Annotated in this window: 57 protein-coding genes (2 of these 57 running past the window's edge); 20 read left to right on the top strand and 37 right to left on the bottom strand. The window is 68.7% G+C overall.

From position 1 onward, the window contains the following. The 3 genes from BO996_RS13220 to BO996_RS13210 form a co-directional block, all read left to right on the top strand. Positions 1-342 carry the end of a tripartite tricarboxylate transporter substrate binding protein BugE gene (locus BO996_RS13220; protein ID WP_071954982.1) on the top strand. Its footprint begins 696 nt before the window's first position, so the window shows 342 of its 1038 coding nt (coding positions 697-1038); its start codon lies beyond the left edge, outside the window; the stop codon is at positions 340-342. After that, entirely contained in the window at positions 339-1766 is a 1428-nt protein-coding gene (locus BO996_RS13215) for a M20 family metallopeptidase (RefSeq protein WP_071954981.1), read from the top strand. The genes BO996_RS13220 and BO996_RS13215 overlap by 4 nt, the downstream gene beginning before the upstream one ends. 208 nt (positions 1767-1974) lie before the next feature. Then, positions 1975-2109: a DUF3149 domain-containing protein gene (locus tag BO996_RS13210; RefSeq protein ID WP_012204679.1), complete on the top strand. Its 135-nt coding sequence runs from the start codon at positions 1975-1977 to the stop codon at positions 2107-2109. A gap of 55 nt (positions 2110-2164) precedes the next feature. Here the strand turns inward: BO996_RS13210 and BO996_RS13205 are convergent, their stop codons facing one another. The 4 genes from BO996_RS13205 to BO996_RS13190 all read right to left on the bottom strand — a co-directional run bounded on the left by BO996_RS13205 (position 2165) and on the right by BO996_RS13190 (position 6286). Next, positions 2165-2422, bottom strand: a complete 258-nt coding sequence (locus BO996_RS13205) for a SlyX family protein (RefSeq protein ID WP_071954980.1) — start codon at positions 2420-2422, stop codon at positions 2165-2167. Then, positions 2419-3615: an aminotransferase-like domain-containing protein gene (locus BO996_RS13200; protein ID WP_071954979.1), complete on the bottom strand. Its 1197-nt coding sequence runs from the start codon at positions 3613-3615 to the stop codon at positions 2419-2421. The genes BO996_RS13205 and BO996_RS13200 overlap by 4 nt, the downstream gene beginning before the upstream one ends. Before the next feature lie 137 nt (positions 3616-3752). Further along, positions 3753-4739 carry a Bug family tripartite tricarboxylate transporter substrate binding protein gene (locus BO996_RS13195; RefSeq protein ID WP_071954978.1) on the bottom strand — a complete coding sequence of 329 codons (987 nt, stop codon included), beginning with the start codon at positions 4737-4739 and terminating at the stop codon, positions 3753-3755. A gap of 59 nt (positions 4740-4798) precedes the next feature. Continuing rightward, positions 4799-6286, bottom strand: a complete 1488-nt coding sequence (locus BO996_RS13190; RefSeq protein WP_071954977.1) for an amidase — start codon at positions 6284-6286, stop codon at positions 4799-4801. 115 nt (positions 6287-6401) lie between these two features. Between BO996_RS13190 and BO996_RS13185 the strand changes: the two genes are divergently transcribed. Continuing rightward, complete coding sequence (locus BO996_RS13185; RefSeq protein ID WP_013803186.1) at positions 6402-7310, top strand: LysR family transcriptional regulator; 909 nt, start codon at positions 6402-6404, stop codon at positions 7308-7310. 65 nt (positions 7311-7375) lie between these two features. On the opposite strand, the gene BO996_RS13180 is transcribed toward BO996_RS13185, so the two are convergent. Next, complete coding sequence (locus tag BO996_RS13180) at positions 7376-8449, bottom strand: PDDEXK nuclease domain-containing protein (protein ID WP_071954976.1); 1074 nt, start codon at positions 8447-8449, stop codon at positions 7376-7378. A gap of 231 nt (positions 8450-8680) precedes the next feature. Here BO996_RS13180 and nth point away from each other — a divergent pair, with 231 nt between their 5' ends. Then, on the top strand, positions 8681-9334 hold the full coding sequence (gene nth, locus BO996_RS13175; protein ID WP_043819386.1) for an endonuclease III: 654 nt from the start codon (positions 8681-8683) through the stop codon (positions 9332-9334). 3 nt (positions 9335-9337) lie between these two features. On the opposite strand, the gene BO996_RS13170 is transcribed toward nth, so the two are convergent. Both BO996_RS13170 and BO996_RS13165 read right to left on the bottom strand, forming a co-directional pair. Then, complete coding sequence (locus tag BO996_RS13170; RefSeq protein ID WP_013803189.1) at positions 9338-10345, bottom strand: Bug family tripartite tricarboxylate transporter substrate binding protein; 1008 nt, start codon at positions 10343-10345, stop codon at positions 9338-9340. A 47-nt stretch (positions 10346-10392) separates the two neighbouring features. Beyond that, positions 10393-10881, bottom strand: a complete 489-nt coding sequence (locus tag BO996_RS13165) for a DUF3237 domain-containing protein (protein WP_071954975.1) — start codon at positions 10879-10881, stop codon at positions 10393-10395. Between the two features lie 106 nt (positions 10882-10987). On the opposite strand from BO996_RS13165, the gene BO996_RS13160 reads away from it, so the two are divergent. Beyond that, positions 10988-11863: a helix-turn-helix transcriptional regulator gene (locus BO996_RS13160; RefSeq protein ID WP_442856960.1), complete on the top strand. Its 876-nt coding sequence runs from the start codon at positions 10988-10990 to the stop codon at positions 11861-11863. A gap of 9 nt (positions 11864-11872) precedes the next feature. On the opposite strand, the gene BO996_RS13155 is transcribed toward BO996_RS13160, so the two are convergent. Further along, positions 11873-12880, bottom strand: coding sequence for a tripartite tricarboxylate transporter substrate binding protein (locus tag BO996_RS13155; protein ID WP_071957095.1), 1008 nt, complete (start codon positions 12878-12880; stop codon positions 11873-11875). 143 nt (positions 12881-13023) lie between these two features. Between BO996_RS13155 and BO996_RS13150 the strand changes: the two genes are divergently transcribed. After that, positions 13024-13929 carry a LysR family transcriptional regulator gene (locus BO996_RS13150; protein ID WP_026062687.1) on the top strand — a complete coding sequence of 302 codons (906 nt, stop codon included), beginning with the start codon at positions 13024-13026 and terminating at the stop codon, positions 13927-13929. Here BO996_RS13150 and BO996_RS13145 read toward each other — a convergent pair. Next, positions 13905-14651, bottom strand: coding sequence for a GNAT family N-acetyltransferase (locus BO996_RS13145; RefSeq protein WP_071954974.1), 747 nt, complete (start codon positions 14649-14651; stop codon positions 13905-13907). The two genes, BO996_RS13150 and BO996_RS13145, sit on opposite strands and share 25 nt — an antisense overlap. Before the next feature lie 105 nt (positions 14652-14756). Here BO996_RS13145 and pdxR point away from each other — a divergent pair, with 105 nt between their 5' ends. Then, a complete protein-coding gene (gene pdxR, locus BO996_RS13140; RefSeq protein WP_071954973.1) occupies positions 14757-16220 on the top strand; it encodes a MocR-like pyridoxine biosynthesis transcription factor PdxR in 1464 nt (487 codons plus the stop codon). A 20-nt stretch (positions 16221-16240) separates the two neighbouring features. Here the strand turns inward: pdxR and cobT are convergent, their stop codons facing one another. Next, positions 16241-17485, bottom strand: coding sequence for a nicotinate-nucleotide--dimethylbenzimidazole phosphoribosyltransferase (gene cobT / locus BO996_RS13135; RefSeq protein WP_083571151.1), 1245 nt, complete (start codon positions 17483-17485; stop codon positions 16241-16243). A 119-nt stretch (positions 17486-17604) separates the two neighbouring features. On the opposite strand from cobT, the gene BO996_RS13130 reads away from it, so the two are divergent. From BO996_RS13130 to otnI, 7 genes are all read left to right on the top strand, one after another. After that, entirely contained in the window at positions 17605-18372 is a 768-nt protein-coding gene (locus BO996_RS13130) for a FadR/GntR family transcriptional regulator (RefSeq protein WP_013803197.1), read from the top strand. A gap of 145 nt (positions 18373-18517) precedes the next feature. Next, positions 18518-19156: a 3-oxo-tetronate 4-phosphate decarboxylase gene (otnC, locus tag BO996_RS13125; protein WP_071954972.1), complete on the top strand. Its 639-nt coding sequence runs from the start codon at positions 18518-18520 to the stop codon at positions 19154-19156. A 102-nt stretch (positions 19157-19258) separates the two neighbouring features. Further along, positions 19259-20590: an MFS transporter gene (locus BO996_RS13120; RefSeq protein ID WP_043819407.1), complete on the top strand. Its 1332-nt coding sequence runs from the start codon at positions 19259-19261 to the stop codon at positions 20588-20590. Between the two features lie 43 nt (positions 20591-20633). Further along, on the top strand, positions 20634-21614 hold the full coding sequence (gene denD / locus BO996_RS13115; protein ID WP_071954971.1) for a D-erythronate dehydrogenase: 981 nt from the start codon (positions 20634-20636) through the stop codon (positions 21612-21614). Further along, on the top strand, positions 21611-22543 hold the full coding sequence (gene ltnD, locus BO996_RS13110; RefSeq protein ID WP_071954970.1) for an L-threonate dehydrogenase: 933 nt from the start codon (positions 21611-21613) through the stop codon (positions 22541-22543). Before denD ends, ltnD begins: the two co-directional genes overlap by 4 nt. Beyond that, the gene (gene otnK, locus BO996_RS13105; RefSeq protein ID WP_071954969.1) at positions 22540-23823 is read left to right on the top strand and encodes a 3-oxo-tetronate kinase; all 1284 of its coding nucleotides are present in this window, start codon (positions 22540-22542) and stop codon (positions 23821-23823) included. The genes ltnD and otnK overlap by 4 nt, the downstream gene beginning before the upstream one ends. A 35-nt stretch (positions 23824-23858) precedes the next feature. After that, on the top strand, positions 23859-24656 hold the full coding sequence (gene otnI / locus BO996_RS13100) for a 2-oxo-tetronate isomerase (protein WP_071954968.1): 798 nt from the start codon (positions 23859-23861) through the stop codon (positions 24654-24656). 85 nt (positions 24657-24741) lie between these two features. On the opposite strand, the gene BO996_RS13095 is transcribed toward otnI, so the two are convergent. From BO996_RS13095 to BO996_RS13050, 10 genes are all read right to left on the bottom strand, one after another. Then, positions 24742-25113, bottom strand: coding sequence for an oxidoreductase (locus BO996_RS13095; protein ID WP_071954967.1), 372 nt, complete (start codon positions 25111-25113; stop codon positions 24742-24744). A gap of 285 nt (positions 25114-25398) precedes the next feature. Next, positions 25399-25830, bottom strand: a complete 432-nt coding sequence (locus BO996_RS13090; protein WP_013803206.1) for a hypothetical protein — start codon at positions 25828-25830, stop codon at positions 25399-25401. Positions 25831-25973: 143 nt separating this feature from the next. After that, positions 25974-27479 carry a cobyric acid synthase gene (locus BO996_RS13085; protein WP_071954966.1) on the bottom strand — a complete coding sequence of 502 codons (1506 nt, stop codon included), beginning with the start codon at positions 27477-27479 and terminating at the stop codon, positions 25974-25976. Beyond that, on the bottom strand, positions 27466-28509 hold the full coding sequence (locus BO996_RS13080; RefSeq protein WP_071954965.1) for an aminotransferase class I/II-fold pyridoxal phosphate-dependent enzyme: 1044 nt from the start codon (positions 28507-28509) through the stop codon (positions 27466-27468). Before BO996_RS13080 ends, BO996_RS13085 begins: the two co-directional genes overlap by 14 nt. Next, on the bottom strand, positions 28506-29600 hold the full coding sequence (gene cbiB, locus BO996_RS13075) for an adenosylcobinamide-phosphate synthase CbiB (RefSeq protein ID WP_071954964.1): 1095 nt from the start codon (positions 29598-29600) through the stop codon (positions 28506-28508). The genes BO996_RS13080 and cbiB overlap by 4 nt, the downstream gene beginning before the upstream one ends. Continuing rightward, entirely contained in the window at positions 29597-30304 is a 708-nt protein-coding gene (gene bluB, locus BO996_RS13070) for a 5,6-dimethylbenzimidazole synthase (protein WP_071954963.1), read from the bottom strand. The genes cbiB and bluB overlap by 4 nt, the downstream gene beginning before the upstream one ends. Before the next feature lie 39 nt (positions 30305-30343). Further along, positions 30344-30913 carry a cob(I)yrinic acid a,c-diamide adenosyltransferase gene (cobO, locus tag BO996_RS13065; RefSeq protein ID WP_013803210.1) on the bottom strand — a complete coding sequence of 190 codons (570 nt, stop codon included), beginning with the start codon at positions 30911-30913 and terminating at the stop codon, positions 30344-30346. A 63-nt stretch (positions 30914-30976) separates the two neighbouring features. Continuing rightward, positions 30977-31633, bottom strand: coding sequence for an aspartate/glutamate racemase family protein (locus tag BO996_RS13060; protein ID WP_034391838.1), 657 nt, complete (start codon positions 31631-31633; stop codon positions 30977-30979). 17 nt (positions 31634-31650) lie between these two features. Continuing rightward, positions 31651-32568, bottom strand: a complete 918-nt coding sequence (locus tag BO996_RS13055) for an amino acid ABC transporter substrate-binding protein (protein WP_071954962.1) — start codon at positions 32566-32568, stop codon at positions 31651-31653. A gap of 71 nt (positions 32569-32639) precedes the next feature. After that, the gene (locus BO996_RS13050) at positions 32640-33983 is read right to left on the bottom strand and encodes an aspartate aminotransferase family protein (RefSeq protein WP_071954961.1); all 1344 of its coding nucleotides are present in this window, start codon (positions 33981-33983) and stop codon (positions 32640-32642) included. 160 nt (positions 33984-34143) lie between these two features. On the opposite strand from BO996_RS13050, the gene BO996_RS13045 reads away from it, so the two are divergent. Continuing rightward, entirely contained in the window at positions 34144-35022 is an 879-nt protein-coding gene (locus tag BO996_RS13045; protein ID WP_034391831.1) for a MurR/RpiR family transcriptional regulator, read from the top strand. On the opposite strand, the gene BO996_RS13040 is transcribed toward BO996_RS13045, so the two are convergent. From BO996_RS13040 to BO996_RS13015, 6 genes are read right to left on the bottom strand one after another with little or no spacing between them, the layout of a single operon-like run. Then, positions 35019-35816, bottom strand: coding sequence for an aminoglycoside phosphotransferase family protein (locus BO996_RS13040; protein ID WP_083571150.1), 798 nt, complete (start codon positions 35814-35816; stop codon positions 35019-35021). The two genes, BO996_RS13045 and BO996_RS13040, sit on opposite strands and share 4 nt — an antisense overlap. A gap of 18 nt (positions 35817-35834) precedes the next feature. Further along, a complete protein-coding gene (locus BO996_RS13035; protein ID WP_071954960.1) occupies positions 35835-36632 on the bottom strand; it encodes an ABC transporter ATP-binding protein in 798 nt (265 codons plus the stop codon). Then, entirely contained in the window at positions 36629-37612 is a 984-nt protein-coding gene (locus BO996_RS13030) for a FecCD family ABC transporter permease (protein WP_071957092.1), read from the bottom strand. The genes BO996_RS13035 and BO996_RS13030 overlap by 4 nt, the downstream gene beginning before the upstream one ends. Before the next feature lie 41 nt (positions 37613-37653). After that, positions 37654-38532, bottom strand: coding sequence for an ABC transporter substrate-binding protein (locus BO996_RS13025; RefSeq protein ID WP_071954959.1), 879 nt, complete (start codon positions 38530-38532; stop codon positions 37654-37656). Next, complete coding sequence (locus BO996_RS13020) at positions 38529-39122, bottom strand: bifunctional adenosylcobinamide kinase/adenosylcobinamide-phosphate guanylyltransferase (protein WP_013803219.1); 594 nt, start codon at positions 39120-39122, stop codon at positions 38529-38531. The genes BO996_RS13025 and BO996_RS13020 overlap by 4 nt, the downstream gene beginning before the upstream one ends. After that, positions 39119-40519: a cobyrinate a,c-diamide synthase gene (locus tag BO996_RS13015; protein ID WP_071954958.1), complete on the bottom strand. Its 1401-nt coding sequence runs from the start codon at positions 40517-40519 to the stop codon at positions 39119-39121. The genes BO996_RS13020 and BO996_RS13015 overlap by 4 nt, the downstream gene beginning before the upstream one ends. 316 nt (positions 40520-40835) lie before the next feature. Between BO996_RS13015 and BO996_RS13010 the strand changes: the two genes are divergently transcribed. From BO996_RS13010 to BO996_RS13000, 3 genes are all read left to right on the top strand, one after another. Continuing rightward, on the top strand, positions 40836-41045 hold the full coding sequence (locus BO996_RS13010; RefSeq protein WP_012204637.1) for a hypothetical protein: 210 nt from the start codon (positions 40836-40838) through the stop codon (positions 41043-41045). Between the two features lie 32 nt (positions 41046-41077). Then, a complete protein-coding gene (locus tag BO996_RS13005; protein WP_012204636.1) occupies positions 41078-41479 on the top strand; it encodes a cell division protein ZapA in 402 nt (133 codons plus the stop codon). 391 nt (positions 41480-41870) lie between these two features. Further along, positions 41871-42689, top strand: coding sequence for a sulfite exporter TauE/SafE family protein (locus BO996_RS13000; RefSeq protein ID WP_012204635.1), 819 nt, complete (start codon positions 41871-41873; stop codon positions 42687-42689). Here BO996_RS13000 and BO996_RS12995 read toward each other — a convergent pair. From BO996_RS12995 to hemN, 4 genes are all read right to left on the bottom strand, one after another. Further along, positions 42653-45139, bottom strand: coding sequence for a bifunctional diguanylate cyclase/phosphodiesterase (locus BO996_RS12995; protein WP_013803222.1), 2487 nt, complete (start codon positions 45137-45139; stop codon positions 42653-42655). The genes BO996_RS13000 and BO996_RS12995 overlap by 37 nt on opposite strands. Continuing rightward, positions 45136-46377, bottom strand: coding sequence for an HD-GYP domain-containing protein (locus tag BO996_RS12990; protein ID WP_063326626.1), 1242 nt, complete (start codon positions 46375-46377; stop codon positions 45136-45138). The genes BO996_RS12995 and BO996_RS12990 overlap by 4 nt, the downstream gene beginning before the upstream one ends. Before the next feature lie 174 nt (positions 46378-46551). Further along, positions 46552-47268: a sulfite exporter TauE/SafE family protein gene (locus BO996_RS12985; protein ID WP_071954956.1), complete on the bottom strand. Its 717-nt coding sequence runs from the start codon at positions 47266-47268 to the stop codon at positions 46552-46554. A 5-nt stretch (positions 47269-47273) separates the two neighbouring features. Next, complete coding sequence (hemN, locus tag BO996_RS12980; RefSeq protein ID WP_013803224.1) at positions 47274-48656, bottom strand: oxygen-independent coproporphyrinogen III oxidase; 1383 nt, start codon at positions 48654-48656, stop codon at positions 47274-47276. 162 nt (positions 48657-48818) lie between these two features. Between hemN and fnr the strand changes: the two genes are divergently transcribed. Continuing rightward, entirely contained in the window at positions 48819-49538 is a 720-nt protein-coding gene (fnr, locus tag BO996_RS12975; protein WP_034391808.1) for a fumarate/nitrate reduction transcriptional regulator Fnr, read from the top strand. Positions 49539-49619: 81 nt separating this feature from the next. Here the strand turns inward: fnr and BO996_RS12970 are convergent, their stop codons facing one another. The 7 genes from BO996_RS12970 to ccoN all read right to left on the bottom strand — a co-directional run. Next, a complete protein-coding gene (locus BO996_RS12970; protein ID WP_013803226.1) occupies positions 49620-49907 on the bottom strand; it encodes a hypothetical protein in 288 nt (95 codons plus the stop codon). Between the two features lie 179 nt (positions 49908-50086). Continuing rightward, positions 50087-50401, bottom strand: coding sequence for a FixH family protein (locus BO996_RS12965; RefSeq protein WP_071954955.1), 315 nt, complete (start codon positions 50399-50401; stop codon positions 50087-50089). A gap of 57 nt (positions 50402-50458) precedes the next feature. After that, positions 50459-51913 (bottom strand): cytochrome c oxidase accessory protein CcoG, encoded by a 1455-nt coding sequence (gene ccoG, locus BO996_RS12960; RefSeq protein ID WP_013803227.1) that lies wholly within the window; start codon positions 51911-51913, stop codon positions 50459-50461. Between the two features lie 77 nt (positions 51914-51990). Continuing rightward, a complete protein-coding gene (ccoP, locus tag BO996_RS12955) occupies positions 51991-52908 on the bottom strand; it encodes a cytochrome-c oxidase, cbb3-type subunit III (protein ID WP_071954954.1) in 918 nt (305 codons plus the stop codon). 27 nt (positions 52909-52935) lie between these two features. Next, entirely contained in the window at positions 52936-53073 is a 138-nt protein-coding gene (locus BO996_RS12950) for a cbb3-type cytochrome oxidase subunit 3 (protein ID WP_012204625.1), read from the bottom strand. Between the two features lie 11 nt (positions 53074-53084). Beyond that, positions 53085-53717 carry a cytochrome-c oxidase, cbb3-type subunit II gene (gene ccoO / locus BO996_RS12945; protein ID WP_071954953.1) on the bottom strand — a complete coding sequence of 211 codons (633 nt, stop codon included), beginning with the start codon at positions 53715-53717 and terminating at the stop codon, positions 53085-53087. A gap of 19 nt (positions 53718-53736) precedes the next feature. Then, positions 53737-54436 carry the final stretch of a cytochrome-c oxidase, cbb3-type subunit I gene (gene ccoN, locus BO996_RS12940; RefSeq protein WP_063326627.1) on the bottom strand. Its footprint extends 737 nt past the window's final position, so 700 of the gene's 1437 nt are visible here — the last part of the coding sequence; its start codon lies off the right edge, out of view; it ends in the stop codon at positions 53737-53739.

Below are 54436 nucleotides of genomic sequence, written 5' to 3'. Positions count from 1 at the left end.
ATCAAGGGCGGCAAGCTCATCCCCGTGGCGCTGTCGGGCGACAGCCGCTCGCCCGACCTGCCCGATGTGCCCACCTTCAAGGAGCTGGGCTACGCGCAGCTCAACGAACTGGGCATCAGCTGGTTCGGGCTGGTCGTGCCGGCCGGCACGCCACCGGCCATCGTCCGGCAGTTGCAGGATGCGTCGGTGAAGGCCGTGCGCCTGCCCGAGGTGCAAAAGCACCTGAAGCTGCTGGGCGCCTCGGTCACCGAGATGGACCAGGCCCGCTTCCCGGCCCAGATCGCCAGCGAACTGCAGCGCAACAAAGCGCTGCTGGACAAGGCAGGGGTGAAGCCGGAATGAGCGCAGTCGAGCACCTCCAGGACTTCTTCCAGCAGCAGTTCCCGCGCATGGCGGCCCTGGCCGACAGCATCTGGTCCCTGGCCGAACTGCGCTATGCCGAAACCGCTTCTGCCCGGCTGCACATCGATGCGCTGGAGCAGGCCGGGTTTCGCATCACGCGCGGCGTGGCCGGCATTCCCACGGCCTTCCTGGCCGAATGGGGCGACGAGGGCCCGGTGCTGGCCTTCCTGGGCGAGTACGACGCGCTGTCGGGCCTGAACCAGCAAAGCGGCGCCCTGGTCTGCACGCCTTCCACCGACAGCCCGGGCCTGGCGGGCCACGGCTGCGGCCACCATCTGCTGGGCACCTCGGCGCATTTCGCGGCCGTTGCGCTGCAGGAGCACCTGCGCCGCAGCGGTGCCAAGGCACGCGTGCGCTACTACGGCTGCCCGGCAGAAGAAGGCGGATCGGGCAAGACCTTCATGGCGCGCGCCGGGGTCTTCGACGATGTGGATGCGGCGCTGACCTGGCACCCGGCCAGCTTCACCGGCGTGTTCAGCCAGAGCACGCTGGCCAACATCCAGGCGAAATTCATCTTCCACGGCAAGGCCGCGCATGCCGCGCATTCCCCGCACCTGGGCCGCAGCGCGCTCGACGCCGTGGAGCTGATGAACGTGGGCGTGAACTACCTGCGCGAGCACATGCCCACCGATGCGCGGGTGCACTACGCCATCACCGACTCGGGCGGCCTGTCGCCCAACGTGGTGCAGGCTCGCGCCGAGGTGCTGTATCTGGTGCGGGCCGCACGCAACCACGAGGCAGCAGCGCTGTACGAGCGCGTGCAGAACGTGGCGCGCGGCGCCGCGCTGATGACGGACTGCCGGCTGGAGATCGTCTTTGACAAGGCCTGCTCCAACCTGCTGCAGAACCGCACGCTGAACCAGGTGATGTATGCGCAGATGCAGGCCCTGGGCCCGCTGCACGTGGACCCCGGCCTGCATCGCCTGGCCGGAGACTTCCAGGCCACGCTGGACAGCAACGACGTGGACCAGGTCAGCCGCCCGCTGGCCAGCGTGCTGCGCGGCAAGGTGCCGGCCGTGTTCGAAGGCCTGGCGCCCTACGATCCTGCCGTGGAGGACACCCTGTTCGGCTCCACCGACGTGGCCGATGTGAGCTGGATCACGCCCACCGTCCAGGCCTGGGTGGCCTGCTACGCCTTCGGCACGCCGCTGCATTCCTGGCAGATGGTCTCGCAAGGCCAGTCCAGCCTGGCCCACGCAGGCATGGTGCGCGCCGCCCAGGTGCTGGCGGCCACGGCCATCGCCTTGCTGGAGCAGCCCGAACGCATTGCCCAGGCCAAGACGGAGCTGCTTGAGCGCCGGGGCGGCAGACCCTATGCGTGCCCGATTCCTGCGGAGGTGCCCTTGCCGTTCATGCGGGGGTGATGGGCTTGGCTCGCCCTGAATGCTCGACTCCTACCCCATGCCCAGTTCCCGGGCTTGGCCGGGCTTGCCGGGGCTTGCCCCTTTGCGCTGCCGCAAACCCACCCCGCCGCCGCGTTGACCCATCACAAGCCCTCCGCGCCAGGCCACGGCGATAGTTGGATCGGGACCCCACCGATACCAACAAACCACAGGAGGACTTGTGAAGCTGATGATTGATCTTTTTTCCACCGACTACGGCCTGATGAGCCTGGGCGCCATCGTCTTCATGCTGATCATGGCGGGCTTTTTCCTGCGCCTGTTCCTGGGCAAGATGAAGCACGTGGCCAACAAGCCGCTTGAATGAAGAAATGCCCAGGCAGGGGCTGGCCTGGGCATTCGCACGCAGCCGCCCTGCGCACTCAATAGTGCGGGGGCAGCTCGTCGCGCAGATTGGTCGCGCCGCCGGCGGGTCCGCCTTCGGGCACCCGGCGGCGCAGGTCGCGCAGCTCGTCAAGCAGCCGGTCGATCTGCTGCTGCTGGCGGTAGATGGTCAGGTTCAGCTGCTCCAGCAGGTCTTCGGTGTAGCTGGCCTTGATCTCCAGCTCCATCACGCGCGCCTGCAGGGCATCGGCGTCTGCGTGCCCGCCGCCATGTTCTCCGTCGTCAGCCACGCTCATGCCTTGAGCGCCTGGGCCAGGCGGGCGATGCCTTCGCGGATCTTGTCCTCGTCAGCCGTGGCGAACGAGAGGCGGAAGCTGGTGGCATCGGGGTTTTGCGCAAAGAACGGCGCACCCGGCACAAAGGCCACGCCCTGGGCAATGGCCCGCTTGGCCAGCTCACCGGCATCGGCCAGCGCGCCGCCCTTGCCGGTCAGGCGCACCCACAGGAACAGGCCGCCCTGGGGCTGCAGGAATTCCACGGCATCGCCGAGGTGCTCGCGCAGCGCATCGCCCATGGCCTTGGCGCGTCGCGCATAGACCTCGCGCACATGGGCCAGCGTGGCGGGCATGGCGCCGGACTTCAGGTACTGCGCGGCCGTGGCCTGGGCAAAGGTGCTGGTGTGGGCATCGCTGAACTGCTTGCACATCACGGCGCGGCCCAGCAGCTCGGCCGGGGCCACCAGCCAGCCAATGCGCAGGCCGGGGCTGAGCACCTTGCTCAGCGAGCCGCAGTGCGCCAGCCAGTCGCGGCTGCCGGGCACCTCGCTGGACAGCGCCAGCAGGCTGGACGGAGGCGCTTCGCCAAAATACAGGTCGCCGTAGGGATCGTCTTCCACCACCAGGGTCTGGTACTTGACGGCAAGCTCCAGCACCTTCTTGCGGCGCTCCAGGCTCAGCATGGCGCCGCTGGGGTTGCCGAAGGTGGGGATCAGGTAGACCAGCTTGGGGCGGTGCTCGGCAATGAGTTGCTCCAGCGCATCGACCTGGGCGCCTTCGGCGTCGATGGGCGCGCTGATGACTTCGGCGCCGTACAGGCGGAAGCACTGGATGGTGGCCAGGAAGGTCGGGCCTTCGACGATGACCTTGTCGCCGGGGTTGATCATGGTCTTGCCCAGCAGGTCCAGCGCCTGCTGGCTGCCCGTGGTCACCACCAGTTGCTCGGGGGCCAGCCCGCGCACGCCCTTGCCGGCCATGAAGGCGGCGATCTGCTCGCGCAGCGGCTGGTAGCCCTCGGTCGCACCGTACTGCAGCGCGGCGCCGGGTTCCTGCTGCAGCGCGGCCTGGGAGGCGGCGCTGATGCCGGCCACGTCGAACATGGCGCTGTCCGGGAAACCACCCGCAAAGCTGATGATGCCGGGCTTGCCCAGCAGCTTGAACAGCTCGCGGATGGCGGAGGTTTCTACGTTGTTCAGACGGTCGGCGAATTGCATGGGCAGGAGTCTCTTTGTCGGTGCAATGAAAAGGCGAAGCCTGCATTGTCGCCAATCCTGCCGCAGCTTTCCTGCACGATTAGAAGCCCCCTGAGTCGATTCGCGCCTTCCCCCTCTCTCCCGGAAGGCAGCTGCGTTCAATCCACCTTGATGTCGGCTCTGGCAGCCACGGCGCGCATTTGCGGCAGTTCGCGCTCTATGCGCTCCTGCAGCGCGCTGGCCGGCCCCCATGCGGGCGACAGGCCGATGTCCACCAGCTTCTTCTTCATGGCCGGCTCGGCCATGGCGTCGGCCAGCGCCTTTTCCAGCTTCTTCTGGATGGGTGCGGGCAGGCCGGCCGGGGCGAGGAAGGCAAACCAGGTGTCCATGGCAAAGCCCGGGTAGCCGCTTTCGGCCACGGTGGGCACCTGGGGCAGCAGGGCCAGGCGCTGCGGGCCCAGGGCTGCGATGGGACGGATCTTGCCGGCCTTGATCAGCGGCGTGGTGGCCACCACCGTGTCCACGGCCACCTGCACCTGGCCGCCCATCAGCGCGGTGAGGCTGGGCGAGCTGCCATTGAAGGGCACATGCACCATGCGCATACCCGTGGCGGTCTTGAGCATTTCGCCGCCGAAGTGCACCGAGGATCCCGTGCCGAAGGAACCGTAGGAGAGCTTGTCGGGGTCGGCCTTGGCCAGGGCCACGAGTTCGGGCAGCGTTCGTGCAGGCGTTTCGTTATGGGCCACCAGCACCAGGCCCATGTCGGCCACCAGCCCCAGCGGCGTGAAGCTGCGCAGCGGGTCATAGGGCAGCGGGTTGCGGATGGCGGGATTGAGCGTCAGCGTGGTGCTGGCGCCCAGCAGCAGCGTGTAGCCGTCGGGCGGCGCCTTGGCCAACAGCGCGCCCGCCACCACCGTGCCTGCACCGGGGCGGTTTTCCACGACCACGGGCTGGCCCAGCCGTTCACCCAGCGAGGTGGCCAGCAGCCGGCCCAGGATGTCGGTGGCGCCGCCCGGCGCAAACGGCACGACCAGCTTGATCGGACGATCCGGGTAGGACTGGGGCTGGGCTTTGGCTGCGGGCAGCGCAAGTGCCGTGGCACCGGCCATCAGACACGACAGAAAACGGGAACGGGACAAGGCCATGGCGCGGATCTCCTGGGGGACGAGGGAACGGGAACCTGGGAAAAATCGATGCGGCGGTTTCAGTCGAGCAGCGGGCTGCGCACGCGCGAGAAGCCGCCGGCCTGGTCATAGGCATGGCCGATCTGCAGCACGGCCAGATCGGCCTGTGCCGGGCCGATGATCTGCAGCCCGGCAGGCAGCCCCTGCGGCCCGAAGCCTGCGGGCGCGGCCAGGGCCGGCAAGCCGGCCATGGTGGCGGGCACCACGGTCTGCATCCAGCGGTGGTAGGTGTCCATCTCGCGGCCGCCCACGGCATGCGGCCAGTCCAGCGCCGCATCGAACGGGAAGACCTGGGCGGAGGGCAGCACCAGAAAGTCGTAGCTGTCGAACAGGCGGCGCAGGGTTTCGTACCAGGCCGAGCGCACACGCGCCGCGTCATAGACCGCCATGGCCGGCAGCGCCATGCCGCGCTCGATTTCCCAGAGGGCCTCGGGCTTGAGCAGGGCATGCGTGACCGGGTCGCGGTACAGGGCGGCGTTGGCCCCGGCCACGCTGAAGCTGCGCAGGTCGATCCAGGCGCGCCACAGGCGCTCGAAGTCGAAGGCCGGCACGGCCTCTTCCACCGTGCAGCCGATGGTCTTGAAATGCTGCAGCGCCGCGCGGCAGGTCTCCAGCAGGCCGGACTCGGTGGGCAGGTGCCCGCCCAAGTCCCCCAGCCAGCCGATGCGCAGGCCCTTGCAATCGCGCTGCAGCTGGGCGGTCCAGTCCTTGGGCGGCTCGCTGCGGCGGGTCAGCGGCAGGCGCGCATCAAAGCCTGCCTGCACGGACAGCAGCAGGGCCAGGTCGGGAATGTCCCGCGCCATGGGGCCGGCCACGCTGAACTGCTGGAAGAACACCTCCTCCGAAGGGCCATGCGGCACGCAGCCCACCGAGGTGCGCAATCCATAGACATGGTTGAAGGCGGCCGGCGTGCGCAGCGAGCCCATCATGTCCGAGCCATCGGCCACGGGCAGCATGCGCAGCGCCACGGCCACGCCGGCCCCGCCGCTGCTGCCACCTGCCGAGCGCGAAGGATCGAAGGCATTGCGCGTGGTCCCGTAGACCGGGTTGTAGGTATGGCCGCCCAGGCCGAACTCGGGCGAATTGCTGCGCGCCACAAACAGCGCACCGCCTGCGCGCATGCGCTCGAACACCACGCAATCGGTCTGCGAGACCTGGCCCGCGAAGATGGGCGATCCCTTGGTCGTCACCATGCCGGCCGCCGGCATGATGTCCTTGGGTGCCTGGGGAAAGCCGTGCAGCGGCCCCAGGCTCTGCCCGCGCGCCAGCAGCGTGTCCAGCTCGCGGGAGCGGCCGCGCAGCCAGTCGCGGTCCAGCGGAGACACCAGCGCGTTGACCAAGGGGTTGAGGCGGTCGATCTGTGCGCAATAGGCATCCAGCACCTCCACGCAGGACAGATCGCGGCCCTGGATGGCCTTTGACAGCGCGACGGCCGACATCTCCACGACGCCACCACCCCCGGTGGCCAGATCCGGCTGCTGCGTTGCGGTGCTTGCGTTTGACTCCATGGATTTCCTCGTTTTTGTGACAGAACGAAGTCAGCATAAGCAGGCGAAACTATTTCGACAATCGCCTTTTTCTTGGCTTATCGTTGCGTTTTTCGCAAACCATGAGCAGGCCACCATGCTTTCCAACCGCCTACAGGACACGGCCCTGCGCTACTTTCTCGAAGTGGTGCGCAGCGGCTCGGTTAGCGAAGCCGCCACGCGGCTCAATGTCTCGCCCTCGGCCGTGAGCCGCCAGGTCGCCGGACTGGAAGAGATGCTGGGCGTGCCGCTGTTCGAGCGCCGCCCGCGCGGCATGGCGCCCAGCCCGGCAGGCGAGCTGCTGGCCGCCCACGCGCGCCGCGGTGCGCTGGAGGCCGACCGTGTGGTCTCCGACATCGAGGCCCTGCAGGGCCTGCGCCGGGGCGTGGTGCGCGTGTGCAGCTCGGGCGGCTTTGCCATCGAGTTCCTGCCACGCGCCATGGCGCTTTTCCGCGAACAGTACCCGGGCATGCAGTTCCACCTGCGCGTGGAAGCCCCTGCCGCCGTGACCCAGGCCGTGCTGGGCGGCGAGGCCGATGTGGGCCTGACCTACAGCCGCGCGGCGGCACGTGACATCGAGGTCTGGCACCGCCAGGTCTCGCCGGTGGTCGCCATCATGCGGCCCGACCATGCGCTGGCCCGGCATGCCAGCATCACCCTGGCCCAGATGCATCCCCATGCCATTGCCCTGCCCGAGGACGCCAACACCGCGCGCCAGCTGTTCGACATCGCCTGCAGCCACCGCCGCCTGGTGTTCGAGCCCGCCCTGGTCAGCGGCCAGTTCGAGACCCTGGTGCACTTCGTGCTGCACGGCGGCGGCCTGTCGCTGGGCGGAGAGGTCACCATGCGCGAGCGCGTGCGCCGAGGCGAGCTGCATGCGGCGCCCATCCGCGAGCGCGGCATGAATGCGCGCGCCATCGAGCTGCAGACGCTGTCCGGACGCACCCTGTCCAAGGGCGTGCGGGCATTTGTGGAGCACCTGCGGGAACTGCTGCCGCCTGGGTAGGAGGAAGAGGAGAAGGAAACGAAGGAAGAAGAGGGGGAACGGGTCTCAAACGCAGCGGTAGGCGCTCAGGCCAGCCCGCCTTCCAGCTGGCGCTGCGCCCAATGCCACTGCGCCCGGCGTGTGGCCTGCCGCAGCCGCTGTGCCAGCGTCTGGCGCTCAGGCAGGCCGGGCAGGTACTCGGCCATCTGCACGCCGCGCAGCCCCAGTTCCAGCAGCTCGATCTGCTCGGAGCTGTTGCCCGTGCACAGCACCATGCCCATCGGCGTGTTCTCGCCCTGCTCATGCTCATGCCGGTCCAGCCAGCGCAGGTATTGCTCCATCTGCTCCTTGTCCTCGGCCGTGAATTCGCCCACCTTCAGCTCCACCGCCACCAGCCGCCGCAGCTTGCGGTTGTAGAACAGCAGATCGAGGTGGAAGTCCTGCTCATCCACATGCATGTGCATTTGCCGCCCCACCAGGGTGAAGCCCGTGCCCGACCGCAGCAGGAAGGCCTCCATCTCGCGGATGATGGCGGCCTGCAGGTCGCCCTCCTGCCAGGCATCGTGCAGCCCCAGAAAGTCGAAGATATAGGGATCGCGCATGAACAGCGCCGGCGACATGCGCTCGGTGCTGCGCGGCGTGACCGGCTCCTGCGCGATCAGCGCCTCGGCATCGCAGGGCAGCGCCAGGCGTTCATAGAGCTGGGAGTCGATGCGGCTGCGCAGCGTGCGTGCGCTCCAGCGCTCGAGGCTCGCCATGCTGGCGAAGTACTCGCGCTGCACTGGATCCTTGATCGCAATCAGCACGATGAAATGCGCCCAGCTCAATTTCCGGGTCGGCGAGATGACCAGGGGCTGGTCGGGAAACGCGGTGGAGAACTGCGTCATGCGCCACAGGTTCTTCTCCGAGAAGCTGCTGCCATAGTCCTGGACCAGATGACCGGCCAGCACCGGCAGGACCTCATCGCTGCAGCCTGCCTGCCGCACCTCGGATTCATGGCCATGGATGTGCTGGCCGATGTGCCAGTACAGCAGGGTGAGTTCACTGTTGACGTTGGCTGCCACGCGAAGCCGCGCGGCCTCGATCAGGTCCCGCACATTGCCCAGCAGGGCCTGTGACGATGCGAGCGCGGGAGAAACGGATATCTTGCGAGTGGCCATGTGGTCGCCCCCCTCCTGGTGGCGTGATGTCTGGATGTCTGGTGTCGGCGAAATCGATCCGGCCGACTATTGCGATGCGGCCTTGGCCAGTCAACGCCGCATCTGCATAACCAGACGATCTGACCCTGGCAGACATGAAAAATCAGAACATTCCTAGAGCCTGTTACGCACTTTCAAATACCCGCGCTTGCATGACAATGCACGCCACATCGATGGATACGCGCCCCCACAATGAAAACCACCAGCATCGAACCCTTCTTCGCCACGCTCAAGGCCGCCAATCCCTCGCCCCAGACCGAGCTGGAATACACCAATGTGTTCGAGCTGCTGTCTGCCGTGCTGCTCTCGGCCCAGGCCACGGACGTGGGCGTGAACAAGGCCACGCGCAAGCTGTTTCCCGTGGCCAATACGCCCCAGGCCATCCTGGACCTGGGACTTGAAGGGCTGGAGGGATACATCAAGACCATCGGCCTGTACCGCAGCAAGGCCAAACACCTGATGCAGACCTGCCAGATCCTGGTCGAGCGTCACGGCGGCCAGGTGCCGCGCACGCGCGAGGAGCTGGAAGCCCTGCCCGGCGTGGGCCGCAAGACGGCCAACGTGGTGCTCAACGTGGCCTTTGGCGAGCCCACCATGGCCGTGGACACGCACATCTTCCGCGTGGGCAACCGCACGGGCCTGGCGCCGGGCAAGACGCCGCTGGCCGTGGAGATGCAGTTGATGAAGCGCGTGCCGCCGGCCTATGCCGTGGACTCGCACCACTGGCTCATCCTGCTGGGCCGCTACGTCTGCCAGGCCCGCAAGCCACGCTGCTGGGAATGCGTGGTGGCGCCGTACTGCGACTACTCGCCCAAGACGCCTGCCCCGGCTGCGGGCAAGCGCTGAGCCTCAATCGGCCTTGAAGCCCGTGGCCGCCACGGCCTTGCCCCAGGTGACCGTGTCGGCGCGCATGATGCGGGCGAGCTCGTCGCCCGTGGTGCCCGTCACGCGGAAACCGGCTTCTTCCAGCCGGCTGCGGCTGTCGGGCTGCTGCAGGGCGCGCACGATGTCGGCCTGCAGCCTGGCCACGATCTCGGGCGGCGTCTTGGCGGGCGCGACCACGCCGAACCAGGAATTGAACTCCAGCGACGGATAGCCCTGCTCCCGGATGGTGGGCAGCTCGGGCATGGACTGGGTGCGCGTGGCGCCCGTGCTGCCCAGGGCCGTGAGCTTGCCGGCCTTGACCTGGGGCGCGGCCAGGGCCGCCGTGGCGAAGACGGCCTGCACGTCGCCGCTGAACAGGCCGCCCAGGGCATCGTTGGTGTTCTTGTAGTGCACGGGCTCGGGCTTGAGCTGCACGGCATTGCCGAACATGAAGGCGCCGAAGTGGCCGGGCGTGCCGGCGCCGAAGGTGGCGATGAACAGCTCCTTGCGCTGGCGCGCCCAGGCCACGAAATCGGGCACATTGCGGGCCGGCACCTTCTGCGGATTGACCAGCAGCACGAAGTCGGAGGTGACGACCTGGCTGACGGGCACAAAGTCCTTTTGCGGGTCGTAGGGCAGGCGCTGGTAGGTGTTGGGCGCAATGCTGAGCTGGCCGGTCTCGCCCAGCATCAGCGTATAGCCGTCAGGCACGGCCCGTGCCGCCTCGCTGGCGGCGATGAGGCCGCCAGCGCCCGGCTTGTTGTCCACGACCACGCCCAGGTTGCCCCATTGCTCGGAGAGTTTCTGCGCGAGCAGGCGCGCCACGATGTCCGGCCCCGTTCCCGCAGGAAAGCCGACGAGCAGGCGCACGGGCTTGCTCGGAAAGGCCGGCTGGGCGCCGACCACGGTCCAGGGAGCCAGCCCGGTGGCCAGCACGGCGGCAAGTGCGCAGGCCACGGCGGTGCGGCGCGACTTCGATGCCTGGTTTTTCATGTGTCTTGTCTCCTGCATTGTGGGTATCGAGAGGGGAAAGGCGCGGCTCAGAGCAGTTCGTGAAAGCGCATCTGCACGCGATCGGGATGGCGCACGCCGGTGCCGAAGAACAGGCGCTCGTTGATCCAGGCCAGCGCACGGCTGGCCGTCTCCATGCGGGGGGCGCAGCGGAAATAGATGTGCGCGGGGTCCACGGGCTCACCGCGCGCCAGCTTTGCCATGTGCGCCGGGTCGCCGCTGCGCAGCGCCTGGTTGCAGACATAGATCAGGTCGCCGGCATCAGTCTCCAGCACATAGCGCGCATCGAGCTCGGCCAGCCCGCCGTGCACGATGCGCTGGAAGTCCGCGCCTCCGGGCAGCACGCGCGCGCTCCAGCCGTCGCCCCGGGCCGTGCCGCCCAGGATAGGGATCAGTCGGCGCCCGCCGTGCGCCGTGGCACCGACCTCCTGCGGCGGGCCCACCTGCACGCTCAGGTCGGCGAAGAAGCGAAAGCGCGGATCGGGCAAGGCCGCAAGCTGCGGCACGTCATCTGGCATGGTTCTGGGGCTCCGGTGGATGGAATCGGGACCTAGCATAAGCACCATTGCCCGGGCCGGCCGTCATCCCGGAAGATGACAACGCCCTGCCCGCCCCTGCCTTCCCTTGAGACACTGGACCGCCCCCTCCGACACCCCTGACGCCAGCGCCCTGGGCGCCCATGCGTCCGGCCATGCGCCCAGCCACGCCATCGGCCACATGGTCGCCAGCCTGGGCGAGCCCGGCTTCGCCCGGCAGGTGCTGGAGGCCATGAACCCGCTGCTGCCCGCCGCCTCCTGGTCGGTCTATCGCACGGGCCCGCGCAGCCGGCCGCAGCTGTTCCTGTCGGCCAGCAGCGAGGCGCGCGACACCACGCGCGACTGCTGGTGGGCCTATCTCTCGGGTCCTTATCTGCGCGACAGCACCTGGAACCACGGCGACGCCGGCCCGGCACGCGCCACGGCGCTGTGCCACATCACGGCCCAGGAGGTGGAAGGCGAGCACCGCGCCTTGGTCTACGACGCGCACGGCATGGCCGAGCGCGTGTCCATCGTCGAGCATCAGGACGACGGCGGTGTGTTTGCCGTCAATTTCTATCGCCACCAGCACCAGAGGGCACTGGGCGATGCGCAGATCGACCGCTTCGGGAGCATGGCGCCCGTGCTGCTGGCCCTGGCGCACAAGCACATCGCCCTGACGCAGGCGCAGCCCGCCGTGGTAACGGCCTTGGCCTCGGCCCCGGCCACCCCACCCAGCCAGCCCCGGCAGCGGCAGACACTGCCGGCCCTGCGCATGCGCCTGCTGCAGGCACAGCCCGACCTGACGCCGCGCGAACTCGATGTCTGCGCCCGGCTGCTGCAGGGCATGACGCATGAGGGCATTGCCTGCGACCTGTGCCTGAGCCTGCCCACCGTCAAGACCTACCGCAACCGCGCCTTCGCGCGGCTGGGCATCCACTTTCGCAGCGAGCTGTTCGCGCTGGCCATGGAGCCGCAGGGCTGAGGCCTTGCGTCAATCCAGCGATGCGCCGGACGCCTTGACGATGCGCGCCCACTTGGCGATGTCCTCGCGCAGCAGGGCCGCCATCTGGGCGGGCGGCACGGGCCTGTCCGCCGGCCCGGCCAGCTCCACGCCCGAGGCTTCGAGCTTGCCGCGCAGATCGCCGGCCGCCAGCGCGCGGGCCATGCCGTCCTGCAACTGCGCCAGCACCGGCGCGGGCACGCCTTCAGGCGCAAACAGCCCCACCCACAGCGTGCCGTTGTAGCCGGGCACGGTCTCGCCAATGGTGGGCACATCGGGCAGCAGCGGCGATCGCGCCGCGCCGCTCACGGCCAGTGCGCGCAGCCGGCCGGCCTGGATATGGGGCAGGGTCGATGGCAGGCTGCCGAACAGCAGCGGCACCTGCCCGCCCAGCACATCGTTGAGCGCGGGCGCCACGCCCTTGTAGGGCACATGCTGCAGCTGGATGCCCGCCATGCTGTTGAGCATCTCGCCCAGCAGATGGTTGAGCGTGCCGTTGCCGGCCGAGGCATAGCGGAACTCGTCGGGCCGGCCCCGGGCCATGGCGATCAGCTCGGGCACGGATTTGGCCGCAAAGCCGGGATGGGCCAGCAGCACATTGGGCACGGAGCCGATCAGGCCGATGGGCCGGAAGTCCTTCACCGGATCGAAGCCCGGCTTGCGGTACAGCGCGGGGTTGATGGCCTGGCTGCTGCTGATGGTCATCAGCAGCGTATGCCCGTCGCGCGGCGCCTTGGCCACGGCCTGGGTGCCGATGTTGCCGCCCGCGCCGGGCCGGTTCTCGACCACCACGCTGGCGCCCAGCACCTCGGCCAGCTTCTGGCTCACCAGCCGGCCCACGATGTCGTTGGTGCCGCCCGGCGCCTGCGGGACGATCATCACGATGGGCCGCGCAGGCCAGGCCTGGGCATGGCCCAGCAGGGGCAAGGCGAGTGCGGCAGCCACCAGGCTTCGGCGGCGCAAAAGGCTCGACGGCAGGGGAAAGGAAGAATCCGGCATGGTCATGTCTCCATTTGTTCTTGTCGCAAGCCCGCATGGTTGCCAGTGCCGGGCCAGCGCACAATCGCGCATTTCCTGACCCGGCCTTCGGAATTGACAAAGCCTTGACCCCGCCCATGCCCTCTTCGCCTTTCATGCCCCTCATGCACTTCGACCTGACGGACCTGCGCCTGTTCGTGCATGCCGCCGAACTGGGCAGCCTCACGCGCGCCTCGCAAAGGCAGCACCTGTCCCTGGCCGCAGCCAGCCTGCGCATCAAGGCGCTGGAGGAGCAGGCGGGCATGCCCCTGCTGTACCGCGAGGCGCGCGGCGTGCGGCCCACGCCGGCCGGCGAAGCCTTCCTGCACCACGCGCGCGGCATGCTGCTGCAGTCCGAGCAGCTGCGCCACGACCTGCAGGAGTACGGCGCCGGCCTGCGCGGCCATGTGCGGGTGTTTGCCAACACCACGGCCGTGACCGACTTTCTTCCCGAGATCCTGCCCGCCTTTCTTGCCGATCACCCGCGCGTGAACGTGGACCTGCAGGAGCGGCCCAACGCCGAGATCGCGCGCGGCGTGCTGGACGGCCGGGCCGACCTGGGCATCGTGGCCGGCCAGGTGGATACGCTGGGCCTGCAGACCATCCACTTCAGCACCGACCGGCTGGTGCTGGCCACGCCGCGCGGCCACCGCTTTGCGCGGCGCAAGCGCATTGCGTTTGCCGAGACGCTGGACGAGGACGCCATCGGCATGCAGCAGGGCAGCACGCTGCAGACATTTCTGGCAGGTGTGACCGAGCGCCTGGGCAAGCCCATGAAGCTGCGCATACAGCTGTCCAGCTTCGACGCCATGTGCCGCATGATCGGCGCCGGCGTGGGCATAGGCATCGTTCCCGAGAGCGCCGCGCGGCGCAACCGCGAAAGCATGGGGCTGGCGCTGATCGATCTGACAGACGCCTGGAGCGTGCGCGAGCGCCGCATCCTCGTGCGCGACCAGGGCCGGCTGCCGCGCCATGCGCAGGCCCTGATCGAGGTGCTGCAGGCCTACTACGCCGCGCCTGCCGTCTCCTGAGCCTGCGGCGCACCCTGCTCCATCAGGCTGGACAGCGAAAGGACCTGCCCGCCGCCCGCATCGAAGTTGCCCGGCTCCAGCCAGCGCTGGTAGGCCGCGCGCAGCGCCGGCCATTCGCTGTCGATGATGGAGAACCAGGCCGTGTCGCGGCTGCGGCCCTTGTAGACCACGGCCTGGCGGAACACCCCCTCGAACTGGAAGCCCAGGCGCGCCGCTGCGGCACGCGACGGTGCGTTCAGGCTGTCGCACTTCCACTCGTAGCGGCGGTAGCCCAGCTCGTCGAAGGCGCGCTGCATCAGCAGGAACTGCGCCTCGGTGGCCGCACGCGTGCGCTTGAGCAGGCGCGAGTAGCAGACAAAGCCCACCTCCACCACGCCGCTGGCCGTGTCCACGCGCATCAGCGCCAGCGAGCCGATGGCACGGCCCGTGGCCAGGTCGATGACGGCGTGGTGCAGCGGGTCATCGCCGGCCTGGGCGGCCTCGGCAAAGCGCAGATAGGCCTGGGCATCCGCGAAGGGGCCTACCGACATGTATGTCCAGTCGCTGGCGTCCGGCGCCTGGCTGAAGGCATCGAACAGATCGGCTGCATGGCGCGCGGCGGACAGCGGCTCCAGCCGGCAGTAGCGGCCTTGCATGGGCGTGCGCGGCGGGCGCTGGCGCGGGGTCCAGTTGGGAAGGTCGTGGCCTACGGGTTGGGAGTGGGCATTGAGTGCGGGGGGCATGGGAGATTCCTGGTCAGGTCATTTGGCAGGGCCACGATAGCGCTGGCGTGGCATCATTGAAAGCGCCATATCCTCCTTATTTCATGGTGCCACGCCACCCATTGCATGCACGCCTCCGACCTGCTGACCAGTCCATTGCAATCCGGCCCTGGAGCGGCTCCCCGCCAGCGCCAACTGATCCAGCGCCTGAAGCAGGCCATCCTGGCGGGCCGGCTGCCGGCCGGTGACCGCCTGCCGGCCTCGCGCGCCCTGTCGGAGGATCTGGGAGTCTCGCGCAACACCGTGCTCATCGCCTACGAGCAACTGGCGGCCGAAGGCTATGTGGTCGCCGACCGGCAGGGCACGCGCGTGGCGGCTGTATCCACCCATTCCACGGCAGCCGCCGAGGCGGCAGCCGCGCCCCCTTGCGCACCCCGCACGGCCCGGCGCCTGGACCGCATCGCGCCCACGCGCCATGCCATCGACCGCAGCCTGCCCCTGACGCCGGGCACGCCCGCGCTGGACAGATTCCCCCTGCCCGCCTGGCGCCGTTCGCAGGACCGCGCATTGCGCCTTCCCGCCAGCGCCACGCTGGACTATGGCGACCCTGCGGGCGAGCCCGCACTGCGCCAGGCCATTGCGCAGCACCTGCGCATCTCGCGCGGCGTGCGCTGCGATGCCTCGCGCATCATCGTCACCGAAGGCGCCCAGGGTGCGCTGGACCTGTGCGTGCAACTGCTCACCAACCCGGGCGACCATGCCTGGCTGGAGGAGCCCGGCTACCGGGGCGCCAAGTCGGCCTTTGCAGGGGGTGACCTGTGCGTCAGCACACTGCGCGTGGATGCGGATGGCGCAGCCATCGCGCCCGGCCTGTGGGACAGCCATCCTCCACGGCTGATCCAGATCACGCCATCTCACCAATATCCCACGGGCGCCGTGCTGTCGGTGGCGCGCCGGCTGGACCTGCTGGAGCGCGCGCGCCGCGCGGGGGCCTGGATCATCGAGGACGACTACGACAGCGAATTCCGCCACCAGGGCACGCCCATCGCAGCCATGCAGGGCCAGGTGCCGGACGCGCCCGTGCTCTATGTGGGCACCTTCAGCAAGACCATGTTCCCGGCACTGCGCCTGGGCTTTGTGGTGCTGCCGCAGTCCCTGGCCACCAGCGCGGCATCCGCCGTGCAGGAGATGCTGCGCGGCGGCCACCGCCTGGAGCAGCTGGCCATGGCGGACTTCATGGAAAGCGGCCAGTTCTCGCGCCACCTGGGGCGCATGCGGCGCCTGTACCGCGAGCGCCAGGCGGCCCTGCGCGAGGCACTGGCCACGCAACTGGGCGTGGAGCATGAGGTGCTGGGCGGCCACGGCGGCCTGCACCTGACGGTGCGGCTGCCGCCGGACCTGTCCGACCGTGCCATCGTGGAGCAGGCGCAGCGCGCCGGCATGAACCCGGGCGCCCTCTCGTCCTTCGCCCTGGCACCGCTGCCCCAGGACAACGGCCTGGTGATCGGCTATGGCAACACCGATGCCGCGCGCTTCGGCGCGCTGGTCAGGCGGCTGGGCAAGCTGGCGGCAGCTGCGTTACCGCGCTAGCCGCGGCGCGGCTCCAGCGGCTATGCCTCCTCCGAACGCGTGCTCACCCCTGCCTGCGCAAAGCTGGCCATCTCGCCCAGCATGGCACAGGCCGACACCAGCAGCGGCCAGGCCAGGGCCGCGCCCGAGCCTTCGCCCAGGCGCAGTTGCCAGTCCAGCAGCGGCTCGGCACCCAGGTGGGCCAGCATGCGCACATGGCCGGGCTCGCCCGAGCGGTGCGAGAAAACGCAGCGCTCCAGCACGGCCGGCTGCAGGCGGCTGGCCACCAGCACGGCGGCCGTGGTGATGAAGCCATCGACAACGATGACACGGCGCTCGGCAGCGGCCTGCAGCACGGCGCCCACCATGGTGGCAACCTCGAAGCCGCCCATGGCCGCCAGCGCGTCCAGCGGTTCCGTGGCCTGGGCGTGCAGCTGCAGCACCTCCTGCAGCACCCCGATCTTGCGGGCCAGCCCGGCCGCATCCAGGCCGGTGCCAGCGCCCGTGACCTCGGCCAGCGGTTCGCCGCACAGCCGCGCCAGCAGCAAGGATGCGCTGGAGGTATTGCCGATGCCCATCTCGCCCAGCAGCAGCGCATTGCCCGGCAACTGGCGCACCAGGGCCGCGCCGTTGCGCAGGGCCATGGCGCATTCGGTGTCCGTCATGGCCGGGCCCTGGCTGCAGTCGCGCGTGCCGTAGCCCAGCTTGCGGCGCCACAGGCGCGGCTGGCCGGGCTGGGGAAGCTTGTCGTCGGGGTCCTGCTCGCGCGCGGGAAAGTCGCGCGCCACGCCGCAGTCCACCACGTTCAGCGCCAGCCCATGCTGGCGTGCCAGCACGCTGACGGCGGCGCCGCCGGCCATGAAGTTCTCGACCATCTGCCAGGTCACATCCACCGGATAGGCCGACACGCCGCGCGCAGCCAGCCCATGGTCGGCCGCAAACACCAGCATCTGCGGCTGCTGAAGCACCGGCCTGTCCTGACCCAGGATGCAGGCAATGCGCAGCGCCAGCTGCTCCAGCCGCCCCAGTGCGCCCAGCGGCTTGGTCTTGTGGTCTATGGCGTGCTGCACGCGCTGGGTGAAGGCGGCATCGGCCAGCGAGGCGATGGCGGGAATAGCGGCTATAGCGGTAGTGGCAGCATTGGCGCCATCGTGCGAGTGTTCTGTGGGTGCAGCGGAATGCGGGGTGGGCGTTGACATGGCGAAGCGGCCTTGGCCCGGGGCGGGCGTGGCGGGCAGATTGCAAAGGCGCAAGTATGGCGCGCCGCGCAACTCCGGCAGAACCATCGGTCTCTTTCCTGCCGCCATGGACGGTCTGGGCGTCGATTGCCGCAGCAGGCCGTACAGGCCGGCCCGTTCTGAGACAATCGCTGCCACACGTGTCTCCCCAGCCCCCCACTACCTCCATGACGGTTTCCTTCTCGGCCATCCAGCCCGGTCTCAAGCTTGCGGACCAGGTTGCCCGGCAGCTGGAGGCGCGCATCCGCGCCGGCAATCTGCAGCCGGGGCAGAAGCTGCCGACCGAGGCCGAGCTCGTGCAGCAGCTCGAGGTCAGCCGCACCGTGGTGCGCGAGGCGGTGTCCCAGCTCAAGTCGCGCAACCTGGTGGAATCGCGCCAGGGCAGCGGCGTGTTCGTGAAGGCGGCAGGCATAGAGCCACTGGACTTCGAAGGCCTGCCGGCGGCTGGCAGGAATGCGCTGATCCAGATCACCGAGGTGCGCCGCGCGCTGGAAGCCGAGGTGGCCGAACTCGCGGCGCGCCGGCGCAGCGAAGAAGACATGCAGCGCATCCACGATGCGGAGAGCGCCCTGGCCGAGGCCGTGCGGCTGGGCCGTGATGGCGTGGAGGAGGACATGGCGTTTCACCGCGCCATTGCCCAGGCTTCGGGCAACCCGTTCCTGATCAGCACGCTGGACTACCTGTCGCAGTTCCTGCGCGGCGCCATGCGCATCACGCGCGCCAACGAGGCGCGGCGCGAGGACTTCGGCAAGGCCGTGGAACGCGAGCACCACAGCATCGTGCTGGCCATCGAGGCCGGCGACCCCAAGGCCGCGCGCAAGGCCGCCGCCACGCACATGGGCAACGCCATAGACCGCATCCACCGCGCCGACGCCAGCTTCTGGGAGCAGGACGGCGAACGCCTGGCCCGCGACATCCTGGCCGCCAAGCCCTGAACCACCGAAACCACCCTTGGCGCATGGCCAAGGGTTTCCACCTTGTTTGGATTTTTGCGCAAAATTTGTATGATGACCTGATGACAATATCAGTCACACCTCTTTTTGCAGCCGGCACACCTGGCCTTTGCCTGGGCATTCACCCATGAGCGACGAATCCCGCATCCGCGAGCAGATCTGCGCCACCGGCGCCAGCCTCTTCCAGCGCGGCTACACCGTCGGCGCTGCCGGCAACATCAGCGCGCGCCTGCATGACGGCTGGCTGATCACCCCCACCGACGCCTGCCTGGGCCGGCTCGACCCGGCCGAGCTGTCCAAGGTCGATGCCGGCGGGCAGTGGGTCAGCGGCGCCAAGCCCTCCAAGACCCTGGTCCTGCATCGGGGCATCTACGCCAATGACGGCGAGGCGCGTGCCGTCATCCACACGCATTCCACGCATCTGGTGGCGCTGACGCTGTCCGGCGTCTGGCGCGAAGACGAGGTGCTGCCGCCCATCACCCCCTACCAGGTCATGAAGGTGGGCCGCATCCCGCTGATCCGCTACCGCCGGCCCGGCGACCCGCAGGCCGCCGCCGAGGTGGCCACGCTGGCCGGCCAGGTGCGCGGCGCCTTGTTCGAGCGCCTGGGCCCCGTGGTCTGGGAACGCTCGGTGGAGCAGGCCAGCCATGTGCTGGAAGAGCTGGAGGAGACCGCAAGGCTCTGGCTCATGACCCATCCCCGGCCGCAGCCCCTGGACGCGGCCGCCATCGACGAGCTGCGCACCACCTTCGGGGCGCGCTACTGATTTGCACCGCGGCGCCCACGGCCGCATTCCACCACCCAGCCCATCCACAGCCGCGCAGCCGCCAGGCGGCGCACCAAGCGGCGAACCCAAGGGAGACTTGAAATGACGACAACGGATATCGCATCCGGCCAGGCCGGGGCCCACCCTGCCCAGGCCGACTCTCCGGAGACGGCACGCGCCTACGCCAAGGTGTTCTGGCGCCTCGTGCCGTTCCTGATGCTGTGCTATGTGATCGCCTACCTGGACCGCGTGAACGTGGGCTTTGCCAAGCTGCAGATGTCCCAGGACCTGGGCTTCAGCGAGACCGTGTTCGGCCTGGGCGCAGGCGTGTTCTTCATCGGCTACTTCCTCTTCGAGGTGCCCAGCAACCTGCTCATGCACCGGCTGGGCGCGCGCGTCTGGATCGCCCGCATCATGATCACCTGGGGCATTCTGTCGGCCATGTTCATGTATGTGGAAACGCCCACGGGCTTCTACATCCTGCGCTTTCTGCTGGGCCTGGCCGAGGCGGGCTTCTACCCCGGCGTGATCCTGTACCTGACCTACTGGTACCCGGCCCACCGGCGCGCCAAGATCGTGGCGCTGTTCATGTCGGCCATCCCCGTGGCAGGCATCTTCGGCAACCCGTTGTCGGGCTGGATCATGCAGGCCTTCCACGGCGACCATGGCCTGCACGGCTGGCAGTGGATGTTCCTGATCGAGGCGATTCCCGCCCTGGTGATCGGCGTGGTGACCATCTTCTACCTCGACAACGGCATCTCCAGCGCCAAGTGGCTGACGGCCTCCGAAAAGCAGCTGCTGGCGCGCGAGATCGAACTGGACCAGCAGCACTCAGGCGCCCAGAAGCATTCGCTCAAGGCCGTTTTCGCCGACCGCCGCGTCTGGTGGATGTGCCTGATCTACTTCGCCTTTGTCGCCGGCCAGTACGGGCTGACCTTCTGGATGCCCACGCTGATCAAGTCCACGGGCGTCACGGGCGCGCTGAACATCGGCCTGCTCAGTGCCATCCCCTTCCTGTGCGCCATCGTGGTGATGAACCTCATGGGCCACAGCGCCGACAAGCGCCGCGAGCGCCGCTGGCACCTGATCGTGCCCGCGCTGATGGGCGCCGTGGGCTTTGCGATGACGGCCTTCTTCGCCGACAACACGGTTCTTTCCCTGATCTTCCTGTCGCTGGCCGCAGCCGGCGTGCTGACCTGCGCGCCGCTGTTCTGGTCGCTGCCCACGGCCTTCCTGTCGGGCACGGCGGCGGCGGCGGGCATTGCCATCGTCAACTCGGTCGGCAACCTCGCGGGCTTCGCCAGCCCTTACATGATCGGCTACCTCAAGGACCTGACCCAGTCCACGCAGGCCGGCATGTTCGTGCTGGCGGGAGTGCTCGTGGTGGGCGCCATCGCGGTCTGGCTCACCCCCGCAAAGATGGTCAACCGCTGACCGGCCCTTCTTCCCATCCTTCAAGCTCCAAGCCCCAAGACACATGAAAGTACTGATCACCGGCGGCGCCGGATTCCTGGGCCAGCGCCTGGCCCGCAAACTGCTCGAACAGGGCGCGCTGACGCTGGCCGGCACCCGCTGGCCCATCCACCAGATCGACCTGCTCGACGTGGTGGCCGCCCAGGCCATTGACGACACGCGCGTGCGCTCCCTGGTGGGCGACATTGCCGACCCGCAGGTGCTGCGCGGCGCCATAGACCAGGACACGGCCGTGATCTTCCATCTGGCCGCCGTGGTCAGCGGCCAGGCCGAGGCCGACTTCGACCTGGGCATGCGCATCAACCTCGATGCCTCACGCGCCCTGCTGGAGACCTGCCGCGCCGTGGGCCACATGCCGCGCGTGGTCTTCACCAGCTCGGTGGCCGTCTACGGGGGCGACCTGCCCGACACCGTGCTGGACGGCACGGCCCTGAACCCGCAGTCCTCCTACGGCACGCAAAAAGCCATTGCCGAGCTGCTGCTGGCCGACTACACGCGGCGCGGCTTTGTCGACGGCCGCGTGCTGCGCCTGCCCACGATCAGCGTGCGCCCTGGCCGGCCCAATGCGGCCGCCTCGTCGTTTGCCAGCGGCATCATCCGCGAGCCCCTCAACGGCGAGGCGGCCAACTGCCCCGTGGGTGCCACCACGCGCCTGTGGCTGCTGTCCCCGCGCCGCGCCGTCGAGGCCCTGGTCGCAGGCTGCGAACTCGATGCCAGCGCCGTCGCCGACCGCCGCCCCATCAACCTGCCCGGCGTGTCCGTCAGCGCAGGCGACATGGTGCGCGCGCTGCGCGAAGTGGCTGGCGACGAAGTGGCCAACCGCGTGAGCTGGCAGCCCGACGACAAGGTCGAGCGCATCGTCGGCAGCTGGCCCGGCCGCTGGGATACCACGCGCGCCAACCAGCTGGGCCTGCGCGGCGACGAGGACTTTGCGGCCATCGTGCGCGCCTACATCGCCGATGACCTGACACCGGCCAAGCCATGAGCAACGGCACCTCCACACCACAGCCCGCAGCACGCGCCGTCGGCGTGATCGGCCTGGGCGCCATGGGCGCCGGCATGGCGCAAAGCCTGCGCCGCGCCGGCCACCACGTGCATGTCCACGACATCCGCCCCGAGGCCGCAGCCGCCTTCGCCGCCGAAGGCGGCACGGCCTGCGCCACGCTGGCCGACATGGCCGCCGCTTGCCGCATCATCGTCAGCGTGGTGGTCAACGCCCAGCAGACCGAGGCCGTGCTGTTCGGCGAAGGCGGCATCGCCCCTGCGCTGCAGCCCGGCTCCGTCTTCGTCATGTGCTCCACCGTGGACCCCAACTGGTCCGTGGCACTGGAGGCCAGGCTGCAGGCGCAGGGCGTGCACTACATCGACGCGCCCATCTCCGGCGGCGCGGCCAAGGCGGCGTCGGGCCAGATGACCATGATGACGGCCGCCCGCCCCGAGGCCTATGCCGCCTGCGAAGGCGTGCTCGATGCCATGGCCGCCAAGGTCTACCGCCTGGGCCACAGCGCGGGCGCGGGCAGCAAGGTCAAGATCATCAACCAGCTGCTGGCCGGCGTGCACATCGCGGCAGCGGCCGAGGCCATGGCCCTGGGCCTGCGCGAAGGCGTCGATGCCGCCGCGCTCTACGAGGTCATCACCCACAGCGCCGGCAACAGCTGGATGTTCGAGAACCGCATGGCCCACGTGCTGGCCGGCGACTACACCCCGCTGTCGGCCGTGGACATCTTCGTCAAGGACCTGGGCCTGGTGCTGGACACCGCGCGCCACAGCAAATTCCCGCTGCCCCTGGCCTCCACGGCCCACCAGATGTTCATGCAGGCATCCACCGCCGGCCATGGCCGCGAGGACGACAGCGCCGTCATCAAGATCTTCCCGGGCATCACCCTGCCCCAGGCTCCATCGGAATCCCCATGACCCTTCTTCTGGGCTGCATAGCCGACGACTTCACGGGCGCCACCGATCTGGCGAACAACCTGGTGCGCGCAGGCATGCGCGTGGTGCAAAGCATTGGCGTGCCCGCCGGCCCGGTGGACGAGGGCGTGGACGCCGTCGTTGTCGCGCTCAAGTCGCGCACCATCGCGCCGGCCGATGCCATTGCGCAATCGCTGCAGGCCCTCGAATGGCTGCAGGCCCAGGGCGCCAATGGCCGCGCGCCGCAGATCTACTTCAAGTACTGCTCCACCTTCGACAGCACGCCGCAGGGCAACATCGGCCCCGTGACCGATGCGCTGATGGACGCGCTGGGCTGTGGCTTCACCATCGCCACGCCGGCCTTCCCCGACAACCAGCGCACCGTCTTCAAGGGCCACCTGTTCGTGGGTGATGTGCTGCTCAGCGACAGCGGCATGCGCAACCACCCCCTCACCCCCATGACCGATGCCAACCTGGTGCGCGTGCTGCAGGCGCAGACACGGCGCAAGGTGGGGCTGATCGACCATGTGGCCGTCGCGCAGGGCGAGGCCGCCATCCGCGCGCGCATCGCCGCACTCCAGGCCGAGGGCGTGGGCATGGCCGTGGTCGATGCCGTCTCCAACGACGACCTGCTGCGCCTGGGGCCGGTGCTGGCCGGCATGCCCCTGGTCACGGCGGGCTCGGGCGTGGCCATCGGCCTGCCCGCGAACTTCGGCATCCAGCCCACGGCCCAGGCCGCTGCCCTGCCAACCGCCACCGGCCTGCAGGCGGTCGTCTCGGGCAGTTGCTCGGTGGCCACCAATGCACAGGTGGCGCACTTCATCGCCTCGGGGCGCCCTGCCCTGGCGCTGGAGCCCCTGCGCATCGCCGCCGGCGAGGACGAAGCCGGCAAGGCCCTGGCCTGGGCCCGCCAGCACATCGCCAGCGGCCCGGTGCTGATCTACTCCACGGCCGAATCCTCGGCCGTCAAGGCCGTGCAGGGCCGCCTGGGCGTGGAGCAGGCCGGCGCACTGGTCGAACAGACCATCGCCGCCATCGCCCGGGGGCTGGTCGAGATGGGCGTGCGCCAGCTCGTCGTGGCCGGTGGCGAAACCTCGGGCGCCTGCGTGCAGGCGCTGGGCATCGAGCAGATGCGCATAGGGCCGCAAATCGACCCTGGCGTGCCCTGGTGCCATGCCGCATCGCCCCTGGCGCCGCAGGGGCTGCACCTCACGCTCAAGTCCGGCAACTTCGGCACCACGGACTTCTTCACCAAGGCCTTCGGCGCGCTGGCAAGCGCCTGATGCCACACTCAGCCTCCGTTTTCAGGAAAGCCTTCATGCCCCGTTTCGCCGCCAACCTGTCCATGCTCTACAACGACCTGGACTTTCTTGACCGCTTCGAGGCCGCCGCGCGCGACGGCTTCCAGGCCGTCGAATACCTGTTTCCCTACGACTTCGCCCCCGAGCAACTGGCCCGCCGCCTGCAGGACCACGGCCTGCAGCAGGTGCTGTTCAACGCCCCGCCCGGCGACTGGAACGCGGGCGAGCGCGGCCTGGCCTGCATTCCCGGGCGCGAGGCGGAATTCGCCCAGGGCATGGAACGCGCCGTGGCCTACGCCCAGGCCCTGGGCTGCCCGCGAATCCACGTCATGGCCGGGCTCAAGCTCGCAGGCGCCAGCGATGACATCCTGCGCGCAACCTACATCGCCAACGTGCGCCATGCCGCACGGCTGGCCGCGCCCCACGGCATCGCCATCCTGCTGGAGCCCATCAACGGCCGGGACATGCCCGGCTTCTTCCTGAGCCGCCAGGACCAGGCCCATGCGCTGCTGGCCGACATTGCCGAGCCCAATGTCCAGGTCCAGATGGACCTCTACCACTGCCAGATCGTCGAGGGAGACCTCGCCATGAAGATCCGCCAGTACCTGCCCACGGGCCGCGTGGGGCATGTGCAGATCGCAGGCGTGCCCGAACGCCACGAACCCGACGTGGGCGAGGTCAACTACCCCTACCTTTTCTGCCTGCTGGACCAGCTGGGCTACGACGGCTGGATAGGCTGCGAATACCGCCCCGCGCGCGGCGCGGCGGCACACGCTACCAGCGAGGGGCTGGGGTGGATGAAGGAGTGGCTGTAGCTGTAGCGTCTGCTGCGGCAGCCCGTCATCCGCCGGGCACGGGAGGATGGAGCGGATAGCTGTCCTGCGTATCCGCCGCCTGCGTTCAGGAATATTCCAGATCGCTGTGCTTGCCGACCACCAGCCGGCCGGCCGACAGCGACATCATCAGCAGCGCAATCGCCTCATGCATGATCAGCGTGTGCGTGTTGCCGGCCTCCACCATCTTGCTGCGCAGCGATTCGCGCACCTGCAGGGAGCCGGTCACGTCGATGATGATGTCCACCGCCGCGTCCACCAGCTCCATGAACCGGGTGGTGACCGGCACGCCGCGCGCGCGTGCCAGTGCGATGCCGGGCTGGTTCAAATCCAGGTCGGCCACCCCAAGCAACTGCACGAAGGGCGCGTCCAGCAACTGCTGCAGCAAGGGAGTGCCGGTCTGCCCCGCACCAATGACCACGATCCGGAAGGCTTGCATGGGATGAATCCTTTTTCCATATGGGAAGTACGGCGCCATCATAGAAATGCCTTGCCGGTGCGCGCTGGTCCGGGACAGGTGGAATGGGTTTGTATGACCCAGATCAAATCCGGTGGACAGGGGCGTGGCGGCGGGCCAGGTCTCTGCGGTCGAGGTTCGATACCGGCTGCCTGCAGCACGGACCACACCACAGGCTGCTGACGCGAGAGCCTGCATTCGCCCACAAAAAAACCCGCCGGCTTCGTGGCCCGGCGGGTTTTCTCAGGTGAACAACAGCCAGCGCTGTTATTGCCTTACAGGAACCTGCTCCGTGTACTCGCGCAGCACGCCGCCGCCTTCGACGGAGCCGCTGACTTGGCCGTCCTTGACGCGCTCCACGCAGGAGCGGCGGTCGCCTTCGTTCTTGAAGACATCGCAGCGGGCCACGGCATTGCGCTGGAAGTGGTCGCCCGACTGGACGCCGCCTCGGCGCGATTGCTCCTGGACGGCTGCAGCCTCGTGCTGTGCCGGGTCGCGGCGGTCATAGCCGCGCTTGGCCGGCCCCTTGGGCTCGGCGTGCTTCTTGTGGTGGTGATGGGGCTTGGCCTTTTCCGCAGCGGGCGGCGGGGGCGGCATGCCATCGGGGCCAGGGGCGGGCTGGGCAGTGGCCAGTCCGGCCATGCCAAGCACGGCGGCGCCAATACACAGCTGCAGGGGACGAATCCATGGGTTTTTCATAGCTTCACTCCATTCCTCGTGAAAAAAGTCAAGGCCCAAGCATGCGTGTTTTCCAGCTCCCCATTTATCGGTACAGCGCGGCTGCGCATGCAGGCCATGGCCTACAGCTTGCCGTGCCCCCTGCAGGCGGCCCCTGACCTGGGTCAAGCCTGGTGCGCAAACCAGCGCTGCACGCCTTCGGCCATGCGTGCGAAGACGCTGTCCAGCGTGGGCACCTCGGCGCCCCACAGGGCGCGCAGCACCTCGGCGTTCTCGAACAGGCCGTGCCAGTAGCAGCCGGCGATGCGGCCATCGGGGCTGTGCCACAGCAGACCGGGCACGGGCTCGGCCACGGCACTGCCAGCGGCCACCATGTCGGGGCGCACGCTGGTCTGGCCGTGGTGGATTTCATAGACCTGTGCCTGCACGCCAGACAGCGGCGCCAGCGCACCCGGCAGCGGCGGCAATTGCACGCTGGCGGGCAGCACGGTCTTGTCGGGCGCGAACAGGGTCGTCAGCGGCAGAAGGCCCAGGCCGGCGGCGTTGCCGTCCACGCCATGCAGGTCGATCAGCGCCTCGCCCAGCATCTGCAGGCCGCCGCAGATGCCCAGCACCTGCCGGCCTGCCGCAGCGTGTGCAGCAACGGCGGCATCCAGGCCCTGGGCGCGCATCCAGGCCAGATCGGCAGCCGTGGCCTTGGAGCCGGGCAGGATGATCCAGTCGGCGCCTGCCAGCTGGGCCGGCGTGCGCGCCCAGACCACGCGCAGGCCCGGCACCTGCAGCAGGGGCTGGAATTCGTCGAGGTTGCTGATGCGCGGGTAGGCAATGATGGCGATGGTGGTGTGCACGGCGCGCCCCGCCCCTCCTCCAGAGCCACGGTCGTCAAAGACGCCATCCTCCTCCGGCAGGCCATGCTGGAACTGCATGGGGATGGTGGCCACGGTGGGCACGCCGGTGCGCTCCTGCAGCATCTGCGGGGCGGGCGCCAGCAGGCTGGCATCGCCCCGGAATTTGTTGAGCACGAAGCCGCGGATCAGCGCCTGTTCGTCCGGCGGCAGCAGGGCCCAGGTGCCGTAGAGGTGGGCGAAGGCGCCGCCCCGGTCTATGTCGGACACCAGCAGGCAATGCGCGCCGCAGTGGCGCGCCACGCGCATGTTGACCACGTCGCTGGCATGCAGGTTGATTTCTGCGGGGGAGCCGGCGCCTTCGATGACGACCACATCGTTGTCGGCGCGCAGGCTGTCCAGCGCCTCGGCGATCTGCGGCCAGACGCGGGCGCTGCGGCCGCGCCAGGGCAAGGCCGAGAGTTCCTCGCTGACCCGGCCCAGCAGCACGACCTGGCTGCGCATGTCGGCCTCGGGCTTGAGCAGCAGCGGGTTCATGCGCACATCGGGCGCGCAGCCTGCGGCCAGGGCCTGCAGGTACTGTGCCGTGCCGATCTCGCCCCAGGCACCGCCCGGCGCGGAGACCACCCGCGCGTTGTTGCTCATGTTCTGCGCCTTGAAGGGCGCCACCTTGTAGCCCTGGGCGCGGTACCAGGCGCACAGCGCGGTGGCCACCCAGCTCTTGCCGGCACCGCTGCTGGTGCCCAGCACCATTACGCACAGCGCGGGGCGCTGGCCGGTGGTGGGCAGGGGCAGATTCACGGCGGCGGGTTCATTCGATTGCATGGTGTTTCTCCATTGGCTGCCAGGCGGCCAGCAAGGCGTTCTGGGATGCGGGCGCCAGCACGCCCATGCGCACGCAGCCGGGCAGGCCGAAGCTGTCGCAGTCGCGCAGCTTGATGCCCTGCGCGCGCAGTTGGGCCAGACGCGTCTGCATGGCGTCGCCCTGCTGGGCTTGCGGCCAGCGCGCCACAAAGTAATTGGCCTGCGAGCCGGGCAGTACCTGCCAGCCCAGGCGCTGCACCAGATCGATCTGTTGCGCCTTCCAATCGCGCAGCCGTTGCAGGCTTTGCGCCAGCCATTGCCGGGTGGCCGGTGCGGTCCAGGCCGTGAGCATGGCCTCGCCATGGGCGCCCACAGGCCACGATGGTGACAGGGCACGCAAGGCATCGATCTCGTCGTGCGGCACGGCTTCGGGCGCAATGGCGTAGGCCGCGCGCACGCCGGTCATGCCCAGGGCCTTGTTGGGGGTCCACATCTGCCAGGCATCGCGCACCTGGGAGGGCACGGCGGGTTCCATGCCCAGCTCCAGTCTGAGGGGGGCATAGGCGCAGTCGATCACGCGCCAGGTGCCGGGCGGTGCGGGCTCGCTCCACAGGGGCCAGACGTCGTCGGGCCGGCCCAGCGGGCTCGATGGCGCGCAGGCCCAGTGCAGGCCGGGGCCGGCCTCGGTGATGCCGTCGCGCGCGGCCAGGAGCAGGCGCCAGACCTGCGCCGCGTGGGCGTAGTCGCCGTAATGGTGGGCCGGCAGGCTGGCGACGGCCGCGCCTTCGCGCGATGCATGCATGGTGATGCGGTGGATGAAGTCGCTGGCGCTGGCCGCAATGACAATGCGCTCGGCCGGCACGCCATGAAAATCCGCCAGCCGTGCGCGCAACGCCGTGTAGTGCGGGTCCGGGTACTGGGCCGCGTGTGCCTGGGACAGCGCATCCAGCGCTTGCGGGCAAGGTCCGCAGGCATTGCGGTTGGTGGAGAAATCGTGCGCGGGCACGCCCAGCGCATCCGTGCCACCGTGGGTGACTGTCATTGGTTTCATCGTGTCTGCCCCGTCATCACCCATCCAAGGACCAGCGCGAGGGCCGCCCCTGCAGCCACCAGCATGGCGACCACGCGGCCCGCATGCGCCACGGCCTGCTGCAGCTCGGCCGCCTTCGGCACGCGGCCTTCGGGATTGAGCACATAGACGCCGGGCTTGCCCAGGCGCACGCCCAGCAGCCTTGCCATGGCGCCCATGGGCCAGCCGCCGTTGGGCGACGGGGTGATGCGCGCGTCCTGGTGCAGCGCACCCCAGCCCGGCCGCCGGCCAGCAGCCAGGCCGGACAGCACCAGCAGCAGCGCGGTCAGGCGCGCCGGTATCCAGTTGAGCAGGTCATCGGCACGCGCCGCCCATTTGCCGGCCCATTGCCAGTGGCGCCGGTCATCGCCCTGCCCGCGCCAGCCCGGGTAGCCCCACATGGCATCGGCCGTGTTGGCAAAGCGGTAGAGGGCCGCGCCCGGCAGGCCGGCCACGGCAAACCAGAACAGCGGCGCCAGCACGGAGTCGCTGAGGTTCTCGGCCAGGGTTTCGATGGCGCTTTCGCGCACCTGGCCTGCATCCAGCTGCGCCGTGTCGCGACTGACCAGCCAGGTCAGCCGCTCGCGGCCTGCGGGCAGGGATTGCTGCAGTGCGGCTTCCACGGCCAGCACCTCGTCGCGCAGCATGCGCCAGGACAGAAGCGGCTTGAGCAGCACGCCCAGCACCAGGGCGCCCAGCCACCAGGGCATGGGCGGCAGCAGCCACTGGATGAACGCGTAGATGGCGAAGAACAGCAGCGCCAGCAGGCACCAGGCGACGGCGCCCAGCGCAAAGCGTGGCCAGTCGCGCACATGTTCTTCGCGGGGGGCAATTCTTCGCCCAACCGCAGCCAGCAGCCGGCCCATGGCGACCACGGGGTGCATCCACACGGGCGGCTCGCCCCAGAGCCGGTCGACCAGCAGGGCCACGGGAACGGCCAGCGCGGCGGCAAGGGCGTGGCGCGCCCAGGGTTCGGCTTGGACCTGGGCCTGCGGCTGCGACAGCGCCTGCCAGCACCACCACAGCGGGCTGAGCGCGGCGCCCAGCAGTTGCCAGGAAGGACTGTCGCTCATGCCTGCGGTGGTGGGGCGGCGGCGCGCTGGCCCCAGAAGTCGTCGTAGAGCATGTCCTGCAGCGGTGCGCGGCTGGCCCACTTTTGCTGCTGCAGCATGGGCTCGGCATAGTAGGCCGACACGGGGCCCAGGCACAGCACGGCCAGCGGCCGGCTGCCCACGGGCATTTGCAGCAGCGCGGCCAGCACCTCGGGATCGAACAGCGAGACCCAGCCCAGCCCCAGCCCCTCGGCGCGCGCGGCCAACCACAGATTCTGGATGGCGCAGGCGGCCGAGGCCACGTCCATCTCGGGCAGGGTGCGCCGGCCGAAGACATGGGCCTCGCGCCCTGGCGGCATGGCCACGACCAGTACTTCGGCCGCATCCAGCACGCCCTGGACCTTGAGCTGCATGAAGTCTTCCTCGCGCTCGCCCAGGGCACGCGCGGTCTGCAGGCGTTCCTGCTCGATCACGGCATGGATCTCCTGGCGCAATTGCGCATCGCGCACGCGGATGAAGCGCCAGGGCTGCATGAAGCCGACGCTGGGCGCGTGGTGGGCGGCGCGCAGCAGGCGCAGCAGCACCTCGGGCGCGACTTCGCCGCCGCAGAAGTGGCGCATGTCGCGCCGCTCATGGATGGCGCGGTAGACGGCTGCCCGCTCGGCCTCGGCAAAGGGTTGGGCGGGAATGGTCTCTGGCGCCCGGGATTGCGTTTCGCTGCTCATGCCGCCATTGTCCGCCGCAGGCCGGGCCTGCGGGCGGCATCAGTCCTCAATACCACGCTGGGCGGGAATGCCGGCCTGGAAGGCGTGCTTGACCAGTTCCATGCGCGTGACGGTATCGGCCACGGCAATGATTTCCTCGGGGCAGCGGCGGCCCGTGAGCATGACGTGCACATGGCGCGGGCGGTCGGCCAGGGCCTGCAGCACAGGCTCCAGCGGCAGCCAGCCATAGATCAGCGGATAGGTGATTTCGTCGAGCACGACCAGGAAGTGATCACCCGAGAGGATGGCGGTGCGCGCACGCTCCCAGCCTTCGCGCGCGATCTGGGCCGACCGCTCATGGTCCTGGCTCTTCCAGCTGAAGCCGTCGCCCAGTCCCTCGATGGGCATTCCCAGCTGCTCGAACATGCGGTGCTCGCCAAAGCGCGCCGTGGGCACCTTCATGAACTGGAAGATCTTGACGGACTTGCCCCGGCCATGCGCGCGCAGGGCCAGGCCGAAGGCCGCCGTGCTCTTGCCCTTGCCGTCGCCGGTGTTCACCAGCACCAGGCCACGGCGTTCGCCTTCGGGCTTTTCATAGGGCTTTTCCGTCGGGGCCTGTTCGATCTGCATGGGTCTGTCATCCTCAAAAGTTGCACGCGCTGCGGCGGGCATGCGCCGCAGCGGAGCGCCACTTTAACCGAGGCGGGCGCCCAGCCGGCGCTGCAGGGCACGCACGGCGCTGTCCACCGTGGTGAGCACGGGCAGGCCCGTGGCGGCCTCGCAGGCGGCGCGGGCACGCGCCATGCTGAACTGGGCCAGCGCAATGCGCGTGCAGCCACGCGCGGCCAGGGCCCTGGCCTGCTCGACCACCAGGCGGTCATGCGTGGCAGTGTCGCCCCGGTTGAGCGCGTCCATGGCGCCATCGGCCAGGGCGGGCACGAGTTCGATGCCGGCCGGAAACTCCGGCGGCATGGACTGCAGCGTGGGCGCAAAGCTGGAGATCAAACCCAAGGCCCCCTGCTGGCCCTGCACGGCCTCTTCGATCATGGCCTCGTTGGGCTTGAGCACGGGCAGCGGCGCATGGCGCGCGGCCACGGCCTCGATGCACGGGCCAAAGGCCGAGCAGGTGAACAAGATCCCCTGCGCGCCCGTGTCCACGGCGTACTGCGCAAGGCGCTGGAAACGCTCGTGCATGGCGGCGTCCAGCCCGCGCCCGTTGCGCGCCAGGTCGGCCGAGAGGCTGTCGTCCAGCAGGTTCATGCGAACCGCCTCGGGCCAGTCGCGCGCAAAGGCTTCGTTGATGGGAGCGACGGAGTGGCTGAGGGCGTGGATGAGGGCGATGCGGGTCATGGATGCGTGCAATAAGTTCAGATGCCCTTGGACGAGGGATGGGCGAAGGCCTCGCGCGTCTCGGCGTTGAGCGGGTAGTTGATGTTGATGTTCCTGGGCGGGATGGGCGACATGAACCAGCGGTTGTAGAGCTTTTCCATCTCGCCGGACTGCATCATGCCCGTCACCACGCGATCCACGATGGCCTTGAAGCCGGCATCGTCCTTGCGCAGCATCAGCGCCTGGTTTTCGGTGCGCAGGCTTTCGCCGGTGATCAGGTAGTCCTGCGGGTTCTTGGCATTGGTGATCTGCCCGGCGAGCAGGATGTCATCCAGCACGAAGGCCTGGGCACGGCCGCTCTCCACCAGCATGAAGGAGTCCGAATGGTCCTTGCCCGAAAGGTTGGTGATGTCGAGGTTGCGGCCCCGGTCCGCCTCGCGCAGCAGGCGAAAGGACGTGGTGCCCGCCGTCGTCGCCACGGTCTTGCCCTGCAGGTCGGCGACGGAGCGCAGCCCCGAGTCCGCGCGCACCAGCATGCGCACGTTGTAGCGGAAGATATCCGGCGAGAAGGCCACCTGCTTTTGCCGCTCCACCAGGTTGGTGGTGGAGCCGCACTCCAGGTCCACCGTGCCGTTGGCCACCAGCGGGATGCGGTTGGCAGAGGTCACGGCCTGATAGCGCACCTGCAGTGCGGGCAGCTTGAGCTGGGCCTTGACCTCGTCCACGATGCGCCGGCAGATGTCCATGCTGTAGCCCACGGGCTTGAGATCGCCATCCAGGTAGGAAAAGCCGAACGAGGACTCGCGGTAGCCCAGCGTGATGGCCCCGGCCTGCTGGATCTTGGCGAGCGTGCCGCTGTCCTGGGCATGGCTGGCGGCCAGCGGCAGCAGCGCGGCGATCAGGGCGCTGGTCACGGCCAGGGCCGTGCGCTTCAGGGTCGGGCGGGATGGGGTCATGGGGACACTCCTGTGGCGGGGTTGGGGAAAGCGTGGGAAAGCGTGGAAATGCGCGCAAGCGCAGGAACGGATCAGAGAACCTGGGCGAGTGCGGCCTCGATGGACTCGGCCAGGCGCGTGGCGATGGTCTGCAGCTGTTCCCGCGTGGCGATGAAGGGCGGCGCCAGCAGCACGTGGTCGCCCGCACGGCCATCGGCCGTGCCGCCGCCGGGGTAGCACAGCAGGCCGCGCTGCATGGCTTCGGTCTTGATGCGGGCATTCAGCTTCAGGCCCGCATCGAAGGGCGCCTTGCTGGCGCGGTTGGCCACCAGCTCCACGCCCCAGAAGAAGCCGCGCCCGCGAATGTCGCCAACGTGCTCGCCCGCGCGGCGGTGGCTGCCCAGGGCGTGCACCAGCATCTGCCCGAAGGCTTCGCCATCGGTACGCACCTTGTCCAGCAGGCCGTCGCGCCGTATCACGCGCTGCACGGCCAGCGCCGCCGCGCAGGCCACCGGGTGGCCCAGGTAGGTATGGCCGTGCTGGAAGAAGCCGCTGCCGCGCGACATGGCATCGACGATGCGCCCCTGCGCCAGCACCGCACCCACGGGCTGATAGCCGCCGCCCAGGCCCTTGGCCACGGTGATCAGGTCGGGCACCACGCCTTCCTGCTCGCAGGCATGCAGGGTGCCCGTGCGGCCCATGCCGCACATCACCTCGTCCAGGATGAGCAGCACGCCGTGGCGGTCGCACACCTCGCGCACGGCCTTGAAGTAGCCGGGCACGGGCGTGAGCACGCCGGCCGTGGCGCCGCCCACCGTCTCGGCCACGAAGGCGATCACGCTGCGCGGGCCGTGGACGCCGATGGCCGCATCCAGTTCGTCGGCCAGGCGCTGGCCGTATTGCTCTGGGGTTTCATCGTCGCGCTGGTCGCGGTAGGCATTGCAGGGCGAGACATGGGTGGCCGGCACCAGGATGGGCGCGAACGGCGCGCGCCGCCAGGCATTGCCGCCCACGGCCAGCGCACCCAGCGTGTTGCCGTGGTAGCTCTGGCGGCGCGCGATGAAGTGCGTGCGCTCGGGCTGGCCGATCTCCACGAAGTACTGGCGCGCCATCTTGAGCGCGGCCTCCACGGCCTCGGAGCCGCCGCTGACCAGGTAGGCGTGGCTGGTGCCTTCGGGCGCCCCGCGCACCAGTTCCTGCCCCAGTTCCTCGGCCACCGCAGTGGTGAAGAAGCTGGTGTGGGCATAGGCCAGCCGGTCGATCTGGTCATGCATGGCGGCGATCACGTCGGGATGACCATGGCCCAGCGAGGACACGGCCGCGCCGCCCGAGGCATCGATATAGCTGCGCCCCTGCGCGTCGCGTATCTCCAGGCCGCTGGCGGCGACGGCAACGGGGGGCGTGTGGTGCAGGTGACGATGGAACACATGGCTCATGGCAGTTCTTTCAAGGAACAAATGTTTCATCGCATTATTTGACGGAACATTTGTTCCGTCAACAGAGATTTCAACCACAGCCGTTCCAAGCCGGCCCGCGCCTGGGCTACAGTCGGCGCAGCCAACACCGCCCTTTTCCTCTCCTTCCTCCTGAAAACCCATGTCCGTTCAAGACGACATCCGCCAGCGATTTGCCGAGCTGAGCCCGGCCCTGCAACAGGTGGCCCGCTTCGTGCTGGAGCATCCCAACGATGTGGTCACGGCCTCCATGCGCAGCGTGGGCACGCGCGCCGGCAGCCCGCCCGCCACGTTGGTGCGGTTTGCGCAGTGGCTGGGTTTTGACGGCTGGCCGCAGCTCAAGCAGGCCTTCGCGCAGGACATGGGGCTGGGCAGCGACGAGGCCTACGGCCAGCGCGCCAAGGCCTTGGTGGGCCGCGCTGGCGACCATGACCTGGTGGGCGAGACCTTCGAGGTGCACCGCCGCAATCTGGAGGCCACCGAGCGGCGCCTGGGCGATGCGTTGCAGCAGGCCTGCGCACTGCTGGAAAAGGCCCGCAGCGTGCATGTGGCGGGCTTTCGCGCCAGCTACCCCGTGGCCTTTTCATTTGTCTATGTGTACCGGCTGCTGCGCGCCAGCGTGCACCTGCTGGACGGCCAGGGCGGCACGCTGGAGATGCAATGCCGCGCCATGGAGCGCGGCGACGCCCTGCTGGTAGTCGCCTTTGCGCCCTACTCGCGCGAGGCGCTGGCCGTGGCCCAGGCCGCCAGGGATGCGGGCTGCCGTATCGTGGCGCTGACCGACAGCCCCGCCTCGCCCCTGGCGCTGCTGGCCGACGCCACGCTGCTGTTTTCGCTGCACAGCCCGTCGTTCTTCCCCTCCATCACCTCGGCCGTGGCGCTGTCCGAGGCCCTGGTGGAACTGCTGGCCAGCCGCGCCGGCAAAGGCGTGGTGCAGCGCATCGACCAGGCCGAGGAGCAATTGTTTGCCAGCGGTGCGTATCTGGAGGCACCTCGGTCGAGGAAAGCCGGTCGCGACTAGCCCAAGGCCGAAGCCGCCATTTGCGCCACAGCCATCGCAGCGCCAGGATCGTCACCGTCTTCCATGCTCCAGACGGCAGACAGTCCCGACCAGGCCAGCACCCATTGCAGCAGCCGCCTTTGCTCCATGCCCGAGACTTCGGCAATGGTGGCCATGCGGCGCACAAAGCGCCCCGGCGCCAGCGCGCTGGCGCGGTCGGGATTGCTCAGGATGTTGGCGTAGTCGAAGCCGCGCTCACCGTGCAGGCCCTTGGGGTCGATGGCCAGCCAGCCCAGGGGGCCGAAGTCCAGCACATTGCCGTGGTGAAGGTCACCATGCAGCACGGTCACGTCGCGCGGTGCGGCCAGCAGCTCGCGCGCCGTGGTGGCGCACAGGCCGAGCAGGCTGGCGGTTCCATGGCCTTGTGCAAGCAATGCATGGAACCACTGCGTCAGCGGCACCAGGGGTGGCAACGCCTTGGCGCGCGGCAGGTGCAGGCGCTTGGCAGCGGTGCACAGGATGCGCGTGGCCTCCTCATCGCGCGCGCCACGGGCCATCTCCACCAGCGATTCGGGTCCTGTGGCGCGCAGCATCAGCAGGGCCGGCCCTTCCTGGGCCAGCACAGGTGCAGCGCCGTCGCCATTCCACCAGGCCATCAGGCGGGCGCCGGCCATCTCTTCGGGCTCCAGCGCAATCTTGAGCATGGCGGGCGTGCCGCCCTGGCGCACGGGCAGCAACACGCCGCGCGGCGTGGACAGGGGCTGGCCATCGATGGTCAGAGCCCAGCGGCTCAGATACGGCGCATGGAGAGACATTTTTTTCTGGCGGGCGGATCAGGCAGCCGCAGCTTGCCCCCGCAGCCGTGGCAGGGCCAGCCACTGCCCGTCGATGGCGCGGATGCGCAGCCGGTGCTCGAACACGGCCTCCAGCGCCGCATGCGTGGCCGCGTCGGCGCAGGCCCCCTGGCGCACCACTTGCCCCTTGTCGAGAATGACCAGGTCCTGGGCCTGCAAGGCCATCGATATCTCGTGCAGCACACTGACCACGGTGCGGCCCTGGGCGACCAGGGCCTGCACGCATTCGAGCCAGTCGGCCTGGTGCGGCGGGTCGAGGTTGGCCAGGGGTTCGTCCATCAGCAGCACGCGGGCCTGCACGGCCAGGGCACGCGCCAGCAGCACGCGCTGGCGCTCCCCGCCCGAGAGACTGCCCACGCTGCGCATGCGCCAGTCCCAGCCCTGGGTCTCGCGCAGGGCCTGCTCCACGGCGGCATGGTCTGCCTGGCTGGGGGCAGCCAGCCAGCCCTGGTGCGGCAGGCGGCCCAGCATGACCACGTCATGGACCCGCATGTCGCCGGCCACGGGCTGGTTCTGGCCCAGCCAGGCGAGCGAGCAGGCCCGTTCGCGCGCACTCCATTGCCGCAGCGGGCGGCCCAGGAGCTCCACCTCCCCTTGCACGCCAGCGCCGGACTCCATGCCTGCCAGGGCGCGCAGCAGCGTGGATTTCCCGGCGCCGTTGGGGCCGACGATGGCGGTCCAGCGGCCGGCGGGCAGGGCCAGGCTCAGGCCGCCCAGGACCTGTCGATCGCCCAGGCGAACCTTCAGCGCGCGCGCTTGCAGGGCGGGGGCCGTCATGCGCCCTCCCCGCCGCGCAGGGCGTGGCGGCGGTGCATGAGCCACAGCAGGTAGCTGCCGCCCAGCAAGGCCGTGAGCGCGCCCACGGGCAGCTCCTGCGGGGCGATGAGCCAGCGCGCCAGCAGGTCGGCGGCCAGCAGCAGCACGGCGCCCATGCCCGCGCTGAGCACCAGCAGCCAGCGGTGCATGGACCGCACCATGGAGCGCACCAAATGCGGCGCGGCCAGGCCGACGAAGGCGATCAGCCCGGTCTGCGCCACGGCCGTGCCCGTGGCCAGGGCCAGCAGCAAGATAAGCACCATGCGCAGCGGCGCCAGCGGCAGGCCCAGGCTGTGGGCCGTGGCCTCGCCCAGGGACATGCCGTCGAGCACGCGGCCCAGGCACCAGGCGCCCAGGGTGGTGGCCAGCAGCACGGCCAGCATCAGCGCGCAGGCGCCCCAGCCGATGAAGGAGGTGCTGCCCAGCATGAAGGCCTGCATGGCCTGCATGATGTCCGGGTTCATCAGCAGCACCAGGGACGCGGCCGCGCCCAGAACCACCCCCACCACCACGCCGGCCAGCAGCAGGCGCATGGTGTTGTGCACGCCCTGGGCCAGCACCAGGGTCAGCAGCACGGCCAGGGCCGCGCCCGCAAAGGCCGCACCCGTGACACCCAGGCGCGCCAGGCCCGCCAGTGCGAAGGGCGAGGCGCCCAGCGCCGCCATGCTCAATGCAACGCCCAGCGAGGCGCCCGAGGCACTGCCCAGCAGATAGGGATCGGCCAGCGGATTGCGGAACACGCCCTGGGCGATGGCCCCGGCCAGCCCCAGCAGGCCGCCCGCCAGCCATGCGCCCGCCGTGCGGGGCAGCCGGATCTCGGTGACGATCTGCCAGGACAGCGGATCGCTGCGCGCCGCCCACACGCTCTCCCAGCCCGTGCTGCCCACACCCGCGCCCAGCAGCATGAGCAGGGCACTCACGACCAGCAGGGCCAGTGCCATCCAGGGCGCAGCCAGGCCGCTGTCGTGCCTGCGGGCCTGCCTCACCGTGCGGCCCCGTTCAGGCAGCGCGCCATCAGCGCAGCGCCCTCGGCCATGCGCGGGCCGGCGCGCACCAGCACGTCCAGCTCGGCTGGCACAAAGCGACAGACGCGCCCGGCCTGCATGGCACGCAGGCGGCCCCAGCCCGGATAGGGCTCGCCCGATGCGCTCAGGCTGCGGTCGCCGCCCAGGATGAAGTCCGGGTCGGCGCGCACCACGAATTCAGGGTTGATGCGCGGGAACGGCCCCAGCTGCGCACCCACGATGTTGCGCATGCCCAGGCGCGCCAGGGTCTCGCCGATGAACGAAGACTCGCCTGCGGCAAAGGGGCCGCGGTTGACCTCGAAATACACGGTCTGCCCGCGCAGCGCGGGGGCCATGCTGCGCTCCACCTCCTGCATGCGCGCCTCGATGGCGGACCAGACACGGTCGGCGCCCTGCGCGGGCGGCAGGTCCAGCAACTGGCCCACGGTGCGCAGCACGGCCTGCGCATCGGCATGGGTGCGCGGCTCCAGCGCCACCACCTTGAGGCCCAATGCCTGCAGCCGCGCCACCGAGCGCGAGGCCATGGACACCAGCACCAGATCGGGCTTGAGCGCGACAATGGCCTCGATATTGGGGTCCATGCCGCCGCCCACCACAGGCAGGGTCTTCACATGGGCCGGCCAGTTCGAATAGCGGTCCACGCCGACCAGGCGCTGGCAGCCGCCCAGCTCGCATACGGTCTCGGTCAGCGAGGGCAGCAGGCTGACGATGCGCTGCGGCGGCTGTGGCAGCTCCACCGGAGCGCCCCGCCCGTCCGTGACCCGGATGGCAGCCTGCGCCGCAGACAGCGCCAGTGCCAACGCCAGGCCCCACAGGGCGAGACGCCATGGCCTCACGGCTGCGGGCCCTTGAGCGCCAGCGGCAGGCCGGCGCACATCAGCGTGACGGTTTCACAGCTTTGCGCCGCACGCTGGTTGAGCACACCCAGCGCATCCACAAAGGCCCTCACTTGCGATCCCAGCGGGATCACGCCCAGGCCGATCTCGTTGCCGACCAGGATCACCGGGCCGGGCGCAGCTTGCAAGGCGGCCAGAAAGGCCGTGCATTGGCCCTCCCATCCGCGCGCCAGTTCCTCGGAAGGCTGGGCCGGCATCATCCAGTTGGTCAGCCACAGCGTCAGGCAGTCCACCACCAGCAGGCGCTGCGGCGTGCTGTGCCGCGCAAGCATGGCGGCCAGGTCCAGCGGCTCCTCAAGCGTGGCCATGCCGGGCACGCGCTCGGCGCGGTCGCGCCGGTGGCGGGCGATGCGCTCGCGCATTTCGTCGTCCCAGGGCTGGCCGGTGGCGATCAGCGCGGCCTCGCGGTCCAGGGCGCCATCGAGCCAGGCGCGGGCCAGCAATTCGGCACGGCGCGACTTGCCGCTTTTCTGGCCGCCCAGAATGAGTTGGCTGCGCGCAAGCGAATAGGTGGAGATCTGGTCGGTCATGACGCCTGGCCCGCGGGAATGTCAGCGCCCAGCAGCGCCGCCACGGCGCGCGGCTGCGAGGCAAACCAGGCATGGAAATAGCTGGCGTGCACGCTGCCCTGGCGGTACAGCGCCTCGCCCCGGTCGGGCTGGGGAGCCTGGCCAGGGCGGCTGCTGCGCCCGGCCTCGGCCATGGACGTGTCCAGCCGGCTGTAGTGGAAGGTATGGCCGCGCAACAGGCCCCAGGGCGTGGGCAGTTGCTGCATGCCCAGGCCGGCCAGGCGCGGCTGCATGCGCGCATGGCCGGGCAACAGGCCCCAGAGGTCCGTGGTCCGGCCCGCAGTGTCGGTCAGTCGTTCGCACAGCGCCAGCATACCGCCGCACTCGGCCCAGACCGGCCGGCCGGCTGCCACGTGGGCGGCAATGTCACCGCGCAGCGCGGCCTGGGCGGCCAGCGCGTCCAGGTGCAGTTCCGGATAGCCGCCGGGCAGCCACAGCGCATCGCACTGCGGCAGGCGCTCTGCGGCCAGGGGCGAGAAGAAGGCAATCCGCGCACCCATGGAACGCAGGCAGTCGAGGTTGGCCTGGTAGATGAAGCTGAAGGCCGCATCACGCGCCACCGCCACGGTGCGGCCCGCCAGCCAGGGCTGCACGGCTTCGGCAGGTTCCGGGCACGGTTCAAAGTCCACGGACCAGTCCTGCCAGCTGGCGCTCTGGCCGGCTTCGGCCTGCCAGGGCAACTGGCCCAGCGGCGTGGCCAGCAGCGCATCGGCGGCCACGTCCAGGCGCTGCAGGGCATCGTCCAGCTCATGCGCGGCAACCAGGCCCAGGTGCCGCTCGGGCAGCAGCGAGGTGGTGCCTGCACCCTGCACCCGCGCCAGCGCGCCCAGCCACAGCGAAGGCTCGCGCAGGCCGGCACGCAGCAGGTCGGCATGGTGGGCGCTGCCCACGCGGTTGGCCAGCAGGCCGGCCCAGCGCAGGCCGGGCCGGTAGTGCTGCAGGCCATGGGCCAGTGCGCCAAAGGTGCCGGCCATGCCCGAGGCGTCGATCACGGCCAGCACCGGCAGGCCCAGCCGCTCGGCCACATCGGCCGCGCAGGGCGTGCCGTCGAACAGGCCCATGACGCCTTCCACCAGGATGAGGTCGGCCTCGCAGGCGGCGGCGTGCAGGCGCGCACGCATGTCGGCCTCGCCCGTCATCCACAGATCGACGCTGTGCACGGGCGCGCCGCTGGCCAGCTCGTGCCAGTGCGGGTCCAGGAAGTCAGGGCCGCACTTGAACACGCGCACGCGGCGCCCCTGGCGCGCATGTAGCCGCGCCAGCGCAGCCGTCAGCGTGGTCTTGCCCTGGCCCGAGGCCGTGGAAGTGATCAGCAGCGCCGGGCAGCGTGCCCCGCCCCGGCCAAGGTCAATATTCATGTGTATTTGTTTGCTCCGTGCGACGCTGCCTTGAACCGGCCGCTCCGCCAACGCGGCGCATTGTAGTGCGCACCCCCGCCGTATCCGCACCCTACCCGCACCGCGCCCGCAACCAATGCTTACGCATTACACCCCGCCGAAGCAGACGTGTCCTACACATGGCGCTACGATTTTGTGAGACAGTCTGCCGCCTGCGCTCGAATACCTGAGCACGGCGCTGACGTCAAGCCTTCTAAGCCCCCCTGCTATCAGGTTTCCTCGGATACTTCCACGGAATGCGCTCACTTCGTTCGCACGTCCTACAATCTCAGCGTCTATGACCTCCCAGACTTCCCTCGACCACATTGCAGAGCGCGTGGAGCGCCTGCTGGTTCGCCACGAGGAACTGCAACGCACGAATGCGCTACTCGCCGAACAGGTGGCGGCCCTGACCCAGGAGCGTGATTCGCTGCGCTCGCGGCTCAACGCCGCCCGGGCCCGCGTCGATGCCCTGATCGAGCGCCTGCCCTCCAACCAGGGGGCTTGACCCCCTTCGCAACCGCCGACGCCCGAACGCCCATGAAGCAGATCGAAGTGCAAATCCTGCAGCAAAGCTATGTGCTGACCTGCCCCGATGGCCAGGAAGAGCGTCTGCTCGAGGCCGTGCGCCGTGTGGACACGGCCATGACCCGGATCCGCGACAGCGGCAAGGTCCGCTCGCGCGAGCGCGTGGCCGTGCTGTCCGCGCTGAACATGGCCTTCGACGTGCTGGACCGCGAAGCGCAGGAAAGCGCCATGGCCACGGCCCAGGCCGAAATGCAGTCCCTGCATGACGAGGTCACTTCGCAGCATGCCGCCCAGTCCCTGCCGCCCGAGCCCAGCCCCGAGGAACTGGCCGAGCGCCAGCGCCAGCAGGCCCTTGCCGAGCAACTGGTGCTGCGCCTGGACCAGGCCCTGGAAAGCGATGCACGGCTGCTCTGAGCCGCTGCACTCCCCGTCTACCCAACGGCCTCTTCGGAGGCCGTTTTTCATGGCATCGGCCATGTCAATGGAAAGCCCATGCCGTTCAAAGAACTTGATTGCGGGCCTGCTCAATCGCCGTAGAATGGAGGCGTCTGCAAACCCGCCGGGCTTTATAGTTCCTTGGACCAATGCTCTATGAGCCCGGGCTTGGTACATTGCCATTCGAGCGTGATCGTCTCGCGTTAGATGAACCCAACGTCTGGCTGCCCTTGCCCCCCTGAACCCCGGTTCAGGATGACGGCCCGGTGGTCTTTGCAGACACCTGATTCCAACCCGGCGCACCTCCACGGTGCGCCGGGTTTTTTGTTGCCCGCCCCTCCCCGCCCATCCACTACCAACCTTCTGCCGCATGCCTGACCTGCTGTTTCTCGAACTGGCCCTGCTGGGCCTGTGCTCCGGCTTCCTGGCCGGCCTGCTGGGAGTGGGCGGCGGCATGGTGCTCGTGCCGTTTCTGACCTACTTTCTCGACAAGCGCGGGGTCGGCCCGGATCTGTCCGTGAAGATGGCGATCGCCACGGCCATGGCCACCATCGTGTTCACCTCGATCTCCAGCCTGCGCGCCCACCACGGTCGTGGCGCCGTGCGCTGGGACATCGTGCGCAGCCTGGCGCCGGGCATCATCACGGGCGGCCTGCTCGCCAGCCTGGGCGTTTTCGCGCTGCTGCGCGGCAAGTACCTGGCACTGTTCTTTGGCGTATTCATCGGCTACATGGCGCTTCGCATGCTGCGCAGCAACAGCCAGCCCACGGCCACGCGCGCCCTGCCCGGCCCGCTGGGGCTGTACGGCGCGGGCACGGGCCTGGGCTTCATCTCGGGGCTGGTGGGTGCGGGCGGGGCCTTCATCAGCGTGCCCTTCATGATGCGCTGCTCGGTGCCCATGCACATGGCCGTGGGCACCAGCGCGGCACTGGGGTTTCCGATTGCCGTGGTGAATGCGGCGGGCCTGATCTTCACCGGCGCGGGCGACGCGGGGCGCCCCGAATACTCGCTGGGCTACCTGTGGCTGCCGGCCCTGCTGGCCCTGGCCTGCTGCAGCGTGCTGACGGCACCGCTGGGGGCACGGGCCGCGCACCGGCTGCCCGTGGGCCAGCTCAAGCGCATCTTTGCCACGCTGCTGTTCGGCCTGGCGGCCTACATGCTCTGGAAGGGCTTGAGCGCAGGCAGCTGAGCGCTCGCGGCCTGGGCCATTCTCTGCCGGTAGGCGATGGCGCCAATGCCGGCGCGCTGGGCCTGCAGGCATTCGCCGAACTGCTCGCGCGGCAGGCCCGGTGCACACAGGAAGCCCTGGAAGTAGTGGCCCTGCATGCGGTGGATGGCCGTCAGCTGCTCGTGCGTTTCCACGCCCTCGGCCACGATCTCCACGCCCAGCGCCAGCCCCAGGCTGATGATGGCGCCGACGATGGCCTGGTCGCCCTCGTCGCTGGGCAGGCCGCGCACGAAGCTCTGGTCGATCTTGATCTTGGAGATGGGCAGCTTCTTCAGGTAGGCCAGGTTGGAGTAGCCGGTGCCGAAGTCGTCAATCACCATGCCCACGCCCAGATCGGCGATCTGGCATACGCGCAGCGCCATGTCCTGGGCGTCCTGCAGCAAGATGCTTTCCGTCAGCTCCAGCTCCAGCAGCTGGGGTGTGAGGCCGTAGCTGCGCAGCAGCTCGGTCACCCGCTCGACAAAACCTGACTGGCGGAACTCCAGCGCCGACACGTTGACCGAGACCTTGATGGGCATGCCCTGCTGCTGCCAGCGTGCAGCCTCCTGCACGGCCTGTTCCATGACCCAGGCGCCCAGCGTGACGATGTAGCCCGACTCCTCGGCCAGCGGGATGAAGACACCCGGCGAGACCACGCCGAATTCGGGATCGGTCCAGCGCAGCAGCGCCTCGGCGGCGACGATGCGGTCGCTGTCTATGTGCACCTGCGGCTGGAAGTAGACCGCCATGCGGCCATGCTCCAGCGCCTGGCGCATGGCGTGCTCCAGCTTCATGCGCGACAGCAGGCCGGCGCTCATCTGCGGCTGGTAGAAGCTGAAATGGCCCCGGCCCCGCTCCTTGACGCGGTACATGGCAGTGTCGGCTTGGCGGATCAGTTCATCCAGCGTGAGGCCATCGGCCGGGTACTGGGCCACGCCGATGCTGCACTGCACGGAGAAACCCAGGCCGTCGAGCAGGAAGGGGCGCTCCATCTCCTGCAGGATGCGCTTGGCCACCGACGCGGCCAGCTCGGCGTTGCAGCCCTGCAGATAGAGCACGAACTCGTCGCCACCCAGGCGGCACAGGATGTCCACGGGCCGCATGCAGTCGCTCAGGCGCTGCGCGACCAGCTTGAGCACGCGGTCGCCGAACTGGTGGCCCAGCGAGTCGTTGATGATCTTGAAGCGGTCCAGGTCGATGAACAGGATGCTGAACACCGTGCCGCCTGCGCGCGCGGCCTCGATGGCTGCATCCACGCGCTCCGTGAGGTTCAGGCGGTTGGGCAGGCCGGTGAGCGCGTCGCTGTAGGCCAGCTGTTCAATGCGCTGCTGGGCCACGCGCTGCTGCGTGAGGTCGCGCATGAAGCCGATGCTCTGCACCACGTCGCCCTGCGCGTTGCGCAGCGGCACCCAGGACAGGCGCACGGCGCAGCGCGCGCCGCCAGCCTGGCGCAGCCACAGGTCGCCCTCCCAGAAGCCGCCCTGGTGCCACTGGATGCGGGCCAGGTCGCCCAGGGTGTCGGCCTGGCCTTCGGAGGCCTCGAACAGCGACTCCACCGTGCGCCCCTGCACGGGCATGCCGCCCAGCAGGCGTTCGCAGGCCGGGTTGGTGCGGGCCACATCCATGTAGCCGTCGGCGATGAAGATGCCGTCCAGGCTGGATTCGAAGACGCGCGCGGCCAGCTCCAGGCCCGCCTGGGTCTGGGCCTCGGCCGTGATGTCGCGAAAGGAAAAGATCCGCCCCATGGGCAGGCCCCGGCGCAGCTGGGGCACGGCGCGGCGCTCCAGGATGCGCCCGTCGCGCAGGTCCAGCACGTCGGCCGCCTCCATCAGGGGCTGGGCCGACAGCAGCTTCAACTGGCGCGCATAGGATTCGGCATCGCGCACCTGGCTGGCCAGGTGGTCGAGGATGGCCACGTCGTTGCGGCGCACCAGCAGCGCCTCGGGAATGCCCCAGAGCGTGGCAAAGCGGTGGTTGAAGGCGCGGATGCGGCCATCGGGATCGCAGACCAGGATGGCGTCGGCCGCGGACTCCAGCGTGGCGCGCAGCTCGCCCAGCAGGCTCTCGAACTCGGCCTCGTGCAAGGCCTGCTCGCGCCGGTCCAGCATGCTGACCAGCAGCACCTCGCCGTCGAGCGCGCGCACGCGCATCTCCACGGGCGCCAGCTGACCATCGGCGCGGCGCACCTCGGCAATGAACTGGGCTCCAGCCTGCCAGTTGAAGGGATCGCTCCAGAAAGCCTGCTGCTGCGGCGTGGCGGCCAGCACCTGCACGGGCAGGCCCGGGGCCGCATCGGCCTCATAGCCGGTGACGGATTCGCTGGCGGCGTTGGCGCGCAGCACCTTCAGGGTGCGCGCATCGATCAGCCACAGGGCCTCCTGCAGTGCATCCAGCAGGCGGGGCCAGGCGCGGTTGAGCGCTTGCTTGTTCAAGACGCCACCTTCGGTGGATCCAACTCCACCGCCCGTTCAAAGTAATAGCAGACACGCCGGCGCGGCGACAGGTAGTCCAGCGCATCGCGCGGCAGTTGCGCGGGCGCCACTCCCCGGCGTATGCCCAGCTCGGGAAACAGCTCCAGCGCCAGCACGGGCGCCTGCGCGGCCGGCACGCCGGCATCGTGCACCATCACCGAGGGCTTGAGCGGGCGTGATGCATTCACGGACATGACCATGGCATGGCGCCCGTCGGTCAGCTCCACCACCGAGCCCGGGGGGAACACACCCATCATGCGGATGAAGCCATTGAGCACGGGCGCGGCGAACTTGTCGCGCAGCCGGCTGAACAGCATGGACAGGGCCTCGTGCGGCGTATGCGGCGTCTGTGCATCGCCGGGATTGCACAGGCGGTCGTAGCTGTTGACCAGGGCCAGGATCTGGCCCGTGAGTTCCATGTCTTCGGCCACCAGGCTCAGCGGGAACCCCGTGCCGTCGGCCCATTCATGGTGCTGGGCGATGGCCGTTGTGACCTGGGCCGACAGGCCCATGCGCATGGCAATGGCCACGGATTCGCCCACATGGCGCTCGTAGCGCTCGCGCAGGGCGTCGGGCACGGAAGGCTCCAGGGCCAGACCGTGCATGCCTTCGACACCGGCCACGGGCTTGCCCGCGTCATGCAGCAGCGCCGCCAGGCCCAGGTCGCGCAGCAGCGATTCCTGCAGGCCCAGGGCCCGGCCCAGAAGCAGGCTGAGCACGGTCACGTTGACGGCATGCACGCTCTGGCTGCTGCCCACGCCATCGGACAGCAGGTGAATGGCCACGTCCTGCGGGCCCGCCAGTTCGGCCAGGCAGCCATCGACCAGGGCCTCGGTGGGCATGCGCGCCTGCTCGGGCGCGCTGGCGATGGTGGTCTCTATGGCCACATAGCCGCGCTCCACCTTCTGAAAGCGCGCATTGCAGTCCTCCAGCCGGCCGCGCCAGTCGGGCACGGACAGCAGCAGCGGTGCTGGCGCAGGTTCGGTGGGTGCAGGCTCGGGGGCCACCACGACGGGCGGCAGCTCCTGCGGCGGCGGGGTGCGCACCTCGGCGGGCCAGGTGTCGCTTTTGTGCGGGACACAGCGCACCACCTCCAGGCCCAGGGATTTCAGGGTCTGGATCTGTGCGCTGGAGGTGATCTTGAAGCTGCTGACCGGAAAGGGATGGTTCAGCCACCCAACATCGAGCTGGACAAACATGCCCGGACGGAGGTCTCGGATATCGATGAGGACGGAATGGTTCACGCGCGGCAACGGCCCCGAGGCTGAAGGAATCGGCAATATGTAAGCCGATGATTCGGGCATTATCTCCAGTTCTGAGGGCCTCGCAGCCAATCCGCGACCCCAGGTGCCAAGTCTGGCCTCAGCTGTTGCTCAACGGCACCAGAGGTTGGGCTTGTAGATCAGGTCCATCCACAGCGCCCAGACGGCCACGCCCACCAGCATCAGGCCGGCCAGGCGCGTGCCCCATTCGGCGCGCAGGCCGTTCAGGCGCTGCCGGCCCAGCCGCCACAGCCAGGGGCCGGCCACCAGCCACAGGCCGCTGCCCACGCCAAAGGCCGCCATGGCCAGCGCGCCCTGCAACGGGCCGCCGCTGAGCGCGGCGACCAGCACGGCCGAATACAGCAGTCCGCAAGGCATGAGCGCCCAGGCATAGCCTGCCGCCAGCGTGCCGCCCGGCGCCGACACCCAGGGCTGCACGCGCCGCCAGGCAGCGCGGCCGGCTGACTCCAGCCAGGCGGGCTGGCGGGCCTGCACCATCATGGCCAGGCCCCAGGCCATCACGGCGACATGGGTCAGCGTCCAGAACGGCTGCAGCGCCGTGGTCTGGCTGGTGAGCCAGGACAGGCTTTCCATGGCCAGGGCCGAGGCAGCGCCCAGGCTGGCATAGCCGGCCAGACGGCCGCCGTGGAACAGCGCCGTGCGCAGCCACAGCCGGCTTTGCAATCCATGCACGGCCACCACCTGCGAGCCGCCGCCCTGCCCCGCCCCGCCCGTGACCACGCCGCAGGGCGCAGCGCACATGGCAAGGCAATGGGGCCCGCCGACGAGCCCCATGATCAAAGCGGTCCAGAGGAGCGACAACAGCATGGGGCCTAGATGATCCTCGAAAACCGCGCCCGGTTCTTGTCCGCCTGCAGATATCGGTCAAACAGCATGGCCACGCCGCGCACGAAGTACCAGCCCATGGGCGTGACCTGGAAGCCCTCGTCGCTGATCTGCACCAGGCCCTTGGCCTGCAGGTCCTCCAGGGCCGCCATCTCGGGCGCGAAGTACTCGCGAAAGCCCAGCAGCCATGCCTGCTCCATGGGCTCGAACAGCACGGCGCCCTGGCACATGATGGCCATGATGACGGCGCGGCGCACCAGGTCGTCGCGCGACAGCGCCAGGCCCCGCACCACGGGCAGGTGGCTGGCGTCGATGGCGTCGTAGTACTCCTCCAGCGTCTTGGCGTTCTGGCTGTAGCTGGCACCCACCTTGCCGATGGCCGACACGCCCAGCGCAATCAGGTCGCAGTCGGGCTGGGTGCTGTAGCCCTGGAAGTTGCGGTGCAGCCGGCCCTGGCGCTTGGCCACGGCCAGCGAGTCCTCGGGCAGGGCGAAGTGGTCCATGCCCACATAGACATAGCCACCGTCCATGAACGCGGCGATGGAACGCGACAGCATGGCCAGCTTGTCGGCCCCCTGGGGCAGATCCTCGGCCGCAATGCGCCGCTGCGGCTTGAAGCGCTCGGGCAGGTGGGCATAGGCATAGAGCGCGATGCGGTCGGGCCGCAGCGCGTTGACCTGGGCCAGCGTGCGCTCGAAGGATTCGGGCGTCTGCTTGGGCAGGCCGTAGATCAGGTCCACGTTGATGGAGGCAAAGCCCAGCTGCCGCGCGGCCGCCACCAGCTCGAACACCTGCTCGGCCGGCTGCACGCGGTGCACCGCGATCTGCACCTGCTCGTCGAAGTCCTGCACGCCGAAGCTCAGGCGGTTGAAGCCCAGCTCCTTGAGCACGGCCAGGCGCTCGACGCTGACGGTGCGCGGATCGACCTCGATGGAGTACTCGCCACCCGGCTCCAGCTTGAAATGCTCGCGCAACAGGCCCATCAGCGTGCGCAGCTCGTCGTCGGAGAAGAAGGTGGGCGTGCCGCCGCCCAGGTGCAGCTGGCTGACGGCCTGGCCCTTGCCGCAATGGGCCGTGTGCAAGGCCATCTCGCGCGCCAGGTAGTCCAGGTAGACGGCAGCGCGATCATGGTGACGCGTCACGATCTTGTTGCAGGCGCAGTAGTAGCAAAGCGACTCGCAAAAGGGCACGTGCACATACAGCGACAAAGGCATGGCACGCGCTGCGGTACTCGATTTGCGTTGTTGCAGCGCCAGGATATAGTCCTCTGCACCAAAGGCCTCGACAAAGCGGTCGGCGGTAGGGAACGAGGTGTATCGGGGCCCCGGTACGTCAAAGCGACGCAGCAGCTCTGGGGTGACAGCGGTCATGGGTTTTTTCCTCTAATACCTCGACTGTGCCGCAGCACATCGGTCATGTCCTTGACTCATATCAAGAGTTGTTTGAGGGACTGCTGCGACAATTTGATCCAACTCATCGCAATCCACGAGGTCACCGCCGGCACGCTGTGTGCCGCTGATGTTTATCACTCCATGAACCTTCAGACCATCAAAGCCTCCTGCTCCAACTGCAACCTGCGCGAACTGTGCATGCCCATGGGCCTGGATGCCGAGCAGATGCAGCGCATCGACGACATCGTGGCCACGCGCCGCAAGGTCAAGCGCGGAGGCCTGCTGTTTCGCAACGGCGAGACATTCACCTCGCTGTACGCCATCCGCACCGGCTTCTTCAAGACCTGCGTGGCCACCGAGGACGGACGCGACCAGGTCACAGGCTTTCAGATGGCCGGCGAGATCATCGGCCTGGACGGCATCGTCAACGACCACCACACCTGCGATGCCGTCGCGCTGGAAGACGCCGAAGTCTGCGTCATGCCCTTCGACAAGCTGGAAGACCTGTCGCGCGAGGTCACGGCCCTGCAAAACCATGTGCACAAGGTCATGAGCCGCGAGATCGTGCGCGAGCACGGCGTGATGCTGCTGCTGGGCAGCATGCGCGCAGAAGAGCGCCTGGCCGCCTTCGTGCTCAACCTGGTGCAGCGCCTGCATGCGCGGGGCTTTTCCAAGTCCGAACTGGTGCTGCGCATGACGCGCGAGGAAATCGGCAGCTACCTGGGCCTGAAGCTGGAGACGGTGAGCCGCACCTTCTCCAAGTTCGCGGACGACAACATCATTGAGGTGCGCCAGCGCCATCTGCGCATCCTGGACACGGAGGCGCTCAAGCGCATCGTCAACAGCCAGCAGTGCCAGTGAGGCTGCAAGGGCGGCAAGCATTCATCCGCCAATGAACAAGGCCCGCGACAGCGGGCCTTGTTCATTGCGGCGGGCTCTCGCTCAGTCCCGCCCCAGCCCCTGCATGGCCAGGTCCGGGTCGGGCTCGGAGACCACGCCGTCATTGAGATCGCGGGCCGAGCGGCCCAGCATGGTGGTCATCAGGCTGGAGAGCATGGTCACGCCCCAGAAGGCGAAGAAGGCCAGCGTGTAGATGCCCTGGCGCGACCAGCCCAGGTCGCCGAGCCAATGCAGCTCCAGCGGGTCCACAAAGGCAAAAACCAGCATCTCCATCACGGCGGCTGCCAGAAAGGCAGGCCAGGCAATCCACATCCAGCGTTGGGCCAACATCAGCGATCTCCTTGTGCTGTCGAGGGGTCGCCTTCATTGTGCGCCGCGCCAACGCATGGCGCCAAGCCCCGCAGCGCCCTGCACGCCTGTAGGAAACCCTCACCCGTCGCGCATGCCGGAGATGCGATCCGCCATGCAAAAAGGCCGCGACTGCGGCCTCTTGCAGGGGTGCACGGCGATCAGCGGTCCGTGGGGTGATCGTGCGCGGGCGTAGCCGCATGGTTGCGGCCGGTGACGGCGGGCGCCATGCTCTTGGGCACTTCGCGCACGCCATCGGCACGCTCGTTGATCGTGATGCCGTTGCGGTAGTAGTCGGGGTCGATCACGGGATCGGCGCCATTGATGGCGATGATGGCCGTGATCACGGCAGCGACCACCACGGCCGCCGGGCCGGCCACCACCAGCCAGACATGGCCGAACCTCCACCAGGGCTTGCCGGCGTCGGGGTGCGAGGGAGCCTGCGCGGGCGCGGAAACTGCGGGACTGGAAGACATGGGAAACCTCTTTCTTTCAGGCGGCAGGCGCGGACCGTGCCGCGCCTGCCAGGAACATCACCGGGGCACCAGGAAGACGGCCTTTTCGGACGCGCGTCCCGCGCCTGAATGCACGGCATCGATATCGAAGAATACGGTGTGCGAGCCCGGCTCGGCCGAACCGTAGGGAATCTGCAGTCGCGCCGCAATGCCGCGCGTCTCGGCCGGGCCGACCTCGACTTCCTGCTCGGACGCCAGCTCCAGCCCATCGAGGCCATGGGCGCTGATGCGATAGCGCTGGGCCTGCTCGGTGGCATTCATGATCTGCAGGCGGTAGACATTCTCCAGCTTGCCGCCCGCCACGATGCGCGACAGCGAGGCGCGGTCGCGGATCACGTCCACCTTGACCGACTGGCGCAGCGCCAGGCTCACGATCATGGCCACGCTCAAGCCGATCAGCACGGCCGAGTAGATCAGCACGCGCGGACGGAAGATGCGGCGCAGCACCTGGGCACGCCGCCACAGGCCGGCCATGGCGTTCTGCGTGGTCAGGCGGATCAGGCCGCGCGGGTACTCCATCTTGTCCATGATGGAATTGCAGGCGTCTATGCACAGGCCGCAGCCAATGCATTCGTATTGCAGACCGTTGCGGATGTCGATGCCCACCGGGCAGACCTGCACGCACATCTTGCAGTCGATGCAGTCGCCCAGGCCCTGGGCCTTGTAGTCCACCTTCTTGGTGCGCGGCGCACGCGGCTCGCCCCGGCCCGTGTCGTAGCTGACGATCATGGTGTCCCGGTCGAACATGGCGCTCTGAAAGCGCGCATAGGGGCACATGTACTTGCAGACCTGCTCGCGCATGTAGCCCGCGTTGCCATAGGTGGCAAAGCCGTAGAACAGCACCCAGAACATCTGCCAGCTGCCCTGCAGCGCCAGCAGTTCGCCGCCCAGCTCGCGGATGGGCACGAAGTAGCCCACGAAGGTGAAGCCGGTCCACAGCGCAATGGCGATCCACAGCAACTGCTTGAGCGACTTCTTCCAGGCCTTCTCGAAGGTCCAGCCGTTCTTGTCCAGCCGCATGCGCGCGCTGCGGTCGCCTTCGACCTTGCGCTCCACCCACATGAAGATCTCGGTATAGACCGTCTGCGGGCACGAGAAGCCGCACCACAGGCGCCCGGCCACGGCCGTGAACAGGAACAATGCCAGCGCCGAGATGATCAGCAGGCCCGCCAGGTAGATGAAGTCCTGCGGGTACAGCACCAGCCCGAAGAGATAGAAGCGCCGCGTTCCGAGGTCGAACAGCACCATCTGGCGCTGGCCCCACTCCAGCCAGGGCAGGCCGTAGAAAACCAGTTGGGTGAGAAACACCAGGGCCCATCGCCAGCGAGCGAAGACACCGCTGATGGAGCGCGGGTAGACCTTCTTTTCCGACTCGAACATCGACACCAGCTCGCCCGGATCAGGCGTGGCCGGCGTGATCGGAATGACTTTGCGGGGAGGCTTCCCGGTGTCATCCCCGCTCTCGGGCTTCATGGTGGGTTCCTTTGTTTTTTTGAAATATCTGAAAACTCAAAACGCAAAAAGGCGGCGCCGCAGCGCCGCCCCTGTGCTTACTGACGGACTGCGCCGTCTTTGTGCGACATGCCCCAGACATAGGAAGCAAGCACCGCGATCTGCGCCTCGGTCAGCTTGTCCTTCTGGGCAGGCATCTCGTTGTGCTTGCCGTTGTTGATCATGGCCGTGATGGCGGCCTCGCCCCAGCCGTGCAGCCAGATGTCATCGGTCAGGTTGGGCGCGCCCAGGGCCTGGTTGCCCTTGCCGTCCATGCCGTGGCAGGCAGCGCAGGCCGTGAACTTGGACTTGCCCAGCGAGGCCTTGAGCGAGTCGTGCGGGCTGCCCGACAGGCTCAGCACATAGTGCGAGAGGTTGCGCACATCGTCGGGCGTGCCGACGGCAGCGGCCATGGGCGGCATGATGCCGATGCGGCCACCCGTGATGGTTTCCCTGATCTTCTCGGGCGTGCCGCCATGCAGCCAGTCGCCATCGGTCAGGTTGGGGAAGCTCTTGCCGCCGCGTGCGTCCGAGCCGTGGCACTGTGCGCAGTTGTTCATGAACAGGCGCTCGCCGATGGCCATGGCCTGGGGGTCCTTGGCCATGTCTTCGGTGCTCATGCTCGTGAACTTGGCGTACAGCGGCTCCAGGTCCGCGCGGGCCTTGGCCATCTCGTTTTCATAGGCGCCCAGCTGCGTCCAGCCCAGCTTGCCCGCGAACGAGCCCAGGCCCGGATAGGCCGCCAGGTAGGCGAAGCCGAACACCGAGGTGATGATGAACAGCCACATCCACCACTTGGGCATGGGGTTGTTCAGCTCGCGCAGGTCCTCGTCCCAGACGTGGCCCGTGGTGTTGTCGGCCGAGGGGACCACCTTCTTGCGTGCGGTGAGATACAGCAGCAGCAGGCAGCCGATGATGCCGCCCAGCGTGATCGCCGTGACATAGATCGACCAGAAGATGTTTACGAAATCGCTCATGGGAAGTTCTCGTTCTGGTGGAGGGACTCAGTCTTGCTCGAACGGCAGCTGGGCGGCCTCGTCGAAACGGGCCTGGTTGCGGCGGGCGAACGCCCACCACCAGATGCCGATGAAGCAGGCCAGCGAGGCCAGCGTGGCCACGATGCGCATGGTGGTGATGTCCATGTCGCTCTCCTTTACTTGACCGAACGGCCCAGGATCTGCAGGTAGGCGATGACGGCGTCCATTTCCGTCTTGCCCTTGACCTGCTCGGCAGCGCCGCTGATTTCCTCGTCGCTGTAGGGCACGCCCACCTTGCGCAGCGCGCTCATGTGCTGGGCGACCACGGTGTCATCCACCTTGTTCTTTTCCAGCCAGGTGTAGGCAGGCATGTTGGACTCGGGCACCACGTCGCGCGGGTTGTTCAGGTGGATGCGATGCCATTCGTCGCTGTACTTGCCGCCCACGCGGTGCAGGTCGGGACCCGTGCGCTTGGAACCCCACTGGAAGGGGTGGTCATAGACGAACTCGCCAGCCACCGAGTAGTGGCCGTAGCGCATGGTCTCGGCGCGGAAGGGGCGGATCATCTGCGAGTGGCAGTTGTAGCAGCCCTCGCGCAGATAGACGTCGCGGCCCATCAGCTGCAGCGGCGTGTAGGGCTTGAGGCCCGCCACCGCTTCCGTGGTCGACTTCTGGAAGAACAGCGGAACGATTTCCACCATGCCGCCGACGGCGACCACCAGCAGGGTCAGCACGATCAGCAGGAAATTGTTGGTTTCCACCTTCTCGTGGGAAAAGCTCTTGGGAGCGCTATTGTTGTGATCGGACATGAGTAATGCTCCTAGACGCTCAGGCGTGGGCCACGACGGCAGGCACGGCCACCTTCACCGAACGGCCCGAGATCGCGGTCTTCCAGGTGTTCCACAGCATGACCAGCATGCCGCCCAGGTACAGCAGGCCACCGGCCACGCGGATCACGTAGAACGGATAGCTGGCCTTGACGCTTTCGACGAAGGTGTAGGTCAGCGTGCCATCGGGATTGACGGCGCGCCACATCAGGCCCTGCATCACACCGGCGATCCACATCGCGGCGATGTACAGCACGATGCCGATGGTGGCCATCCAGAAGTGCAGCTCGATGGCGCCCACCGAGTGCATCTTGGTCTTGCCGAACAGGCGCGGGATCAGGTAGTACAGCGAGCCCATGGTGATCAGGCCCACCCAGCCCAGGGCACCCGAGTGAACGTGGCCCACGGTCCAGTCCGTGTAGTGCGACAGCGCGTTGACGGTCTTGATGGACATCATCGGACCTTCGAACGTGGACATGCCGTAGAACGACAGCGACACGATCAGGAAGCGCAGGATGGGGTCGTCGCGCAGCTTGTGCCATGCGCCCGACAGCGTCATCACGCCGTTGATCATGCCGCCCCAGCTGGGAGCCAGCAGGATCAGCGAGAACACCATGCCCACGGACTGCGTCCAGTCGGGCAGCGCGGTGTAGTGCAGGTGGTGGGGACCCGCCCACATGTAGGTGAAGATCAGCGCCCAG

The organism is Delftia sp. HK171 (genome assembly GCF_001886655.1).
GTDB classification, from domain to species: Bacteria; Pseudomonadota; Gammaproteobacteria; order Burkholderiales; family Burkholderiaceae_C; genus Comamonas; species Comamonas acidovorans.
The sequence above is the reverse complement of the archived record's forward strand: the minus strand, read 5'-3'. Positions and strand labels throughout refer to the sequence as shown.

Excerpts from the sequence above, each read along its gene's own strand:
- BO996_RS13215 (WP_071954981.1), top strand. The coding sequence starts at position 339 with ATGAGCGCAGTCGAGCACCTCCAGGACTTCTTCCAGCAGCAGTTCCCG.
- BO996_RS13210 (WP_012204679.1), top strand. The coding sequence starts at position 1,975 with ATGATTGATCTTTTTTCCACCGACTACGGCCTGATGAGCCTGGGCGCC.
- BO996_RS13205 (WP_071954980.1), bottom strand. The coding sequence starts at position 2,422 with ATGAGCGTGGCTGACGACGGAGAACATGGCGGCGGGCACGCAGACGCC.
- BO996_RS13200 (WP_071954979.1), bottom strand. The coding sequence starts at position 3,615 with ATGCAATTCGCCGACCGTCTGAACAACGTAGAAACCTCCGCCATCCGC.
- BO996_RS13195 (WP_071954978.1), bottom strand. The coding sequence starts at position 4,739 with ATGGCCTTGTCCCGTTCCCGTTTTCTGTCGTGTCTGATGGCCGGTGCC.
- BO996_RS13190 (WP_071954977.1), bottom strand. The coding sequence starts at position 6,286 with ATGGAGTCAAACGCAAGCACCGCAACGCAGCAGCCGGATCTGGCCACC.
- BO996_RS13185 (WP_013803186.1), top strand. The coding sequence starts at position 6,402 with ATGCTTTCCAACCGCCTACAGGACACGGCCCTGCGCTACTTTCTCGAA.
- BO996_RS13180 (WP_071954976.1), bottom strand. The coding sequence starts at position 8,449 with ATGGCCACTCGCAAGATATCCGTTTCTCCCGCGCTCGCATCGTCACAG.
- nth (WP_043819386.1), top strand. The coding sequence starts at position 8,681 with ATGAAAACCACCAGCATCGAACCCTTCTTCGCCACGCTCAAGGCCGCC.
- BO996_RS13170 (WP_013803189.1), bottom strand. The coding sequence starts at position 10,345 with ATGAAAAACCAGGCATCGAAGTCGCGCCGCACCGCCGTGGCCTGCGCA.
- BO996_RS13165 (WP_071954975.1), bottom strand. The coding sequence starts at position 10,881 with ATGCCAGATGACGTGCCGCAGCTTGCGGCCTTGCCCGATCCGCGCTTT.
- BO996_RS13155 (WP_071957095.1), bottom strand. The coding sequence starts at position 12,880 with ATGCCGGATTCTTCCTTTCCCCTGCCGTCGAGCCTTTTGCGCCGCCGA.
- BO996_RS13150 (WP_026062687.1), top strand. The coding sequence starts at position 13,024 with ATGCACTTCGACCTGACGGACCTGCGCCTGTTCGTGCATGCCGCCGAA.
- BO996_RS13145 (WP_071954974.1), bottom strand. The coding sequence starts at position 14,651 with ATGCCCCCCGCACTCAATGCCCACTCCCAACCCGTAGGCCACGACCTT.
- pdxR (WP_071954973.1), top strand. The coding sequence starts at position 14,757 with ATGCACGCCTCCGACCTGCTGACCAGTCCATTGCAATCCGGCCCTGGA.
- cobT (WP_083571151.1), bottom strand. The coding sequence starts at position 17,485 with ATGGTTCTGCCGGAGTTGCGCGGCGCGCCATACTTGCGCCTTTGCAAT.
- BO996_RS13130 (WP_013803197.1), top strand. The coding sequence starts at position 17,605 with ATGACGGTTTCCTTCTCGGCCATCCAGCCCGGTCTCAAGCTTGCGGAC.
- otnC (WP_071954972.1), top strand. The coding sequence starts at position 18,518 with ATGAGCGACGAATCCCGCATCCGCGAGCAGATCTGCGCCACCGGCGCC.
- BO996_RS13120 (WP_043819407.1), top strand. The coding sequence starts at position 19,259 with ATGACGACAACGGATATCGCATCCGGCCAGGCCGGGGCCCACCCTGCC.
- denD (WP_071954971.1), top strand. The coding sequence starts at position 20,634 with ATGAAAGTACTGATCACCGGCGGCGCCGGATTCCTGGGCCAGCGCCTG.
- ltnD (WP_071954970.1), top strand. The coding sequence starts at position 21,611 with ATGAGCAACGGCACCTCCACACCACAGCCCGCAGCACGCGCCGTCGGC.
- otnK (WP_071954969.1), top strand. The coding sequence starts at position 22,540 with ATGACCCTTCTTCTGGGCTGCATAGCCGACGACTTCACGGGCGCCACC.
- otnI (WP_071954968.1), top strand. The coding sequence starts at position 23,859 with ATGCCCCGTTTCGCCGCCAACCTGTCCATGCTCTACAACGACCTGGAC.
- BO996_RS13095 (WP_071954967.1), bottom strand. The coding sequence starts at position 25,113 with ATGCAAGCCTTCCGGATCGTGGTCATTGGTGCGGGGCAGACCGGCACT.
- BO996_RS13090 (WP_013803206.1), bottom strand. The coding sequence starts at position 25,830 with ATGAAAAACCCATGGATTCGTCCCCTGCAGCTGTGTATTGGCGCCGCC.
- BO996_RS13085 (WP_071954966.1), bottom strand. The coding sequence starts at position 27,479 with ATGCAATCGAATGAACCCGCCGCCGTGAATCTGCCCCTGCCCACCACC.
- BO996_RS13080 (WP_071954965.1), bottom strand. The coding sequence starts at position 28,509 with ATGAAACCAATGACAGTCACCCACGGTGGCACGGATGCGCTGGGCGTG.
- cbiB (WP_071954964.1), bottom strand. The coding sequence starts at position 29,600 with ATGAGCGACAGTCCTTCCTGGCAACTGCTGGGCGCCGCGCTCAGCCCG.
- bluB (WP_071954963.1), bottom strand. The coding sequence starts at position 30,304 with ATGAGCAGCGAAACGCAATCCCGGGCGCCAGAGACCATTCCCGCCCAA.
- cobO (WP_013803210.1), bottom strand. The coding sequence starts at position 30,913 with ATGCAGATCGAACAGGCCCCGACGGAAAAGCCCTATGAAAAGCCCGAA.
- BO996_RS13060 (WP_034391838.1), bottom strand. The coding sequence starts at position 31,633 with ATGACCCGCATCGCCCTCATCCACGCCCTCAGCCACTCCGTCGCTCCC.
- BO996_RS13055 (WP_071954962.1), bottom strand. The coding sequence starts at position 32,568 with ATGACCCCATCCCGCCCGACCCTGAAGCGCACGGCCCTGGCCGTGACC.
- BO996_RS13050 (WP_071954961.1), bottom strand. The coding sequence starts at position 33,983 with ATGAGCCATGTGTTCCATCGTCACCTGCACCACACGCCCCCCGTTGCC.
- BO996_RS13045 (WP_034391831.1), top strand. The coding sequence starts at position 34,144 with ATGTCCGTTCAAGACGACATCCGCCAGCGATTTGCCGAGCTGAGCCCG.
- BO996_RS13040 (WP_083571150.1), bottom strand. The coding sequence starts at position 35,816 with ATGTCTCTCCATGCGCCGTATCTGAGCCGCTGGGCTCTGACCATCGAT.
- BO996_RS13035 (WP_071954960.1), bottom strand. The coding sequence starts at position 36,632 with ATGACGGCCCCCGCCCTGCAAGCGCGCGCGCTGAAGGTTCGCCTGGGC.
- BO996_RS13030 (WP_071957092.1), bottom strand. The coding sequence starts at position 37,612 with ATGGCACTGGCCCTGCTGGTCGTGAGTGCCCTGCTCATGCTGCTGGGC.
- BO996_RS13020 (WP_013803219.1), bottom strand. The coding sequence starts at position 39,122 with ATGACCGACCAGATCTCCACCTATTCGCTTGCGCGCAGCCAACTCATT.
- BO996_RS13015 (WP_071954958.1), bottom strand. The coding sequence starts at position 40,519 with ATGAATATTGACCTTGGCCGGGGCGGGGCACGCTGCCCGGCGCTGCTG.
- BO996_RS13010 (WP_012204637.1), top strand. The coding sequence starts at position 40,836 with ATGACCTCCCAGACTTCCCTCGACCACATTGCAGAGCGCGTGGAGCGC.
- BO996_RS13005 (WP_012204636.1), top strand. The coding sequence starts at position 41,078 with ATGAAGCAGATCGAAGTGCAAATCCTGCAGCAAAGCTATGTGCTGACC.
- BO996_RS13000 (WP_012204635.1), top strand. The coding sequence starts at position 41,871 with ATGCCTGACCTGCTGTTTCTCGAACTGGCCCTGCTGGGCCTGTGCTCC.
- BO996_RS12990 (WP_063326626.1), bottom strand. The coding sequence starts at position 46,377 with ATGTTTGTCCAGCTCGATGTTGGGTGGCTGAACCATCCCTTTCCGGTC.
- BO996_RS12985 (WP_071954956.1), bottom strand. The coding sequence starts at position 47,268 with ATGCTGTTGTCGCTCCTCTGGACCGCTTTGATCATGGGGCTCGTCGGC.
- hemN (WP_013803224.1), bottom strand. The coding sequence starts at position 48,656 with ATGACCGCTGTCACCCCAGAGCTGCTGCGTCGCTTTGACGTACCGGGG.
- fnr (WP_034391808.1), top strand. The coding sequence starts at position 48,819 with ATGAACCTTCAGACCATCAAAGCCTCCTGCTCCAACTGCAACCTGCGC.
- BO996_RS12970 (WP_013803226.1), bottom strand. The coding sequence starts at position 49,907 with ATGTTGGCCCAACGCTGGATGTGGATTGCCTGGCCTGCCTTTCTGGCA.
- BO996_RS12965 (WP_071954955.1), bottom strand. The coding sequence starts at position 50,401 with ATGTCTTCCAGTCCCGCAGTTTCCGCGCCCGCGCAGGCTCCCTCGCAC.
- ccoG (WP_013803227.1), bottom strand. The coding sequence starts at position 51,913 with ATGAAGCCCGAGAGCGGGGATGACACCGGGAAGCCTCCCCGCAAAGTC.
- ccoP (WP_071954954.1), bottom strand. The coding sequence starts at position 52,908 with ATGAGCGATTTCGTAAACATCTTCTGGTCGATCTATGTCACGGCGATC.
- BO996_RS12950 (WP_012204625.1), bottom strand. The coding sequence starts at position 53,073 with ATGGACATCACCACCATGCGCATCGTGGCCACGCTGGCCTCGCTGGCC.
- ccoO (WP_071954953.1), bottom strand. The coding sequence starts at position 53,717 with ATGTCCGATCACAACAATAGCGCTCCCAAGAGCTTTTCCCACGAGAAG.